Source organism: Carboxydothermus ferrireducens DSM 11255, assembly GCF_000427565.1.
Taxonomy (GTDB): Bacteria; Bacillota; Z-2901; order Carboxydothermales; family Carboxydothermaceae; genus Carboxydothermus; species Carboxydothermus hydrogenoformans.
In genome coordinates this window covers 57672-115342 of record NZ_ATYG01000004.1, presented here as the reverse complement: position 1 = coordinate 115342, position 57671 = coordinate 57672, and the positions used below count along the sequence as shown (strand labels likewise).

Below are 57671 nucleotides of genomic sequence, written 5' to 3'. Positions count from 1 at the left end.
GGCTATGGCTGTCCCAAATACCGCCAGTTGGGGCTGGGACAGTCTGAAAGGGCGGACAACAAGTACCCCAACCTTCTAAACTGATGCAGTTTTGCACAGTTTGGATGACCAGGAGTAATTATTTATTTAGAAGCACTGATTTTAGCGCTTATTCTCGCTTATCTTTTTAAAGGCCGGCTGAAAAACTTAGCCGAATTGGAATTTACGGCGCTTTTTTCTTTTATCTTAGCTTTTTTAATCCAGTTTCTTATTGATTACCAGATGGCCCACCCCTTTATCCGGGCCTACGGCAGGTATCTCCATCTTTTTTCCTACCTCCTGCTTTTTTATGGGATTTATAAAAACATCAAACTTCCGGGAATGGGGTTAATCGGCCTGGGGATTTTTTTGAATTTCTTAGTGATTGCCGCCAATGGCGGTTACATGCCGGCGGATCCGCGGACCATTTCTCCCGAATGGATAGCGATGATGAAGCAGGGGATTTTGGGGACCCATACGTTAATTGATGAACATACCCGACTTGTTTTTTTGGCCGATAATATTTATCTCTGGTTTTATCCCATAACCTTTTCTTACGGGAAGCCCATTATTAGCTTTGGGGATATTTTTATTACCGTCGGAGTTTTTTGGCTGGTGTTTAAAGGGATGCGCTACCAAAAAAATAAAAACTACAAGCTTACCGTATTTCGCTGAAGAAAAGATTTGCGGTAGATAGTTGAAAGTGGTAAAATGAAAAGAAGAGTTATCAGGGAACCGTAACGGTTCCTTTATTTGTGCAAAGAGGTGAAAATATGCTGAAGTTTTTAAAGAATTTACTGGACGACAATGCCCGGGAGATTAAGAGGCTTACGGCCCGGGTGGAAGAGATAAATAGTCTCGAACCCCAAATGCAAAAGCTTTCCGACGAAGAACTGAGGGCTAAAACCGGGGAGTTTAAAGAACGTATAGCCCGCGGTGAAAGTTTGGACGAACTTTTACCGGAAGCTTTTGCGGTGGTCAGGGAAGCTTCCCGCCGGGTTCTGGGGATGCGGCATTTTGATGTGCAATTGATGGGGGGCATTGTACTTCACGAAGGTAAGATTGCCGAGATGAAAACCGGGGAAGGTAAAACTTTAGTCGCTACCCTGCCGGCATATCTCAATGCCCTTACCGGTCGCGGTGTGCATATCGTAACGGTAAACGACTACCTGGCCCGGCGTGATGCGGAATGGATGGGAAAAATTTACAAGTTTCTGGGTCTTTCGGTGGGTCTGGTGGTCCACGGCATGGATTATGCCGAAAAAAAAGCGGCCTATCTGGCGGATATTACTTACGGTACCAACAACGAGTTTGGATTTGATTATCTCAGGGATAACATGGCTATCCATCCGGACCAGGTGGTGCAGCGGGAGCTTTATTATGCTATTATTGACGAAGTGGACAGCATTTTAATCGATGAGGCCAGAACCCCGCTGATTATTTCCGGGGAAGCGGAAAAGTCCACCGACCTCTACTACACCTTTGCCAAAATTGTAAAGCAATTAGTGCCCGGGGAAGATTACACCGTTGACGAGAAAGCGCATGCGGTTATGCCTACCGAAGCGGGGATTCATAAAGTTGAAAAAATGCTTGGTATTCAGAACCTGTATGCTGATGAACACATGGAGTTAACCCACCATTTAAATGCGGCTTTAAAAGCGCAAGCTTTAATGAAGCGGGACCGGGATTATGTAGTCAAAGACGGTCAGGTAATTATCGTGGACGAATTTACCGGACGCCTTATGTTCGGCCGCCGGTATTCCGATGGATTGCACCAGGCTATAGAAGCCAAGGAAGGGGTCAAAATTGAGCAGGAGACCCAGACCCTGGCAACCATTACTTTCCAGAATTATTTCCGGATGTACGAAAAATTAGCCGGGATGACCGGTACGGCGGAAACGGAAGAAAACGAGTTTCGCAAGATTTATAACCTGTCGGTAGTGGTAATTCCAACCCATAAGCCGATGATTCGTAAGGATTTGCCCGATGTAATTTTTAAAACCGAAAAGGCCAAGTTTAAGGCAATTGTGGAGGAAGTGGCGCGGCGGCACCAGACCGGCCAGCCGATCTTGATTGGTACCATTTCCATTGAAAAATCCGAAATGTTAAGCGAAATGCTGAAAAAACGGGGAATTCCCCATCAAGTCTTAAACGCCAAATACCACGAAAAAGAAGCGGAAATTGTAGCCCAGGCGGGAAGGCTTGGGGCCGTGACCATTGCTACCAACATGGCCGGTCGGGGTACCGATATTTTACTGGGAGGTAACCCGGAATTTTTGGCCCTCCAGGAATTGAGAAAAATGGGAAAAACTCCGGAAGATGACCCGGAACTGTACCGGGAACTTTTGGCCAAATACAAAAAAATAACCGATGAAGAGCACAAAAAAGTGGTGGAGTTAGGGGGTCTCCACATCATCGGTACCGAACGGCACGAGTCCCGCCGGATTGATAACCAGCTCCGGGGACGGGCCGGGCGGCAGGGAGACCCGGGTTCGTCGCAATTTTTCATTTCCCTTGAAGATGACCTGATGCGCCTTTTTGGCTCCGATAACATTGCCGGGCTTATGGATCGCCTGGGGTTGGATGAAGATACCCCAATTGAACATCCGCTTATTACCAGGTCCATTGAGACGGCGCAAAAACGGGTTGAAAACCGGAACTTTGAAATTAGAAAACACGTTTTAGAATACGATAACGTTATGAACCAGCAGCGGGAGCTTATTTACAGCCAGCGCCGGCGGGTGCTTTTTGGGGAAGATGTCCTGACCTTTGTCCACCAGATGATAGAAGCGGTGGTGGAGCGGGCAGTCGATACTTACTGCCCCGATGGCGTTCACCCGGAAGAATGGGATTTAAAGGGATTATTGGAGTACGCTCATAATGTCTTTTTGCCCAACCACCAGTTAACTCCCGAAGATTTAGCCGATACCGGCAAGAAAGCTTTGGTGGAGTTTTTGGTGGAAAAAGCCAAAGAATACTACAAAAAGCGGGAAGAAGAGCTTGGCGGTGAGCAGCTCCGGGAGTTAGAACGGTACGTTATCTTGCGGGTAGTGGATGAGAAGTGGATGGACCACCTGGATGCTATGGACCAGCTGCGTGAAGGTATAGGGCTTAGAGCTTACGGGCAAAAAGACCCGCTGGTGGAATACAAAATCGAAAGCGTTGAAATGTTCAACAACATGATTGCTGCCATTCAGGAAGATGTGGTGCGTTATTTAATGCGGCTTTCCGTGGTCCGGCAGCCGGAAACCAGGAGGGTTCGGCGGGTGGTGGAAAACCGTTATCAGGAAGAAGGGCCGAAAAAACCCTACCGCCGGGAGCAAAAAATTGGCCGCAATGATCCCTGTCCCTGCGGTAGCGGTAAGAAATACAAGAAGTGCTGTGGCAGAAACGGGTAAAGGAAGTGGTTAGCTATGTTAATTGAGCTGAAAAGAAGTTTGGCGGAGATTTCCCCCAAGATTGAGGAAATGAGGGTTTCTCTTTGACATTCCCGGAAAAAAGGAACTGGTGGAAAAACTTACGGCCAAAACCTACGAGCCTGACTTCTGGGATAATTACACAGAAGCCCAGAAAACTCTAAAAGAATTAAACCGCCTCAAAGATGACATTGAAAAATATGAAGAACTTTTAAAAGCGCAGGAAGAGCTTACCGTTTTATTGCAACTTTTGGAAGAGGAAGAAAATGAGGAGTTAGCCGTTGAGGCTCAGGACAAAGCCAAAAAATTAATGGAAAAACTCCACCGGATGGAAATCGAGCTTTTGCTATCGGGGCCATATGATAAAAATTCGGCAATAGTTTCCCTCCATGCGGGAGCGGGAGGTACGGAGGCCCAGGACTGGGTGGAAATGCTTTACCGGATGTATACCCGCTGGGCCGAAGATAAAGGGTATAAAGTGGAACTAATCGACCGGCTTTTAGGGGAAGAGGCGGGCTTAAAAAGTGTTACTTTTAGCGTGGAAGGGTTTGGCGCTTACGGTTATTTGAAAGCCGAGCGGGGAGTGCACCGCTTAATTCGGATTTCTCCCTTTGATTTTTCCGGCCGGCGACATACTTCCTTTGCTTCGGTGGATGTCCTGCCGGAGGTAGCGGAAGATATTCCGGAAATTGAATTAAAGGAAGAAGAGTTAAAAATAGAAACATTTCGTTCGGGAGGAGCCGGGGGACAGCATGTCAATAAAACCGAATCGGCGGTGCGGATTACCCACCTGCCTACGGGCATAACGGTGGTTTGCCAGAACGAGCGCTCCCAGTTAATGAACCGGGCGTTAGCGGAAAAACTATTAAAAGCCAAGCTTTTGGATCTGGAAATGAAGAAAAAGGAAGAAGAAATGGCCAAACTCCGGGGGGAGCAAAAGGAAATTGCCTGGGGCAGTCAGATAAGAACTTACGTTTTTCATCCCTATAGCCTGGTTAAAGACCACCGCACCGGCGTTGAAGTAGGGGATGTCCAGGGGGTCATGGATGGCGAAATTGACATTTTTATCGAAGCTTATCTGAAAATGCTGGTAACACAGGGAGGAAACCAATGAAGCTTAGCGACAGAGTGCGAGCGGTAATCGATTATTTCTGGATTTTTGTGGGCTCGGCACTGATTGCTTTAGCCCTGGACTGGTTTTTAATTCCCAATAAAATAGCTGCTGGAGGCGTAAGCGGAATTGCTACCATTATACACTACCTTTTTGGGCTGCCGGTAGGTGCGGTAATGATTGCTTTAAACGTTCCCCTTTTTTTAATGGGTTTTAAAGAGCTGGGGTTAAAATTTGGGGTCCGCTCCCTTTACGGTATGCTGGTGCTGTCCCTGCTGGTGGACTTTTTGGCTCCGTATTTAAAAGCTTTAACCAAAGATCCTTTTTTGGCCTGCCTTTACGGTGGTGTTTTATCGGGAATAGGGCTGGGCATTGTCTTTAAATTTAAAGGAAGTACCGGTGGTACCGATTTAGCGGCGGCGATTTTACGCCGGTTTACCAAAACAAACGTCGGTATGGCCCTGTTGTTTATTGACGGACTGGTGGTTTTTGTCTCCGGGATAGTTTTCAACCCGGAACAGGCTTTATATGCTTTAATTACCATCGTGGTGACGAGCTTGTTAATTGACCTGGTCCAGGAAGGAATGGGCTATGCCCGGGCGTTTTTCATCATTAGCGACAAAAACGATTTAATTTCCGAAAAAATTATTACCGAGCTTGACCGGGGTGGTACCTGCTTAAAAGGCGAAGGAATTTATTCCCGGAAGGAAAAAGATGTGTTGCTGGCAGTGGTTAACCGTTCGGAAGTTTCCCGTTTGAAGGAAATAGTTTACCAGATTGATCCCAAAGCTTTTGTGATAGTCACTAACGTCCATGAGGTTTTGGGGGAAGGCTTTAAACCGATGGTTAAGGAGGGAAATTAGTGCAGGAAGAAATTTTAAATTTAAAGTTAATAGCCAATCAACTTCGCCAGCATGTTGTAAAGATGGTGGGAGAGGCCAATTCGGGCCATCCCGGCGGCTCCCTTTCGGCTGCGGATATTTTAGCGGTGCTGTTTTTTAAGGAGATGCGGATTGATCCGGCCAATCCCAAATGGCAGGACCGGGACCGCTTCGTTTTGAGCAAGGGACATGCTTCCCCGGTTTTATACGCAGCTCTGGCGGAACGGGGTTTTTTTCCAAAAGATTGGCTTTCCCAATTTCGCAAAATTAATTCTCCCCTGCAGGGGCACCCGGATATGAAAAAAGTTCCCGGGGTGGAAATGTCCACCGGTTCCCTGGGCCAGGGGTTTTCCACCGCGGTGGGGATGGCTTTAGGGTTAAAGCTTGACCGCAGCCCGGCCCGGGTTTACGTGCTGCTGGGAGATGGGGAAATTCAGGAAGGGATAGTCTGGGAAGCGGCCATGGCCGCAGCCCATTATAAATTAAATAATCTTACGGCAATTTTGGATTACAACGGTCTGCAGATAGACGGGCCGGTGCAGGAAGTGATGAATCCTGAACCGGTTGCGGATAAATGGCGAAGCTTTGGTTTTAAAGTTATTACCATTGACGGCCATAATATTCCGGAAATAATAAATGCCATCGATGCTGCCCGCCTGCACTTGGAAGGGCCAACCATCATTATCGCCAAGACCGTTAAAGGTAAAGGAGTTTCCTTCATGGAAAACCGGGTCGAGTGGCACGGATCTGCTCCCAAACCGGAGCAGGTAGCAGAGGCTCTTTCTGAACTTCAAGCGGGGAGGGAAAAGCTGTGGGAGGAATAGCCACAAGGGAAGCATACGGAAAGGCCCTGGTTGAATTGGGGCAGGAAAACCCGAAAATCGTTGTTTTAGATGCGGACTTATCCAAGTCCACGAAAACCTCCGATTTTGCCAAAGCTTTTCCCGAGAGATTTTTTAACATGGGCATTGCTGAGCAAAATTTAATGGGGGTTGCTGCCGGTCTTTCTACGGTGGGGAAAATACCCTTTGCCAGTACCTTTGCGGTGTTTGCGGCGGGCAGAGCGTTTGAAATAATTCGAAACAGTATCTGTTACCCGAAGCTCAATGTGAAAATTGCTGCTACCCATGCGGGTTTAACGGTGGGGGAAGACGGAGCTTCCCACCAGGCAATAGAAGATCTGGCTTTGATGCGGGTTTTACCCAATATGCAGGTATTTGTACCCGCCGATGCCGCCCAGACCCGTGCTATTGTAAAAAAAGCAGCGGAAATAGAGGGTCCGGTTTACATCCGTCTTGGCCGTTCCGGGGTGCCGGAGGTGTTTTCGCCAGATATTCGGTTTGAACCGGGGCGGGGTACGGTGCTTAAAGAAGGTAAAGATGTAACTATAGTTGCTCTCGGAATTATGACGGCCAAAGCGTTAGAGGCAGCTAAGATGTTAGAGGCAGAAGGCATCGCGGCAAGGGTTGTGGACATGGCAAGCCTTAAGCCCATAGACCGGGAGCTTTTGGTGGAAAGCGCCCGGTTAACGGGAGCGATGGTAACGGCGGAGGAACATTCGGTTATTGGCGGACTTGGCAGTGCGGTGGCGGAGGTTTTAAGCGAGGAGTATCCGGTACCGGTGGTAAAAGTAGGAGTTAATGATGTGTTTGGGGAGTCGGGAACTCCGCAAGCGCTTTTGGAAAAATACGGCTTAACCGCCGGGGACATTGTAGCGGCGGTGCAAAAAGCGTTAACCTTAAAAAGGTAACTCCGGGGACGGTTCTGAGAACATTCATTTTACGCTCACGAACCGTCCTTTAATTTTTTTGCTTAAAAACAAGGAAAAAGCCATAACTTTGTCGAATAAAAAAAGGATGAAAGCGGGGGATAAGATGCTGCAGCTTTTTAATGTAACAAAAATCTATCCCGGAAGCATTAAAGCGTTAAGCGATGTTAGTTTTAAAGTAAACAAAGGTGAATTTGTTTTTTTAGTGGGAAACAGTGGTGCTGGTAAATCCACCTTGTTAAAACTTATCACCCGGGAAGAGCTTCCGACCCACGGACAAATTTTAGTCAACGGGAAAAACATCGTGCGTTTACGGGGCCGGGAAATACCCTTATACCGGCGGAAGATTGGTATGGTTTTCCAGGACTTTCGCCTTTTACCCAATAAAACTGCTTTTGAAAACGTAGCGTTTGCTTTAGAAATTTGCGGACTTTCGGGAAAGCAAATTAAGGAGCGTTCGCTGTATGCCCTGGAACGGGTGGGGATGGCCAAAAAAGCGGACCGTTTTCCGGCAGAGCTTTCCGGAGGAGAAGCGCAAAGGGTGGCGATTGCCCGGGCCATTGTTAATAACCCCGTCCTGCTTTTAGCCGATGAGCCCACGGGCAATTTGGACCCGGAAAATTCTTTAGCAATTATCAATCTGCTAAAAGAGATAAATTATACGGGAACTACGGTGATTATTGCTACCCATGATGCTTTTATCGTTGATTCGTTAAAGCAACGGGTTATAGCATTAAAGGACGGTAAAATAGTACGGGACGAAGAAAGCGGGGCTTATGCTGGATGAGTTTAAACCTATTGTCGTACTACTTTAAAGAAGCATTTAAATCGATTTTTCGCAACAGTTTTTTAAGCCTTGCTTCGGTGATGGTGGTTTTTATTACCATTTTTATTTTAGGGGTAGCGGTTTTGTTAATCATTAACGCCGGCTATCTGGCCGATACTCTCCAGAATCAGTTAGAAATCTACGCTTATTTAAAAACGGGAGATGTTTCGATAGATACCCGCGCGTTAGAAGATAAGATAAAAGCCATTGAAGGAGTTGCCTCGGTAAAGTTTATTCCCAAAGAAGAGGGACTACGAAAAATAAAAGAAAAATTGGGCGATAGGGCTGATATTTTAGCAGGGATTGAGGAGCGAAATCCCCTGCCGGATGCGTATTTGATTAAAACCAAACGGCCCGAGGATGTGCCGATCGTGGGGAAAAAACTTGCCACCTTTCCGGAGTTTGAGACAGTAAAATACGGCCAGGGGATTGTGGAAAAGCTTTTAAAGGTAACCACGATGTTAAAAATTTTTGGACTGGGAATTATTTCCCTTTTTGGATTCGGGGCAGTATTGTTAATCATGACCACCATTCGCCTGGCTATTTTTTCCCGGCGCAAAGAGATCGAAATTGCCCGTATCCTTGGGGCTACCAACTGGTTTGTGCGGATGCCGTTTATCATTGAAGGTACTTTTTTGGGGCTTACCGGAAGTTTATTTGCTGCAGTTTTGGTGGCTATAGGTTACTACTCATTATTATTAAAGGTAAGTAAAGCATTACCTTTTTTGGTACTGTTTCGGGACCAGCAGTGGTTAACCTTAACCTTTGCAGCTCTTGTGGGAAGTGGTGGCATCCTTGGACTTTTAGGTAGCATTCTTTCCCTCAATAAATACCTCAAATTTTAGGAGGGATAGGGTGAAGAAAAAAATTCTGGCGGTAGTTTTAACCTTTTTACTATTATCTACAACTTCCCTTACTTACGCTGAAAGCTTAACTACCAAGTTAAAAAAGACCCGGCAAAAAATTGCCGTGACAAAAAAGAAAATTGAAGAACGAAAACTTGATATTAAAAATTATGCCGATGAAATTGCACGGTTGGACGCGGAAGTTGAAAAGCACGAACAACAGCTTTTGGCTGTTTCCCGGGATTTGAGTGAAATAAAACGAAAGATTACGGCAACCGAGGAAGAGCTGGCTAAAACCGAAGAATTGTTAAAAACCAATAACGAACTATTTGAAAAAAGGTTAAAAGATTTTTACCAAAACGGAACGGTTACCTACCTGGAAATCCTGTTTCAAGCGGAAAATATTTTTGACTTTTTAAACCGCCTGGAATTTATGAGCCGGATAATTGAGCAGGATATTCAACTTTTAAACGATATTACCAAGCAAAAGAAGCTACTGGAAGAGTTAAGAGATCAGCTTTTACACCAAAAAAATGAGCTTTCCCTCTTAAAACAAAAAGAAGAAGAAGCCCAGAAAAGTTTATTAGCTGCTCAGGAGGAAAAGGTGCAGTTAATCGAGCTTGCTAAAAATGATGTAGCCCGTTACCAGCAGGAAGTGGAAAGGTTGGAAGAGGAAGAACAAAAGTTAATCCAGGAAATCGTCCGGCAGCGGCAGAAGTCCCGGCCTTCCATGGGTAGCGGTATCTTTAAGTGGCCGGTGGATGGGTATTACAATATTTCCTCGGGCTTTGGGATGCGGTTTCATCCCATCTTAAAAGTTAACCGGATGCATCAGGGGATTGACATCCCCGCACCTACGGGTACCGATGTTTTAGCGGCCCAGACGGGGGAAGTGATTTATGCCGGAACCATGAAGGGTTACGGTAAGGTTATAATTGTAGACCATGGTGGCGGTGTTTCCACGTTGTATGCCCATCTTTCCGCTATCAGGGTTTCCGTTGGCCAGCGGGTGGAAAAAGGCGAACATATTGGTGATGTGGGCAGTACCGGTTTATCTTCCGGTCCGCACCTTCACTTCGGAGTTCTTGTAAACGGTGAATATGTAAATCCAATGCAGTACCTGTAAAAGGCACGGATTATCCCGTGTCTTTTCTTTGTATGTAGCATATCTTGGAGAAAAGTGATAGTATAATATTATTAATGCATTTACAAACTAAAGCAGCGGTTGTGAGGTGCATGTAATTGTCCAGGAAAAAAATTATTGCTTTAGTAGTGGTTGTCTTCTTACTCTGGGGGATATTTTCGTTAGCCGGTTTATTCTGGAAAAAGAGCGGGGATAAGATAGAGACTTTACTTACGGTAATTGCTTTAATTAAAAGCCAGTATTATCAGCCGGTTTCTACCGAAAAACTTATAAACGGTGCAATAAAAGGTATGGTCGAAGGCCTGGACGACCCGTATTCGACTTATCTTGATCCCGAACAATTTAAACACTTAAACGAGCAAATTACCGGAACTTTTGGCGGTGTAGGGTTGATTGTGACGATGGAAGAAAATCATATTGTGGTGGTAAAGCCCATTCCCGATACTCCCGCCGCCAAGGCCGGTATCAAGGCGGGGGATATCATTGTAAACATTTCCGGCAGGGATACCAAAGGGATGGACCTGGACACGGCGGTTAGTTTAATGCGAGGTCCGGTGGGAACCCGGGTGGAAGTAGGAATATTGCGACCCGGTGAAAAAGAGACCCGGATGTTTACGTTGGTTCGAGAAAATATTACCATTCCCACCGTGGAAAGCAAAATGTTAGATGACAAGATAGGCTATATTATGTTATCCCAGTTTACCGAAAACTCACCCCAAGCGGTGCGAAAAGCAATCGGAGATTTAAAGAAAAAAGGGATGAAAGGCTTAATTTTTGATTTACGGGACAATCCCGGGGGAGAGCTTAAGGCTGCGGTTGAGATTGCTGATATTTTTGTTCCCCGGGGAAAAACTATTGTGTATGTGGATTACCGGAATCAGCCGGACGAAGAGGAAAAGGCAGAGGAGCCGGAGTTAGGAATTCCGGTGGTGGTTCTTGTAAACGGGGGCAGCGCCAGTGCTTCGGAAATTGTGGCCGGTGCTCTGAAAGATTGGGGGGTAGCGGTTTTGGTTGGGGAAAAAACTTTCGGGAAGGGTGTGGTGCAATCAATCTTCAGGTTACCGGGAAATGCCGGTTTAAAGCTAACCGTAGCCCGTTACTTAACTCCCAAGAAGCATGACATCAACAAAAAAGGCATCATGCCGGATGTAGTAGTAAAACAGCCGGCGGGAAGCAAGGAAGACCGGCAGCTCTTAAAAGCCAAAGAAATATTAGCGGAAAAGATTAAATAAGCGAGGGGCTTTCATGATTTGGGTGAAATTAGCTGGTAATACCCTTTATACCGTGTTTTTAGCTTTAATGGAAAATCCGGTATTCTGGCTGTTAGTTTTAATTATTGCTTTGCAGTATTCCCGCATCTCGGGAAAATTTATCCTGTCAATGGATGTGATTTACGATACTTTAAAAGCTACTGCCCACGGCATAATTGGCGGAATGGCTGGAAGTTTGGTTTTGGTGTTTCTCGGGATTGCTTTAAATGAGGCAGGCCTTAGCTATCTTTGGCCTCTGGCTATTTTGTTTATGCTTATAAATCCCCGCTTTTTGTGTTTTTCCTATGCCGGTGGAGTTGTTTCCTTGGCCTACTTAATTTTTGGCTTTCCCAAAGTAAATGTAGCGCAAATTGCAGCTTTAGTGGGAGTACTGCATTTAGTGGAAAGCGTCTTAATTTTAATAGGAGGGCATTTGGGGGCAAAGCCGGAGTATTTTAAAATAAAAACAGGACAAATTGTCGGGGGCTTTGTTTTGCAGCGGTTTTGGCCAATACCCCTGGCTGCTTTAGTGGTGGTGAACCAAGTCCCGGGGGTGTCCGGCGGAATTCAGATGCCGGACTGGTGGCCGCTTATAAAAAGCAGTGAAGTTGCACCGAATCTTATGTATTCCTTGATTCCCGTGGTGGCGGGATTGGGTTACGGTGATATGGTGCTTACCCGCTACCCCGAGGAAAAAAGTAGATTATCTTCCCTGTATCTTGGGATATATAGTGTAAGTTTAATTATTCTAGCGGTGCTGGCTATGAAACTTAGCTTTTTAACCTGGCTTGCTGCAGTTTTTATGCCTTTAGGGCATGAAGCGGTAATTTACCTGGGAAGAAAACTTGAAGAAGGTAAACCTATTTTTGTAAATCCCGAAAATGGTATCGGGGTAATGGTTTTAGGGGTCAGGGCCGGGTCGATAGCCGATGCAGCGGGACTCAGAACGGGGGATGTGATTTTAACGGTAAATGGAATTTATATTCACTCGCCGGAAGAACTTTTCCGGGAACTTACCTATGCCTACGGAATGGTACCTTTGGAAGTATCCCGCAGGGGCAGCCACCGCATTGAAACCTTATATTTAAAAAAATCTTTTTTCCCGGTGGATGTGGGAATCATGACTGCTCCTTCGCCTTATGATCCTTATATCGATTTAACTCAAAAAAGTACAGGGGTTTTTACTAAAATATGGAACAGATTCAAGGGCAGTTAAAAAGTTATAAATTTTGTAGATAATAACCCTTCTCTTTGATATAATAAGTTTAAACAAAAGTTGGGAGCGTGGGATTTTCATGACGGAATTTAATACCCCCTTAGGTACGGTAATTATTGAAAAACACGAAAAGGGTGATACGTTAGCCAATCTTGACATAGACCCGGGCTTATCCAATTTCCGTCCCTACCGGCGGCAAAAAGAAGCATTAATCGATATTGCCAACCAGCCCCAGGGATGGGTGGTGATTGCCAGGCTTGATAATAAAATTGTCGGATATGTTACCTTTCATCCCCCCGATGAATTTACCCGGTGGGGTAAAGCCCGTCTACCCTTCTTGCTGGAAATGGGAGCCATAGAGATAACACCGGACCTAAGGGGAACGGGACTGGCGCGTAAGCTTTTAACCGAAGCTTTTTCCGATCCGGTTTTGGAAAAATATATCGTGATGTCTACCGAATATTACTGGCACTGGGACTTAAAAAATAAAGGGATGGATATCTGGACGTACCAAAAAATGTTGGAAAACCTGTTTTCCAGTGCCGCAGGGATGGAGAGGGTTTATACCGATGACCCGGAAATTACTTCCCATCCTGCTAATATGTTGATGGTGCGCTTTGGCAAGGAGTTGACTCCGGAGCAAATAGAGCAGTTTGAAATATTAAGGTATGCGGGGAAGAAAATGTTTTAGGGAAAGGGTTTACTTTCCCTAAAAATTTTTAGGAAAAATTTACAGAAAATTTATAACATTAAGAGGTGGCGGGAATGTTAGTTAAAGACATTATGACCCGGGAGCTAATTACAGTTAAAAGTACCGATACCATCCGGGAGGCCATGGCTAAAGGTCATGAAAAACGCATCCGGCACTTGCCGGTGGTAGATGATGGAAAGTTAGTGGGAATAGTTTCGGACCGGGATTTGAGATATGCCTGCCCTTCGCCTTTTACAGGAGAAAAAAATGGGGAATGCTGGCAAATTAAAGTGGGGGATATTATGCAAAAAAGGGTTGTTACTGCTCATCCCCTGGATCCTGTGGAAGAAGCAGCAAAAATGATGCTGGAAAACCGGGTAGGATGTCTTCCGGTACTTTTAGATGATGAGCTGGTAGGAATAATAACCCAGGGCGATATTGTCATGGCTTTTGCCGAGCTAATGGGGGTTTATAAAAGAAGTTCGCGGATTGAAGTCCAGGTTCCGGACCGGCCGGGAATGTTGGCCGAGGTTGCCCAAATTATGAAGGAATTAAATATTAATGTGGTGAGCGTGTTTTTGGCTCCAAAAGCCGAAAATGGTCTTAAAACCCTTGTGATGCGGGTTGAAACGATGAACACCAAACCAATCATTGACCGCATTCGGGCTAAAGGATTTACACTGATCAACCCCTTTGGCGAGGTATAAGTAAATGAGCGGAAAGGCGTATTTAATATACAGCGACGACTATTTAAGTTACCGCTTAGCGGAAGACCACCCCTTGAATCCCCAGCGGTATGCTTTAGCTGTGGAATTGATGAAAATAGCTGAAGTTTTAAAGGAGGAAGAAATAATCCCACCCCGTCCGGCTACGTTAAAAGAACTGTATTTGGTACACGATCCGGCTTATGTGGAAGCGGTAATGAATTTAAGTAAAAATCCGGAAAACGTGAACGGCAGCCGCTTTGGTCTGGGTTCGGAAGACAATCCGGTTTTTTCCGGGATGCACGAAGCAGCGGCGCTGGTGGCTGGGGGTTCAGCCCTGGGTGCGGAACTGATTTATGAAGGAGAAGCGGACCACGTTTTCAATATAGCGGGAGGGCTACACCATGCCCTTCGGGATGCTGCGTCGGGTTTTTGCATTTATAATGACTTAGCGGTAGCCATAGCCAAGTTCAGGGAAAAAGGACTCAAAGTGGCGTACGTAGACCTGGATGCCCACCATGGAGATGGGGTCCAGTGGCTTTTTTATAGTGACCCGGGGGTTTTAACCATATCTATTCATGAAACGGGAAGATATCTCTTCCCCGGTACCGGTTCGATAACCGAGTTAGGGGAAGGAGCGGCTTACGGCACCAAAATTAATATTCCTTTAGAGCCTTATACCGAAGATGATTCGTGGCTATGGGCTTTGGAGGAAATTGTTCCGGAGCTTATCAGGAAGTTTGAACCGGACATCCTGGTTACCCAGCACGGGTGTGATTCCCACCGCTTTGACCCTTTAACCCATTTAGCCAATACTACTTTGGCTTTTCAGGAATCAGCCAAGCTCTTACATGAATTAGCCCATGAAGTCTGCGGGGGACGCTGGCTTGCCGGCGGGGGCGGGGGATACGACTACTGGCGGGTGGTGCCCCGGGCCTGGACAATAGTTTGGGCTGAGATGACCGAGCGCTCTCTACCCTATGATGTTCCCGCCACTTTCTGGCGTAAATATGAGAGTAAAGCCGGGGTGTTTTTACCGAGAACTTTTTTAGATGAAGGAAGTTCCGGGATTCCGTTAGAGCGCCGGCGGGAAATTACTTCAAAAAACCAAAGGACGGTGGAAAGGTTAAAAAACGCTTTAACGCTCTTCTGGAGTTAAAGCATTTTTTTATAAAAAGGAGGTTAGCAACAGTTGGAATTAATATTGCAAAAATAAAATTTAAAAAATATTTTGAAGACCGCCAGGACTTTCGGTAACCGCTTCAATTGGATTTACCCAACTCTTAGAGGTTGGGTTTTTCTTTTGCCTCTGGTACAATTAAAATCTGGAGGTAATTTGTATGTTAAAGAAACTAAATGATTACCTTTATCGGTTACCCAAAACCGGCAAGATGCAGGTGGAAGGATTAATAATTGCCAGCGAAAAGCTTTTACCGGCTTTATACCGGGATGAATCGTTAAAGCAATTGCAAAATGCGGCATCGCTACCGGGGGTTTACCGGGAGGTTTACGGGATGCCGGATTTACATGAGGGTTTTGGTTTGCCTATTGGTGGAGTAATGGCTACGGTCCTGCCCGAGGGCTTAATTTCTGCCGGGGCGGTGGGGATGGATATAAACTGCGGGGTGCGCTTACTGACAACTCCTTTTTTAGCCGAAGAGATTTCCCGGGAAAGACTTGCCGAATTAATAAAAGCCATTGAAAAATACGTGCCGGCAGGAGTGGGCAAAAAAAATTGGGAAAAAGAAGTAAGGAGTCTTTTGCCCAAAGTTTTATTAAAAGGAGCTCGGGCTTTGTTAGAAGAGGGATACGGTTTTGCGGAAGACCTTAATAAAATTGAAGAAGGCGGAGTTTTGGCTGGAGCGGAGATCAAAGCTTTATCCGAGACAGCTTTGTCCAGGGGTGCGGAGGGACTTGGAACTTTAGGTGGAGGAAATCACTTTATTGAGGTGCAGGTAGTGGCGGAAGTAAGGCGGTGGGAGGTTGCCAAAAGTTTTGGGTTATATCCGGGGATGTTATGCTTGATGGTTCACACCGGTAGCCGCGGGCTTGGGCACCAGGTTTGTACCGACTATACCGAAATCTTGTATAAAGCTGGACCGAAATACAATGTCAGTGTACCGGTAAAAGGTTTGGCGGCAGTTCCCTTTTCTTCCCCGGAAGGGCAAAGGTATTATCAGGCGATGTTGGCTTCCGCAAATTTTGCTTATGCCAACCGGCAGCTTATTACCCATTACTTAAGACAGGTGTTTAAGTCATACCTCGGAGACGGAAAGCTTGATTTAGTTTATGATTTAGCCCATAATATTGCTAAAGAGGAGTACCACGATGGGATCAAGGTTTTAGTCCACCGCAAGGGTGCTACCAGAGCCTTACCGGCCGGGCACCGGGAAAACTTACCTCAATTTCGGGAAATAGGTCAGCCGGTATTAATTCCCGGAAGCATGGGTACCAAATCGTACGTCCTGCGGGCCACTTCAAATATTTCTTTAACTTTTAACTCTTTAAACCACGGAGCGGGTCGCAGTATGTCCCGGAAAGCTTCTTTAAAGAACTTGACGGTGAGCGAAGTAAAAAAGGCATTAGGAGATGTTATTTTAAATGAAAAAGTGGAATACGTGCGGGATGAAGCGCCGCAGGCGTACAAGGACATAGATCTGGTAATCGAGGCGGTGGTGGGGGCCGGTTTGGCCGAAGTGGTAGCGGTTTTAAAACCGCTTGCGGTGATTAAAGGTAAGGATTAAAAAAAGGGGGATTTTTATGTGTGAAGCCAGTGCTTTTATCGTAAATGGGGATAAGGAAGAGCTTTTTTTGGAACGGGTGGATAAGCTTATTCCGACAGAAGAGGGACTATTACTGGAAAATATTTTTGGCCAGAGAAAAGTTATTAAAGCAAAAATAAAGCGTTTGGAGCTGGTAGACCATCGTATATTACTGGAGCGGGAGGATTAATGGAGGAACTTAAAGCATTAAAAGAAGAGGCGTTGGCCTGTCAGCGCTGCAATCTTAGAGCCCATGCCCAAAGGGTTGTGTTTGGGGAGGGAAATGAAAAAGCTCTATTAATGTTAGTGGGGGAAGGACCCGGAGCTGAAGAAGACCGGCAAGGCAGACCTTTTGTGGGGGCTGCCGGGGAACTTTTAAATAAAATCTTAGAAGCCGCAGGGATTTCCCGGGAAGAAGTTTACATTGGCAATGTGGTAAAATGTCGTCCCCCCAATAACCGGGTTCCTACCAGAGAAGAAGTGGCTGCTTGCCGAACTTTTTTAGACCGGCAAATTGAGTTAATTAAACCTAAAATTATTGTTTGCCTTGGGGCAACTGCCGCTCAGGCGTTGATTGGGCCGGATGTTAGAATTACCAAAATTCGCGGGCTCTGGCATGAAAAAGGTGAGATAAAGATAATGCCGACGTTTCACCCGGCAGCGCTTTTACGGGATCCGACGAAAAAACGCCCGGCGTGGGAAGATTTTCAAAAAGTCCGGGATTTATACTTTGCTTTGAAAAAAGAGCAGGAAGTGGAGGAGTTTGAACAATTAAAATTGTTTTAAAAAAGTAACATTAAGCCCCTGACCTCGTTTCAGGTAAGGTCAAGGGCTTATTTATTTTATATTAGTTTCCTATAGTTCTTTTAACTTTTTTAGCTCTTCCACAAGCATGTTTAATTCGTCATCGTCTTTGGCGTAATAAAGAGCTCCGGGACCGCAGTGATTGACGCAGGTACCGCAGTTCTGGCATTTCTCCCGATCGTATTTTAACCTTTTTTCGCTGTGGTCAAAGTATAGAGCTCCGTACAAACAGTAAGTAGCGGCGGGACAGTCTTCGTTCTGGTCGCAAAGATCTAAGTCAATGTGAATAGGCATACGGTACACCCCCAAAAAATTCATAAAATTTAAAATTATTAATAAAAGTATAACATATCTAAAGTATAATTGAAAGATGGTTGGGGCAAAATAAAAGCAACCTTAGAGGTTCTAAGGTCGCTCTTTTAATCCCAGTAGCGAAATAAATTTGGAAGCAAAGGTTTCCCGGGCTTTTGTGATTTTTGTTAAAAAGGCGGTTAGTTCATCGGCGGTTTCAAACAACGTGAGGGCGTTATAGGCGCATTTCTGGACGCATTGGCCGCAGCCGTTACAGAGGTCAACATTGAAAAACAACTTATTTTCCCCGCTATCGTAAACAAGGGCTTTGGTGCTGCAGACCTCGGCGGCAGGGCAGCAGGGTTCCCTAAGGCAAACTTCGTGGTCGATGTACAGTGTCACGCGAAGCCCTCCTCAAAGCTATTGATAATGTTATATAACACAATAAAACTAATGTTTTCTATATGATAACAGAAGAATGGAGAGTTGTAAAGGATTTTATGGATAATCCCCCTTGATTTATCTCAAAATAAAAACGAAAAGGGGGTTTTTTGATGAAAAAGCTCTGGATTTTTTGTTTAATCGTTACGTTATTGGTTAACCTGACCGGTTGTCCCGATAAGAAAAGAAGACCGGTCCCACCGAAGGTTTTTTTGGTAGTTGCCAAAACCCAGCAGGAAAGAAAAAACTTCATTCAAACCGCATATAATTTAGCCAGGGAAAAAAAGATTGCTCTTACGGTAAGAGGGTTAAATGACGATGAAAAGCGGGAAGAAAAGGTCTTAAAAAAGATCATTGCCCAAAAGCCTAAAGGGGTGATTTGGGAAACGGCAGGTAGTCCCCGGGCCGGGTATTTAGCGCAAAAAATTTACCCAAATGCAAAATTAATTTTTATAAACGATGTGCCGTACGATGGTCTTGGGGATTGTGCGGTGTTGCCCGATTTCCAAAAAGCTGCGGTGATGGTGGCTCAAAATATTGCTCTTAAAGATAAGACCGGGAAAGTGCTGCTTCTGGGGAGCCACCGGCAAACCCTTTCGGTATTTACCTTGGAGAAGGCTTTAAAAAATGAGTTAAGAACCCTGGGTAAGGAAGTAACCGTCGGTAAACTTCCGGTTGGGGCCGGGGAAAGGGCATTGGACGAAATAAGGAATTTGGCAAGGAGTCAAAGTATTATTGCCCTTGACGGAAAAGTAGGGGAACTTTTAGCGGAGGAGGGAATGAAGGAACAGCAGGGAACGGTTATGGCTTCTATGGTGTTAACCAGGAAGGTTGCAAAGGCCATCAAAGAGGGGAAAATTCTTTCGTCTGTGGACTTCATGCCGGAAATTGTAGCAAATAAAGCCCTGGAAGCAATGGACCGGGTATTGCAAAAACGGGGGATAGATGCGGATAGCAAAATTGCGGTTAAAAATGGCCAAATACCGGTTATTTATACACCCGTGCAGCTCATTACCCGGGAAAATGTTCAACAACTCCAAAAGGTTTACGGAAAATTTACTTCCTCCCCGCCAAAAGAAAAGGAAGAAAGCAAAAGCAAGGAGACTAAAACAACAAAGGTAAAAATAACCACAAATCGGGGTAAAACCGTTGAGCTTACGGTAGAAGGAGAAATAACCAAAATAGAAACAAGCCCTGAAGAGGGAAAAAAAGATGAACAGGCTGGCCAGGAAAAGACCGGAGAAGAAAGCGGTGTTGGTCAAAACCGGTAAATTTATTAAAGAAAAAATTTCTTTTGCTGAAAATATTAGAAAGTTTTGGTATAATTACCTTAGTAAGGTAATAAAAGGGGGAAGGGGCCGTGCGATTGTTTTGGCAAACTTTTTTAGCTTTTATTTTTACCGTTTGCGTGCTGGTGTTACCGGCGATGGATATTGAAACCGCGATAATCAGTCAAAAACCGGAAAGTTCCGCAATCACCGCTTTTAAATCCAGCGGTTCCATCTTTGCCGGGATGGGGGATGTTGGTTTAAAACGGGCCCTGACTTCTGGATACGTTCAGAAAATCGGCCGGGAAGTAGCTATCTTTCCCCATATCTTCGTAGTGGATGAACTTATTGCCGATGCAACGAGGGTAGCGGTAAGCTTTTATTTTTACTCCGAAAAACAGCCGGTAGATAATGAAATGGGGCGTTTGGAGGTGGAGCTTGATTTACCGGGAGCTTTTAAACATTCAACTTTTACCGGTATGCAGGGGGAGAACGGGGGTTTAAACGGTTATGTATTTTCCGAATATACCGGAAACCCCAGGGAAATAGTGGTAAAAGGGAAATACAAGGATTTTTCCGGCAGTGAACAGGAGTTTAACATAAAAATTCCGTTTAAACTAACGGCAACTAACTTTAAGGAAATTGGATTAAATAAGAAGCTTGGGGGAAGCCCGGAAGTAGAACTGAGAAAAATTATCTTGGCCCCGACCCAGTGGGTAGTAGTGGTGAATTTAAGAGGAAGCCGGGAGGAGCTTGAGGCCTTTCGCAATTTAAACTTACCGGTGAAACTTTACAGCGATGGCAATCCCTTAGAATTGTTGGGAGTTGGGTCAAGTTTGGGAGGAATCCCGCCTAAGTTGGATGAATACTTTTACTTCCAGCCGGGGGGTCAGGAGAAAGGAGCTTTGGTGGGAGTTTCCTGGCCCGATGGTAATTACCGTGAAATGTATGTAGATTTTACCGTTAACGCCCGGCAAAAGCCGAAGGTAGAGATTACACCGTTTAACGAGAACATACCAGGGGAAACCTTGCCCAAGACTCCTCCGGAGAGAAAGGAACAGAGCTCGGTACCGGTAAGTAAGCCTCTTACGGGTATCGAATGGGTAAAGGAAAACTGTAGAAAGTTTTTAGCATGGATACCGGAGAAAAACTACGGAAAAATTCGGGAAATTGCCGAGGAACAGGTAGTACTGGCGATAAAGGATGCTTTTTCCAATTTCCAGAACTATAAATTGGAGCTTGTGAATTTTAACTACCAGGAAAACCAAAAGGGCTATATTGTTTCTCTTTATGTTGAAATAAGAAATGCTCAAGATAACAGCTATCTTGGAAGTAGCGAGCTGATGTTACAGTTTACCCGTAAGGGAGAAGGTTATAAGCTTATTAAATTCAGTAAAAATTAATTGACAAATTGATGTTTTTTGGTTATTATAAAAGCGAAGGGAAATATCCCGCTTCCTTTTTCCCCAATAATGTGAAAGTACCAACAAGCACCCCCTCTTTTTGGGTTATTTCACCTTTTAGAAAAACCGCTTTTTAAGCGGTTATTTTTTTTGTATAATTTTAGCGTAGGAGGCGGGAGAATGCGGGATGCCTGGTCATTTTTCAACAAAGTTAAAAACTTTTCCCAGGAAGAGTGGCAAAGGTACCAAAGAGAAGTGCCTTTAAAACTCGAAGAAGCGGCAGTTAAAGTTGAAACTCCGGAACTAAAGTTATTAATTTTGTATTTAAAGTACTTCTGGGAGATGTTTTTTGATGAAAGCTATCGCATCGAAGCCAAAACAAAACTTATCATTTTAGCAGGCATCCTGTATTTTGTCCTTCCGGGAGATATTATAAGTGACTTTTTACCTTTTTTAGGTTTTTTGGATGATGCTTTTGTTTTTCGCCTCATTTGGGAATTTATCGGAGAGGAAGTGCGAAGATACGCAAGTTACAAAGGGTATAAGTTACCGGAGGTCCAATTAGATATTAAAACTTTACTGGAGAAAAAATTTGGAGTAATAAGGGATTTATTTAAAATTTCTCCCTTTTTACTGGCCTTAAAACTCGAAAATAAAGTGGAAGATTTGGAGAATTTGTTTTACATTAGTCGGGAATTTTTTAAGCATAACCGCCTGGCCAATGTCCTTAGAGGGAAATTATATTTTTCCGAAAGTTTTTTAAATGGCGTGATAAAAGAGCTGCCCCGGGACTTGCCGGTGGAAAATTTGCGGGTGGAGGTTCGGGGCGATGAATTATGGTTTATGGGGAAGATTGACCAATATAATTTAGATTTTCGGCAAAAAATAAATATGGTAAATTTAACGGCAGAAAAAGACCGGATTTTAATTGAATTTGACTTAAAAGGAATGCCCCAAATAGAGTTTAAAGGGGCGTGGGGGTTTTTATACCGGTTTTTTGCGCCGGTGGCTGGTTTTTGGGGGATACGTAAGTTTATAAAGCTTAATCAACACCGTTTTCCCGGAATAACTTTAGAAGGCAGTAAGCTTAAAGTTGATTTAAGTTTTTATTTAAAACCGGATAATTTAAAGGTTATGGCGTTACTAAAATTTGCGGAGAAGCTTCCGCCTTTAACCGCCGTACCCCAGAACGGGCTTCTTGTGGTAAAAATAAACGAATAGGAGGCGATATTATGGCTAAAGGACTTAATTATTTAGCAAATTCGGTAGCGTTACTGGGTTACCGGGACCGGGAGCAGGGGAACTTTACTACCGTTGCCTGGATAACCCAGGTATCGGTGAAGCCGCCGATGGTTTTGGTGAATGTTGCTCCGGGAAGATATGCCTACCAAAAAATAAAAGAGTCCGGGGAATTCACCTTAGCAATTTTAAGCGAAGAGCAAAAGGAAATTGCCGATTTTTGCGGGAAAAACTCCGGAGCAAAAGTTGATAAGATCAAAGAGCTAAATCTTCCGGTAGTACCCGGGGAAAAAGTTTCTGCTCCGAAACTTACTACCGCCATTGCTAACCTTGAATGCCGCCTGGTACAGGAAATTCCTGTGGGTGACCACATTGTTTTAGTTGGGGAAGTAGTGGCGGATGATGTTCCCTATCCCGCTAAAAGACCGCTTATTTTTCACCAGTGGAAGTACCTTGACTAATCTTTAGTGATAATTACTCTGCTCCAGAGGGGTACCTGGGGGAATAACTCTTCAATATCTTTGTTTAACATGCGGATGCAACCTCTGGAAACCTCACGACCAATGGAGGCTGGATTATTGGTACCGTGAATTCCGTAATTACCTCCGGGAATAGTTAATCCCATCCAGCGGCTTCCGAGAACTCCGTAAGGACTACCCCCGGGATTGCTGATTTTGTTTTTAATCCGGTAGATGCCGGTAGGGGTGGGGGTGCTGGGGGCTCCTACCGCTACTGGCCAGGATTTAATTTTTTGGTTGTTTTTATAGAGGGTTAGAAGCTTCTTTTTTAGACTGACGGTTAAATGGACTATCATTACTTTCGCCTCCTTTCCGGGGTGATGGGGAGGAAAAAAGTTGTTAATTTTTGCGCCGGCTAAAATAAACCTCACTTTAGATATATTAGGAAAACGTCCCGATGGTTACCACGAACTCTGGTCGGTAATGCAGGCAATTACTCTGGGAGATTTAGTGGAAATTGAACCGGCCGAGGGAATAAACTTAAGGGTTGTAGGGGCAGATTTACCTGTGGATTCTACCAATATTGCGTTTAAAGCTGTTCAGGCTTTAAGGGCCGCCACTGGGAAAGCCATAGGAGCCAGCATTACTATCCGTAAAAAAATTCCCCTGGAAGCGGGACTGGCCGGTGGCTCGGCGGATGGAGCCGCAGTTCTTTATGGTTTAAATAAACTTTATAATTTAAATTTAAGTCAGGAAGAGCTTTTAGAAATTGGGGCAAAAATAAGCGCCGATATTCCCTTTTGCCTTACCGGTGGCACCGCCCTGGTGCAGGGGATAGGGGAAAAAGTAAAAAAACTTCCGCCCTTAAAAAAAGGTTATTTTGTTATCTATAAACCCCCTTTTGGGATCTCGACAAAAGAAGCTTATTTAAGGCTTGCGGGTAAGGATTTAACAAAGGAGCATCCCGACCGCGAAAAAATCCTGAAAGCTTTAGGCAAAGAAAATTTAGAGGATTTGGGAAAGTTTTTAAAGAATCTTTTAGAAATAAGTGCTTTGGAAATAAATCCGGAAATATATAAATATAAAAACGAACTTTTAAATTTAAAACCTTTAGGGGTGCTAATGTCGGGTAGCGGTTCTGCTCTTTTTGCTTTAACGGAAAATTTAAAAAAAGCGAAGGAAATTTATTATCAATTGACATTGCCGGGACAAAAATTTATTGTCCGCCCGTATGCGGCCGGTCCTACTTGCTTAAAGCTTTAACTCCATAGTAAAATATAATAATACAAATTATCGTAGAAATGAGGGGTTAAAATGGGGAGATTAAAACCTATTATCCTTGATAATTACAAGCCTTTAAGGGAGCTGGTTTTTGAGACCTTAAGGGAAGCAATTATCAATGGAGTGTTAAAACCCGGGGAGAGGTTGATGGAAGTTCAGCTGGCGGAAGAGCTGGGCGTAAGCCGGACTCCGGTGCGGGAGGCTATTAGAAAATTAGAGCTGGAAGGTTTTGTGGTGATGATTCCCCGGAAAGGGGCTTATGTGGCGGGGATTTCGTTAAAAGATGTGGCGGATGTTTTTGAAGTACGGGCGGCTCTGGAAAGCCTTGCCGCTGGCCTTGCGGCGGAAAGGATTACCGACGAGGAAATCGAGGAGTTGGAGCGGGTATTGGTGCAGCAACAAAGCCTCGCGGAAAGTGACCGTCTGGAAGATATTATTAGAGCTGACACCGATTTTCACGAGGTGCTTTACAGGGCAAGCCGGAATGAACGGCTCATCCAAATTGTAAGCCATCTTAGGGAGCAAATTCAGAGATTTCGGACTGCTTCCCTTTCCCAGCCGGGACGGCTGCGGTTAGCTTTAGAGGAACATAAAGAGATAGTGGAAGCGATAGCCGAACGGAATGTGGAGAAAGCCCAGGCACTGGCCAGGGAACACATCGAGAATGCCGAGCAGAGCATGATTAACGGGTTAAAAGAAAGAGGCGAATTAATAGGTGATTAATGCGCTGGTATTGGCGGGTAGTCAAAACAACGGAAAACTGGCCCAAATTTGTCCCGAGCCGTATGAAGCTTTAATACCCCTGAAAGGCCGCCCAATGGTGGATTATGTGGTCGATGCGCTGTTAAAAACTTCCAAAGTCAATAAAATAGTTGTAGCGGGGCCTAAAGAGCTTGCCGGAAGGTATCCGGAAGGCAGGGTTCGGGTTGTTAACGGGGGCGGCTCGGTGGTAGAATCGGTCCAGCATGGTTTTGCGGTTTTACCCAAGGACTCAATGACTTTGGTGTCAACCAGTGATATTCCTTTACTAACGCCGGAGGAAATTGAAGATTTTCTTAAGAACTGTCCGGATGGATACGATGTTTACTATCCGGTGGTGTTTAAAGAGGCTATTGAGCAACGGGATAAAACGGTTAAGCGGACTTACGTAACGTTAAAGGAAGGTACGGTTACCGGAGGAAACCTTTTTTTGGTTAATCCGCGGATTGTCGACCAGGCCATAGTAAAGGCTCAGGATTTAATTAAACTTAGAAAAAGTCCTTTTAAACTTAGCCTGCTTTTAGGAATAGGTTTTGTAGTGAAATTTTTAACCAAAAGGCTTTCGGTAAAAGAGTTGGAAGAAAAGGTCGGAGGTTTACTGGGAATCCGGGGCAAAGCGGTATTTTCCAGGAGTTTTGGCATTGGAGTTGATGTAGATAAACCGGAAGATCTGGAGGTAGCCTTAAGACATTTGCCCTAAGGGGGGCTTTTTTTCTTTTTGGAGGAGGGTATTAAGTGGTAGAAATTAAAGATGTCCAGGAAGCAAGGATTAGGCTATTGGGGGTTGCTCACCGCACTTTAACCGCTTATTCGGCAACTTTTAGCCGGCTGGCGGGAGCGGAAGTGTATTTTAAATATGAAAACCTGCAAAAAACCGGTTCCTTTAAGCTGAGGGGAGCTTATAATAAAATTGCCAGTCTGCCCGTAAAGGAGCGGGAACGGGGCGTTGTAGCGGCCTCGGCGGGTAACCATGCCCAGGGGGTAGCTTTTGCTTCGTTTAGTGCCGGAATTCCCGCAACTATCGTGATGCCGGAAGGCGCTCCGCTGGCTAAGATTCAAGCGACCCAGAGCTACGGAGCAAAGGTAATCTTACACGGGGTTAGCTATGATGATGCTTTTTTAAAAGCGAAAGAAATCATGGAAAAGGAAGGAGCAACTTTTGTCCATGCCTTTGACGACCCCAAAGTGATTGCCGGGCAGGGGACCATAGCTTTAGAAATGCTCGAAGATGTTCCCGAACTGGATATGCTGGTGGCTCCGGTTGGTGGTGGCGGACTGATAGCCGGTCTTGCAGTGGCAGCGAAAGCGATAAAACCGCATCTGAAAGTCATAGGGGTTCAGGCCAAGGGGGCACCATCGGCGTATGCCTCTTTAAAAGAACGCAGGAAAGTAACGTTAGCTTCGGTATCGACAATTGCTGACGGAATTGCCGTCAAAACTCCGGGGGAGTTGACCTCGAAAATTATTTTTGATTTGGTAGACGACATTGTCCTGGTGGATGATGAGGAAATTGCCCAGGCAATATTAATGATGTTAGAACGGGGTAAAGTAATGCTCGAAGGAGCAGGAGCGGTGGGGGTGGCGGCGCTTTTAGCCCAGAAAATTCCAGTACGGGGGCATAAAGTCGGCGTTGTTTTATCCGGTGGAAATATCGATGTTCATACCATCTCGATCATAATCGAACGGGGTCTGGTAAAATCCGGTAGATATGTACGGATAAAAACTATTCTGGATGATAAACCGGGAGCCTTACAAAAGCTTTTGGAGTTAATTGCCAGGGAAAAGGCCAATATAATTTTTATCAACCATGACCGTATTGCTCCCCACGTGCCGATAAAGCAGGCGGAGGTTGAGCTGGCTCTGGAAACAAGGGACTTATCTCATATTGAAAAAATTATGGCTGTTTTAAGAGAAGCGGGTTATCAGATTCTACAAAATTAAGGAGGGCTTTTTAGTGGAAGGAATTATCTTAGCGGCCGGTAAAGGCACGCGAATGAAATCGGATTTACCCAAGGTAGTACACGAAGTTGCCGAAAAACCAATGGTATTGAGGGTGTATGAAGCTTTAGTTGGTGCCGGGGTTAAGCGGGTGGTAGCGGTGGTGGGCTACCGCAAAGAAAAGGTGGAGGAAATTCTCGGCGGTCGGGCGGTAATTGCAGTTCAGGAAGAACAGTTAGGAACCGGGCATGCAGCTTTGGTGGCTATGCCTTACGTTGAAGACGAGAATGTTATTATTGTCCCCGGAGATACACCCCTTTTAAAAGCTTCTACCCTTCAAGCTTTAATCAAAAAACATCTTGAGACCGGGGCTTATGCCACGGTATTAACCTGTTTTTTAAGTAATCCCTATGGTTACGGCCGTATTGTCCGGGACGGATACGGGAAAATAATAAAAATAGTCGAGGAAAAGGATGCAACCTTGGAAGAAAAGCAAATAGCGGAGGTTAACACGGGAATTTACTGTTTTAATACAAAAATATTAAAAGAAATCTTACCGTTATTAAAAGCGGAAAATGCCCAAAAGGAGTATTACCTGACCGATGTTATTCCCCTTCTTTTAGAACGGGGTAAGGTAGTTGAAACGATTACCATACAGGACGAAACGGAAGTTTATGGGGTAAATGACCGGGTGCAGCTCGCTCTCTTAACCAAGGAAGTTTACCGGAGAAAAGCCGAGGCGTTAATGCAGGAAGGGGTTACGATAATTGACCCGGAGACCGTGTATATTGGTGAAGAAGTAGTGGTGGGCAGTGATACGGTTATTTATCCCAATACTTACCTTGAAGGGAAAACGATTATTGGGAATGGGTGCCGCCTTGGCCCCAATACCCGCATTACCGATAGCGTGATTGGCAACAATACCGAAATTACTTTTTCCGTAATTATCCAGGCCCGGGTTGGCGATGAGGTGAATGTGGGACCGTTTGCTTATCTTCGACCGGGTACCGAAATTGCTAACGGGGTAAAAATTGGGGATTTTGTGGAAATTAAAAAATCGTTCATTGGCGAAGGCTCCAAGGTTCCCCACCTGTCCTACATTGGGGATGCGGTAGTGGGTAAAGGAGTTAATATTGGGGCCGGAACAATTACATGTAATTACGACGGGAAAAATAAGTGGGAAACGGTAATTGAAGATGGAGCGTTTATCGGAAGCAATACCAATTTGGTGGCACCGATAAAGATTGGGAAAAATGCTGTAGTTGGGGCAGGCTCCACATTAACCGAAGATGTTCCGGAAAAAGCTTTGGCTATAGCCCGTTCCCGCCAGGTGAATAAAGAAGATTATGTTAAATAATATTTATTTTTTCGTTAAAGCGGCAGGAAGTTTTCCTATTGTAGGAGAATAAAAAAACTGTCGAATTTTGCTCGTAACATGGATTAAAGTAAATGGAGGTTTAAAAATGAGCCGCTATGATTTGAAAATTTTTTCCGGCAATGCCAATCCAGATTTAGCTCGGGAAATTGCTTCTTTTTTGGGAGTGGAAGTTGGTGATGCCCGGGTTTCCCGCTTTTCCGATGGGGAAATTCAGGTAAAAATAAATGAAAGCGTCCGGGGGGCGGATGTATTTATAATCCAGCCAACCTGTACACCGGTTAATGAAAATTTAATGGAGCTGTTGATCTTAATAGATGCGATTAGAAGGGCTTCGGCACGCAGGATTACAGCCGTTTTGCCGTATTTTGGTTACGCCCGGCAGGACCGGAAAACGAGAGCCCGGGATCCGATTACGGCAAAATTGGTATCCAATTTAATAACCGTAAGCGGGGCGCGCCGGGTGATTGCCATGGATCTGCATGCCGGACAAATTCAGGGCTTTTTTGATATACCGGTTGATCACCTGGTGGGCGTACCGATTTTAGCCAAGTATTTTAATGAAAAAGGTTTGGAAAATAAGGTGGTGGTTTCTCCCGATTTAGGCGGGGTAACCCGGGCCCGGGATTTGGCCGAGCGGATTGGGGCGCCAATTGCTATTATCGATAAACGCCGCCCGGAACCCAATGTAGCGGAAGTAATGAATATCATTGGAGATATTGAAGGGAAAACGGTGATTATGATCGATGATATTATCGATACCGCCGGTACCATTACCCAGGGAGCTCAGGCTCTTATCGAACGGGGAGCTAAAGAAGTATACGTATGCTGTACCCATCCTATTTTATCCGGTCCGGCGGTGGACCGGCTGGCCAACGCTCCCATTAAGGAAGTAGTTGTAACCAATACAATACCTCTTCCACCAGAAAAGAAACTGCCCAAAATTAAAGTGTTATCGGTAGCACCCCTAATGGGTGAAGCGATCCGGCGAATTCATGAAGATTTATCGGTAAGTGAGCTATTTGTTTAATCGTCCTGCTTTTTGATTATTGCCTTGCCCCACCGGGCAAGGTTTTCTTTTATTTTGGAAAAAGTGTGGCTAATTTTTCCCGGAATGTAGGTAAGGGCTTCTCTTCCTTCCCTCTTGACAACAACGGCATCTTTGCCGATAGTTAATATATAGGAGCTTTCTAAATGGTAACTGCGACCAAGACGCATTAAACCCGGGGCGATGATTATTTCGGTAATATCTCCGGTAGAAAGTTCAAAGGTAAAGTTTACCATTTGGCCCAGGTAACTTCCGTCTTCCGCAATGACTTTTTGGCCAAAGAGCCGGGGACCTTTTTTCCATAGTTCCACAAGCCCGGAAGACTGGTCGGGTTTTTTTAAAGCATCTTTACTTTTAATGAGGACTACCTTTTCACTTAATGCTTTTATTTCGTTAAAAGGCAGGAGTTTTATCCCCGGTAAAAAATTGCGACTGACCACTAATAGACCTGCAACTTTTCGCTCATAAGGCTCCACTAATAGCTCTTTTACTGTTCCGGTGATAATACCGTCGTAGGCGGTAATTACCGGAAGCCCTTGGATAAGCCGTGCATTCCCAAAATACCACCTCCCGGTCCCTCTTTAAGTTACATTTATTCCCAGTTCATGTTTTTTAGAACTAAAATTCGGGAATACTTTGTAAGTAAGGAGGGATGTAAAAGGTGGAAAAAATTACTGCGAGTGTACGGTTGAAGAAAACCCGGGGAGAACGGAACCGGCTTTTAAAAGAAGGCAAAGTGCCCGGAGTAATGTACGGGAAAAACATTGAGCCGGTGGCGGTGGCTGTTAATGCTCGGGAACTTGAGAGTTTGGTAGAGCGGGGCTTAAAATTATTTGAGCTTTCCGTGGAAGGAAAAACCCAGAGGGTACTGGTTAAAGAGCTACAACACCATCCGGTGACCGGGAAGCTAATCCATGTGGATTTTCAGGTGGTAGAAAGCGGCCGGAAGATCCGGCAACTGGTGCCGGTGGAGCTTTATGGGGAACCGGCAGGGGTTAAAGCCGGTGGTATCTTGGAGCATGGTCTTTCGGAAGTTACGGTGGAGTGCCTGCCAGAGGATCTACCGGAGTTTATTGAAGCGGATGTTTCAAAACTTGAGGTTGGCGATTGTCTGAGGGTAAAAGATTTGGAGCTACCTCCGGGTGTACGCGTCATTGAGGACCCGGAAAGCATCATTGCGTTAATATCTGCTCCCAGGGATTATGTTGAAGAGGAAGAGGAAACAACTACCTCCGCCCCGGAAGCTACAGCTTAAAATTTTCGTAGGGAGAGGAAAAATGTTTATCATAGCAGGATTGGGGAACCCCGGACAGGAATATGAAAATACCCGGCATAATGCCGGGTTTATGGTTGTAGATGAGTTAGCTAAAAAACATGGAATATTAATAACCAAAAGAAAATTTAAAAGCCTTGTCGGTGAAGGGGAAATTTTAGGGGTAAAAGTTTTATTGCTTAAACCTCAAACCTATATGAATTTAAGCGGGACAGCAGTCCAGGAGGCGGTTTCTTTTTACAAACTCCCTTTGTCCCGCTTAGTTGTTGTTTATGATGATTTAGACTTGCCTTTAGGGAAAATTCGTCTTCGTTTAAAAGGGAGTGCCGGCGGTCATCGGGGAATGGGGTCTATTATTAGTTGTCTGGGAAGTGAGGAAATACCCCGATTAAAAATTGGGATTGGTCGACCGGCGGTGGGAGATGTTAAGGATTATGTTTTACAGCCCTTTACCGGTGCCGAGAGGGAGATTTTAGAGCCTATCCTTAAACTGGCGGCGGAAGCCATAACCGTAGCTCTAACGGAAGGATTTAATAAAGCAATGACTGACTTTAACCGGGGAGGTTAATAATTTACAAGGTGGCTTCTTTTTTTTATGGTTTTTTGGCAGCGGTGCTGGCTTATGGGGTAAATAAACTTTTAGTGCGCTTGCTAACAAAGGAGAAGGTAGCGTTAGTAGCTCCTTCTATCGAAGAATGTCTAAAAACTTTTTTGGGGCTCCTTGGTCAGGGAAACATCGTTTTTACCCATTTCGCTTTTGGTTTTGCCGAAGGCTTGTACGACTTAATAACCGCCCGCCAGAAGTATCTGGCGTTTTTTCTGAGTATCGTTACCCATACCGTTTTTGGTATTATTACTTTAAGTATAACTGAAAAATTTACCCTTTTTTTAGGTATAAGTACCGCCGCTCTGGGCCATACTTTGTATAACCTGATAGTTTTAAAAATGGCCCGGAGGTAAGCGATGATTATCCATGTTTGTGACTTTTGCCAAAAAACCTACTTCTTCAAAGGAAGTTCCACAAAAATTTCTTACATACGGGGGATCTGTCCCGATTGCCAGGAGGAGCTTTTTTTTGAAGAAAAATCGTATTTTGGCCGACCAGTTATTCATTAAAACGGAGGATGTAGTGTGAGTAAAAATATTTTTTCTTTAATGCAGGAAAATTCAGAATTTAAGCGCCTTTTGGAAGGGATAAATAAAAAACGGATTCAGTTAATTTACGGTTCTTACGGCACTGCCCGGACCTTTTTAATGGCAACTGTTGCCAAAGCCTTAAACCGTCCTCTTTTGGTGATTACCGAGAATGAACAGGTGGCCCGGGAAATTGCCGAAGATTTGGAGTTTTTCCTGGGCGATAAAACTTCCCGCTTTTTTTACCGGGAGGGTTTTTTATTTGACCTGACCGTGCGGGAAGGGGGCGAGTTAAAGGCTTCGAGAATTGAGCTATTAAAAAGGCTGTCCCGGGGAGAAAAGCCGCATACGGTCGTAAACTACGAAGCTTTAACCCGGAAATACCCGCCGTTGCAGAGCTTTGCCCGCTGGAAAAGGGAGCTCAGGGTTGGAGATGTGGTTGAGCTTGAGGAATTGATCCGGTATTTAAGCCAGATCGGTTATGAACGGGTGGACCAGGTAGAAGCGCCGGGACAGTTCAGCCAGCGGGGTGGAATTGTAGATGTTTATGTTCCCGGTGAGGTGCCTTTCAGGGCGGAGTTTTTTGGCGATGAAATTGATTCCCTGCGGGCTTTGGATGTTGAAAGCCAGCGTTCCCAGGCCAATTTAAACGAAGTGGTTATTTATCCTGCCGAGGTAGCTGTTGCCGAAGAAGACCTGCTTTTAGAGGTAAAACAAAAAATTAGTGCAGATATTGAACAACAAGTTAAAAAATTAATTCAGCAAAATAAACGGGAAGCTGCAGGTAGATTAAAAGAAAAAGGAGCCGAGGTTTTAAATATTCTGGGAAAAAGCGAGGTAATTGAAAAGCTATTGCCGTACTTTTGGAGCGGTGTTTCGCTTCTGGATTATTTTGGCGACGAATATCTTGTTTTTTTAGATGAGCCGGGGAGATTTGGCGAGCAAATTAATAGTTTGGAGAAACTGCGCCGGGAAAGTTTTACCGAAGCGCTTAGTGGCGGCTATACTTTACCAAAGCAAGCCGAGGTTTTTTACGAAGAAGAGCAGCTAATGGCTCTTCTACGAGAAAGAATTGCGGTGATAACTTCTCTTTTACCCAAAACTCCGCGTTTTATCGGAGATTACGACCCCCATAATTTTGCGGGAAGAAAGCCACCAAACTATTTAGGAAAGGAAAAGCTATTTTTTGAAGATATAAAAAACTTTCTTGCCAATAATTATCGCATTTTTATCTTAAGAGGACGGGAAGAAGCGGCGGTAGCGTTAAAAAATGAGCTTTTAAAAAGAAATTTTCCGGCAAGCTTCGTTGAAAAATTTGAGGTAGAGATAGCCCCCCGGGAAATAAAAATTGGCCTTGGCGTTCTTAATTCTGGCTTTGAATTTCCCCAGCAAAAGCTTTTGGTTTACACCGATGTAGAACTGGCGGGAAGGGTGGTAAAAGCAAGGGTTACAAAAGCGGTTTTAGGGGAAAGGACTGAGGAGCCGTTTTCCCCAGGTGATTATGTAGTGCATCCGGTCCACGGAATTGGCAGGTACCTGGGGATAAAGCCGGTAGAAGTTGGCGGAAACGTCAAGGACTACCTGGTTATTGCTTACCAGGGGGAAGATAGGCTTTACGTACCTCCGGAACAGGTAGGAAACCTCCAAAAATACGTGGGCGTTGACGGCGAGCCGCCAAAACTTTCCCGCCTTGGTGGCAGCGACTGGCAGAGGGTTAAAAATCGGGTGAAAGCCGCGGTCAGGGAAATGGCCGAAGGTTTGTTGGAGCTTTATGCCAAGAGAATGGCCAAGCCGGGTTTTGCTTTTTCGCCCGATACCGTCTGGCAAAAGGAATTTGAAGAGCGCTTTCCCTATGAAGAAACCCCCGACCAGCTCAAAGCCATTGAAGAGGTAAAAAGAGACATGGAAAAACCGAAGGTGATGGACCGGCTTTTATGCGGTGATGTCGGGTACGGTAAGACCGAAGTAGCTTTAAGGGCAGCTTTTAAGGCCGTAATGGATGGGAAGCAGGTGGCGGTCTTAACTCCTACTACTTTACTGGCGCAGCAGCATTACAATACTTTTAAGGAGCGTTTTTCCGGTTATCCTGTCGAAATTCGCCTTTTAAGCCGTTTTCAGACAGCCCGGGAGCAAAAGGAAATAATTAAAGAACTGAAAAGAGGGAAAGTGGACATTGTTATTGGAACCCACCGCTTGCTCCAGGACGACGTTCAGTTTTACGATTTGGGCCTGATGATTGTGGATGAGGAGCAGCGCTTTGGAGTGGCCCAAAAAGAACGGTTAAAAATTTTAACGGAAACGGTAGATGTTTTAACCCTGACGGCAACTCCGATACCGCGGACGCTCCACATGGCTTTAATGGGCATAAGGGATTTAAGTGTTTTAAATACCCCACCGGAGAACCGTTTTCCGGTGCAAACCTATGTCCTGGAAGAAGACCCTTTTATCATCAGGGATGCCATTCGCCGGGAACTGGGGCGCGGGGGCCAGGTGTTTTTTGTCCATAATCGGGTTTCCGATATTGATGAAGTAGCTGCCTGGGTTCAGTCTTTAGTGCCCGAAGCAAAGGTGGCAGTGGCCCACGGGCAAATGAAAGAAGAACAGTTAGAAAGGGTAATGTTGGAATTTATTTCCGGTAAGTACGATGTCCTGGTTTCCACGACGATAATCGAAACGGGAATTGACCTTCCTAATGTTAATACTTTGATTATTAAAAATGCCGACCGTTTTGGACTAGCCCAGCTTTACCAGCTCCGGGGCCGGGTAGGGCGGAGTAACCGAATTGCTTATGCTTACTTGATGTACGAAAAGGATAAGGTGTTAAGAGAAGCGGCCGAAAAGCGTTTAGCCGCGATTAAAGAGTTTACGGAGTTTGGTTCGGGCTTAAAACTTGCCATGCGGGACCTGGAAATTCGCGGTGCGGGAAACCTGTTAGGGCCGGAGCAGCACGGGCATATTGCGGCGGTAGGCTTTGATATGTATATGAAGCTTTTGCAGGAAACGGTGGCGGAGTTAAAGGGGCAGGTAACTTCCGAGGAAGTGGAGCCGCAGCTCGAATTAAACTTAACTGCCTATATTCCCGAAAGCTATATTCCCGATGAAAAACAAAAAATTGAAATGTACCGCAGACTTTCGCGGACGCGCAACTTAGAGGATTTAGAAGATGTGGTGGATGAATTAATTGACCGTTTTGGCGAAATTCCTCCGGAAGTGGAAAACCTGATTCGGCTAATTAAAATAAAAATTGTGGCTTCTAAACTAAAAGTTAAAGGAATTTTCCAGACCGACGAAGAGCTGAAAATTCAGTTCTTTCCCAATCCCGAAATTACTGCCGAAAAGCTTTCACGAATTTCCGGTCAGTTTAAGGGCAGGGTCATATTTGGTATGAACCCCGATCTGGAAATTCGTGTCCGGACGAAGGGAAAAATGGGCCAAGAAATTTTTTCAATTTTAGAAAGGATATTCGGGCAGTTAAGTTGAATATATAAACGGTAAAATTTTTTACAAATTAGTTATTGTGTAGAGAGGAGAGACAGTAATGAAAAAAATTACAAGAGTTGTTGCCGTACTTTTAACCTTTGTCCTGGCCTTAATCGTTGCGGGTTGTGGGGATTACGTGGCCAAAGTGAATGGAAAAACTATTTCCAAAAAAGATTTCGACCGGCGGTTTGCCCAGGTACAGGCTGACATGAAGCTAAGAGGAGTGGATTTAACCTCCACCGAGGGGCAGAAGATGCTTCAGAGCTTAAAGCAGCAGACTCTGGACCAGATGATCAATGAAATTCTAATTTCCGAGTATGGAAAGGAAAAGAAAATTGAACCGACAAAAGACGAAATTACCAATAAAATTAATGAAATTCGGGCCCAGTTCCCATCACCCCAGGATTTTGAAAAAGCTTTAAAAGACCGGAATATAACCGACAAAGATTTGCAAGAAATGGTTCGGGTGCAACTAATAAATGACAAAATTTACAACGAAGTAACCAAAGGGATTACCGTATCCGAACAGGAAGTTAAGGAGTATTATGAAAAACATAAAAACGAGCCGGATTTTCAATCACCGGAGCAGCGGCAGGTAAGGCATATTTTAATTGCGGTTAACGATGGAAATGCTCAAAACAATCCCCATTTTAACATCAATGTCAAAAGAACCGATGCGGAAGCCAAAAAGCTTGCCGAGGAGTTAATAAAACAAATAAAAGCCGGAAAGGATTTTGCTACCCTGGCTAAAGAAAAATCCGATGATCCTGGAGTAAAAGAAAATGGGGGGCAGTATACCTTCAGCCGGGGGGAGATGGTAAAGGAGTTTGAAGATGCTGCCTTTGCCTTGAAAAAACCCGGTGATATTACCGAAACTCCCGTAAAAACTGCTTTCGGTTATCACATCATTAAACTGGAAAAAATTATCCCGGCAAGACAAAAAATTTACGAAGAGGTTAAAGAACAGCTGAAAAACTACCTTTTAGAGAAAAAGAAACGCGAAGCTTATAATAAATTCCTCGAAGACTTAAAGAAGAAAGCCAAGATTGAAACTAAGCTTTCTTTCAAGTAAAAACTTAACAAAAAAGTATAAACCCCTCCTTAAGGTAAAATACTAACATTACCAAACCACTTAAGGAGGGAATTTTTATGAAAGCAACGGGTATTGTGCGGCGAATTGATGATCTGGGGCGGGTAGTAATTCCCAAGGAGATAAGAAGAACGTTACGGATAAGAGAGGGGGACCCTCTGGAAATTTTTGTTGACCGGGACGGAGAGGTGATTTTAAAAAAATACTCGCCAATTGGTGAGCTGGGGGATTTTGCTAAAGAATACGCCGAATCCCTTCATGAATCTTTAGGTCATATTGCCTTTATTGCCGACCGTGATACGATAATAGCGGTGGCTGGAGCCCCGAAAAAAGAGTTTCTCAATAAGCCCATTGGTCCGGCGGTAGAGCGGGCCATGAATGAAAGAAAAACCGTGGTGATAACCGCCACCGGGGAACACGAGTACTGTAAGGAATGTATTACCGCCGAAGAGGGCAAGTGCCTGTTTACTTCGGAAATTATCGCGCCGATTATTGCTGAAGGAGACCCCATCGGGGCTGTAATCATTGCCAGCCGGGAGCCGGGAGTGAAGTTCGGAACTTTGGAGCAAAAAATGGCGGAAACCGCTGCTCATTTTCTCGCCAAACAAATGGAACAGTAACCTCCAGGGACGGTTCTGACAGCGTACATATTGAACGCCGTTCAGAACCGTTTATTTATTTTTTCCTGTTTTTCCGAATTGTTCGAAGAAAACTATTATAACTTTTACCCAAAAATTCGGCGGTTTGTTTTAGTTCAATGTTATATTGTTCTTTAGCTCGAAGGGCTAATTCAACCTGTGCATTTACTACCGGGCGCTTATATTCATCGGTTAACAATTCGGTATAAGAAAGATTTAACTCACTGCAAATTTTTTTGGCTAAATACTGTAAATGAAAGTACCTTATACTTCCATCCAAATCTTCCGGCCAGAATTCCTCTTTAACTAAACTTTCAACTAAAAAATTGGTAATTGGTTGCAAGTCTTCTAAGCCGTTGGGGCAAATTTGCGTAAAAAGGGAAAAATCCATAAAAGGCAAAGCTTTTTGAGGATTTAAGAAATAATAGAAACTACTCCATGGGTATGAAGATAAACTTAAGACCAGGCCTGCCCGTAAAGGATTTAACAGAACATAACGAAAAGCTTCCCAGAGATAATCATCCGATTCTATCAGATAAGATTTAAACCGATCCTCAAAAACGTGACCGGTTTTTTGGTATTTTCGGTTAAAATAAATGGCGTAGGTGGTAAGGACCGGTTGAAAGTACTTAGATAATGGTTCGTCAGTGGCCTGGGCTAAAATGTGAAAGTGGTTGGACATTAAAGTAAAGGCAAATATTTTAAGCGGCTTTTTTTCCCAGTTTTTTTGCAAAAGAAAAAGAAAGAAGTTGTAGTCTTTTTCTTCCAAGAAAATTTTTTCTTTTTTGTTTCCCCGGGCAATGATATGATAAATACTGCCGGGAAGAAAAAAGCGTTTTTGTCGAGGCATTATTTTCCCCCTCAGAATTGTTTGTCTAAAATATACATAATTTCCACAAATAACGTCAATAGGAAAAGGAAGAGTTGGGGAAGAAAAGCACTTTTTTTGAACCGTTTCTGGAGGAGGTGGTGGGAAAATGGTGGTTGACAGAACCGTCCCTGGAGTGATCTATGTGGTGGGGTTGGGGCCGGGGAGTATGGATTACCTACCCTTGAAGGCGTACCGGCTCTTGAAAGCGGGGATGAAGGTTTTTTTCCGGACGGAAAAAGCAGCACCTCCGGAACTGTTAAGGGAAATCACCTGGCAGAGCTTTGACCATTTATATGAAGAGTTTTCTACCTTTGAGGAAGTTTACCGGGAAATTGTTAAAGTACTTCTTAGAGAAAGGCAAAAGGGCGATCTTGTTTATGCGGTGCCGGGGAACCCGCTGGTGGCGGAAAAAACCGTAGAGCTTTTACTTGAGCAGCACGAGGTACCGGTGGAAGTGGTAACGGCGCCGGGGGCGTTAGAGCTTGCCCTAACTTCCCTGAAAATAGACCCTGCTAAAGACCCTTATAAAGTCCTGGATGCTTTAACCGTAACGGCTTGGGATTTTTCCAAAAGTGCTACTAACATTATTTTTCAGGTGTACGACCGTTTAATTGCCGGAAATCTCAAAATTTTGTTGATGGAGAGGTATCCCGATGATTATCCGGTCCTGGTATTACGAGATCTGGGGCTGCCGGAAGAAAAGGTTGAAAAAGTTCCTTTATTTGAGTTGGACCGCCGGGAGTTTGATCACAAAGTGCTGGTGGTGGTTCCCAAAATGCGGGAGGAAATATTTTCGGTTGAAAAGCTTGGAGAAATCATGGAAGTTTTAAGGGGGGAGCAGGGGTGCCCCTGGGACCGGGAGCAGACGCACCGTTCGCGTTTGCCTTATGTTTTAGAAGAAGCGTATGAAGTGGCCGAAGCAATCGAGGAGGAGGACCCGGAAAAGCTAAAAGAAGAGCTGGGCGATTTACTTTTGCAGGTGGTTTTTCATGCCCAGATTGCCCGGGAAGAAGGGGAGTTTACTTTTAAAGAGGTAGTTGAAGGGATTTGTGAGAAACTTATTCGCCGGCACCCTCACGTTTTTGCCTCGGTGGAAGTTGATGATAGCGAGGAAGTAAAAATTAACTGGGAAATGATTAAACAGCAGGAAAAAGGGAAAAAATCGGTAATAGAGGGAGTGGCCAAAACTCTTCCGGCCCTAAAAAAAGCGCAAAAAGTAGGAGAAAAGGCGGCCAAGGTTGGTTTTGACTGGGAAAAGGCGGAGGAGGTTTTTGCCAAGATTGAAGAAGAGTTAGAGGAACTAAGAGCAAGTTTAAAGGAGGGGACCAGCCGGCAGGAAGAGGAACTGGGAGATTTGTTATTTTCGGTGGTAAATCTTGCCCGAAAATTGGGGTTGGAGGCAGAAGAGGCGCTAAATAAAACCACTTCTAAATTCGTAAAAAGATTTATGAAAATGGAAGAAATGGTTAAAGAAAGGGGCCAAAACCTCCAGGATTTAACTCTAAGTGAGTTGGATGAGCTATGGAATAAAGCAAAAAATCATTAAAAAAATAAGATTTTTTTTGATAGTTTGCAGGAAAATGAAGGATTGTAGCGAATTAAGTAAAACGATAATTTAAGTACATAAAAAATTTTTTCAAGGAGGGAATATAAGTGAACAAAGCTGAATTAGTAAGTGTAATTGCTGAGAAGGCCGAAATGACTAAAAAGGATGCGGAAAAAGCCTTAAATGCGGTTTTAGCAGCAATTGAAGAAGCTTTGAAAAAAGGTGAAAAAGTACAGTTGGTCGGTTTTGGTACTTTTGAAGTAAGAGAAAGAGCCGCACGGAAGGGTAGAAACCCGCAAACCGGTCAGGAAATCGAAATTCCCGCTTCCAAAGTTCCGGTATTTAAGCCCGGCAAGCTTTTAAAAGAAAAAATTTAATAAAAAAGCCAGGTGCCTAAAGCATCTGGCTTTTTTCTGTGTTTGCATAACCCTTCCTCTTTTTGGGCAAAATAACCAAAAATTGAGGAGGGGTTTTATGCGCCTTGGGAAAAGTCTTTTAGCCTTGATGGTAATGTTTGTTCTCATAATTTACGGTTGCACTCCCGCAAGAAAGCCTTTAGCCCTCAAAAAATATAGAACCGAACCCACCGTTACAGTTTACTTCAATGAGACCGGGGAAAAAAAGAAGATGAGATTGGAAGAATACGTCCTGGGAGTTGTAGCGGCGGAAATGGAACCGGATTGGCCGGTTAATGCTTTAGCGGCGCAGGCAATTTTAGCTCGAACTTTTGCCCTGGAGAATATTGAAAGTGGAAAGGTGAGAAAGCTTCACGGTACCGATGTTTCCACCGATATCGAAGAGAGCCAGGCGTATGACCCGAAAAAAATTACGGAAAATGTAAAGAAAGCGGTGCAAATGACCCGGGGTCAAGTGGTACTTTACAAGGGGCATTTTATCAAAGCCTGGTTTAATGCCTGCGACGGTGGGATTTCGGCTTCGGCCAGGGAAGGATTAAGTTATACCAAAACTCCTACTCCCTACGTCAAAGAGTTAGTGAAAGATGGCTGTCTTAAAGTTACCATTCCGGAAAACCGCCACTGGCGGGTAGAGATACCTTGGGAGGAGATTCGAAAGGTGTTAAAAACAAATTATAAAACCGATCCAGGCCCTAACCCTGCGGTAAAGGTATTAGCCCGGGGTAAAAGCGGGCGAGTGTTAACCCTGCGGGTTGGAACGGCCACCGTTGGAGCGCCGGCTTTGAGATTAGCCCTTGGACCGGAAAAAATGCGTTCCACATTGTTAACGAAAATTTTTGTGGAAAACGGTAAGCTAATCATGGAGGGAAAAGGCTTTGGCCATGGTGTCGGCCTTTGCCAGTGGGGGGCCAATAAAATGGCCCGGGAAGGTAAGTCACCGGAAGAAATCATCAGGTTTTATTTTAAAGATATTGAAATTAAAAAACTCTGGCGGTAGGAAGTTATGCGGGCATAATTCCCTTTATGCCCGCATAATTATTTTGTAAGGTCGAAAGGGGGGGAAGTATGGACGAGGCTACTTTGCATAAAGTAGAAATTTATGACCGCAAAACCGTTAAGCTTTCAGGAATAAAGCAGGTTTTAAGCTTTAATGACCAGGAGATCCTGGTTGAAAGTGTCCAGGGATTTGTGGTTCTTAAGGGAGAAAGCCTTTTTATTACCGGACTGAATCTGGAGGCAGGAACTTTGATAGTTGAAGGGTTTTTAAAGGAATTTACCTATCCGGAAGAGGGTGTAAAGGCTAAAGAAAGGGGTAAGAAGGTTTGGGAGCGCCTATTTCGGTAGCAGGACAAATTAGAGAAGTTATTTTGTTTTTGGTGGCCGTGGCCTTGGGTTTGACATTTTGCGGCCTTTATTTTTTGGAAAACCTTATTTTAAAGCGAAAGTTTAGACGCAGGAAGAAATTTTTTCCCTATTTTGTAGCGGATATTCTTTATTTTACCGCAGTAGGAGGCTTAATTTTGGGGTATTTTCTCTTTTTCAGTCAGGGAGAGGTGAGGAGTTACGGCTTTTTGGGAATAATTACCGGAATAGTTTTATATTATTTTATTTTAAATAAAAACACCAGTTCGAAAGGAAAAACGTAAATTAGCACGAATAAATTTAGTAAGATTTTGTCCACATTTTGTCCATAACTTGTCCAAAGTTTGTCCACAATTGTTAATAAACTGTGGATAAGTTGTAAATAAGGTGAAGATAAATGCAGATTGAAATTCGAGGGGCAGAAAAATTAAGCTTTCGCGAACGGCAAGTGGTAGTGCTAAAAGAAATGGGTTACACCAACGAACAGGTTGCCAAAAAATTAAAAATTAATGTGAGTTCCGTTGCCACCCTTTATAATCGTGCCAAAAGCAAAGGCTACCAGGTAGTGATAGTAATTCCAGGGGATCATCTGAGACTTTTTGATCCCGGGGATGAAGGGGAGGAAGAATAATGCCGCGGTATTATGCCGGTTACAATAAAAGAAATAAGAAAAAAAACTTTTGGTCGGCGGTATTTTTGGCGTTTCTTTTATACATAATGGTGAGCTTTGGTTTTGAGGTTTACAAACTTTACATTATGCACCGGGAAGTTAAAGCTCTATCGGCAGAGGTTTATGAGCTAAAAGCGGATAATGAGAAGCTGTTAGAAGATATTAAGAGGCTAAAAAATAACTCGTACTTTGAAACTCGCGCCAGGGAGATGGGGTTTGTAAAACCTGGAGAAAAAGTAATTGTAATTGAAAAGAAGGGAAATAAAGATGCCAGCAGTGATTGATATCGGAACAAATTCGGTACGGGTTTTAGTTGGTTCTTTTAACAATGGTAAATTTTACGAAGAGTACCGGGACTTGAGGACCACCCGTATTGGCCAAGGGATAAACTCGGGGTATTTAAAAGAAGAGGCGATGGAGCGAACCTTGAGGGTGGTTGTAGAATTTGTTGAAAAAGCCCGGGAATTTACTGATGAGATAGTGATTTTTGCCACCAGTGCGGTGCGCGATGCTAAAAATCAAAGGGAGTTTGTGGATAAAATAAAAAGCGCAACCGGTATAACCCTTGAGGTTTTAACGGGCGAGGAGGAAGCTTATTATTCTTATCAGGGAGTAAAGCTATCATTACCTTATTTAAACGAACCTGCGGTTATCGATTTGGGCGGCGGGAGTATTGAGTTTATTTGGCAGGAACGGGGGAAAACCTTATTTCAAAGTGTCCCAGTTGGGGCAGTAAGATTAATGGAGGCTGTAGACAAGGAGGGTTTGCTGAAACTTTTACGGGATTTTGTCGGGAAAATAACTCCCTATTTTCATGAACCGGTGGTGGCGGTTGGTGGTACCGCTACAACTTTAGCAGCAATTGACCTGAAGTTAGAAAAATACGATCCCCGCAAAGTGGAGGGGCATACTATTGAATTACCGCGGCTTAGAGAAATCCATAATTATTTAGAAAGTTTACCCTTACCCGAACGCCAAAAGGTACCGGGACTTTTACCCGAGCGAGCAGATATTATCGTTTATGGCTGTAAAATATTAATTGAAGTTCTAACCACCGCCCGGCTTTCCGGGCTAATTGTGGGCGAAGGGGACCTGCTATTAGGAAAACTTAAAGAAATGACGGTGTCGAAAGAAAATAAAGGGCCAAAACTTTAAAATGACAAAAATTTCCTCCTTGCAAGGCTATAATAACCATTAGAAGCCTTGAAAAAGGAGGATTTTTTTTGGAAACCAAGATCTATCCCTTTGCCCGTAGAAAGAGTAATGTAAAAGCCCCGGAGGTTAAAAGGCCGCTTAAAAAATTGAAACTTGGTGACATAATTTTTCCGGTTTTAGCCTTTTCTTTGGGAAGAGCTTCGCTGGCGGGAGACCTTTATCCCTTTGGGCCGGCATTTTTAGGAGCGGCGGTCGCTTATCTGGGACTGGGGGAAGCTTTTTTTCTATTTGTTTTCCTTTTATTAGGACAAATCTTTATTATACCCGAGCGTTATATAATTTATAAGTTTTCGCAGCTTTTGGTACTGTTTATTTTAGCGGGAATACTTCTTAAAAACTTAAATTTCAAGAAAAAGACCGTTGTTTTACCGCTGGTGGTTTTTTGCGTTGTTGCTTTTTTTGGCGTATATTTTGATAAAGCCTTTTCCGGCACCCCTTTGGATTTTATCAAAATTGGCCTTGATGCTTCTTTTTCAGCAATTTTAAGTGTGGTATTTTTCCTGGCTTTTCCGGCTTTAAAAGGCGGCCCGGGTAAAATTGTAACCGGCGAAGAACTGTTGCCTTTAATGTTTGTAATTGGCTCGGCTTTGATAGGCTTTCCCGGGTTTTTCCTTGGTCCCTTAGAAGTTAAACAAACCATTATTCATCTTACAGTGCTTCTTACCGCCTTTTCCGGTGGCCCGGGCCTTGGAGCGGCCGGTGGGGCGGTTTTAGGGGTAATATTATGTTTTGGTAACGGCCTTCCTTTAGAAAATATAGGAATCTACACCTTTGCCGGTTTACTTTCCGGCATCTTTCGCCAGTTCGGTAAAATTGGTGCTTTAATTGGTTTTTTGTTAGCAGATGTGGTGTTGGCTTTTTACTTGCAAAGCCTTTCAGCGGCCAAAGGGCTTGCCTACCAAATGCTGGCTGCTTCCGGAATATTTTTACTCATACCTAACCGGTACCTTGACGGATTAAAGGAAATGCTGGACAGCGTTACCAGGAAATTTCAGTTGTTTATGAACCAGCCCCGGGAAATTGCCCGGGAAAGGATGAATGAATGCCGGGAACTGTTTTTGGACCTGGGAAATTCTTTTTTAGAACTGTCAGCAACGTTAGGGCCGGAAGTAATTCCGGAGTTTCGGATAGAAGAGGTAGTGGAGCGCTTTCCCAAGGATACCTGCCAGAATTGCACTTTTACCCGGCTTTGCTGGGAGCGAGAGTTTTTTGGAACTTACCATGCGCTACTGGAAATGCTAACAATCCTGGAAAATAAGGGGCAATTATTTAAATCGGATGTTCCGGGGTTTTTTTACAAGCGCTGTCTTAGAATCCAGGAATTTTTAAACGAGCTTCTTTTTACCTTCATCATGGAAAAAGAAAAAAGTCGCTGGCAGAAAAAACTTTATGAAGAAGAGCAGCTGACCAAAAGCCAGCTCAAGGGTGTGGGAGAAATCTTTTTGGAATTAAATAAGGCTTTGGATCTGGATTTTGTTTATGATCAAAAAAATACGGTAAAAATTTTTAAAAGACTTTGGGAAGAAAACCTACCGGTGGAAACGGTTCTGGCCAAACCCACCGGTGGAAGGGGGATGGTCGTAGAAGTTAAATCTGTCAGGTGTTCCGGAACCAAGCCTTGCCTGAACAAAATTCCGGTAATCTTACGGGAAGAAACCGGAGGAGAGTTTGTTCTTCAACAAAAACGGTGTGGTCAGACCGATGGAGGAGAATGTCATTTAAATTACTTGCCTATGGAAGATTTAGAGGGTAGAATTGGTATAGGAATGGCGGGAAAAACCGGAGAAAAGGTGTCGGGCGATAGTTACCGGGTGGTGCGATACTCCCCGGGAAAACTGGCGGTAATGCTGTCCGATGGCATGGGCAGCGGGGAGCTGGCCCGCAGGGAGAGCAGTGCCTGCCTGTTAATGGTCGAAAGACTTTTATCCTTTGGTTTAAGTCCGCCGAAAGCGCTAGAAGCGGTAGATGCCCTGATCCGTTTAAAAAACCGGCAGGAACGGTACTTAACTTTAGATCTTGCTTTGATTGATTTAATAAGTCGTCAGGTAACTTTTTATAAACGGGGAGCGGTTACCTCCTTTTTAAAAAGAGGGGCGGCAGTTGAAAAAATTACCGGGGAAAATTTACCCCTGGGGAGTGGAATTGAGCTTAAGCACAGGGAAAAACGGCAAATATTATTTCCCGGAGATGTTTTAGTGCTGATGAGCGATGGGCTTTTAGAAGCTTTAGGGGGAGAAGAGCGGGTGGTAAAAATTCTTTTGGAAGACAATGATTTATCCCCCGAGATTTTAGCCGAATATTTCCTTGCCCATGCCAAATTACGCCACCAGAATGTCATTACCGATGACCAGACAGTAATTGTGGTTCGTTTCTTTGAAAAGACAAGGAGTGAACGGGTTGTACGCTAAGTTTGTTAAAACCGTACAAAAATATCAGATGATTAATCCCGGAGAGAAAGTAGTGGTAGGGGTATCGGGTGGCCCCGACTCCATGGCTCTCCTTTTTTGTTTGCTCAAATACCGGGAAGAAGTGGATTTTTCCCTTGAGGTTGTTCATGTAAATCACGGTTTAAGGGGAAGGGAAAGCGATTTAGATGAGGAGTTGGTCCTGGATTTTACCCGAAAATACGGCATAAATTTTCATGTAAAAAAGCTTGATGATTTAAAAGATTTGCGGGAAAATTTACAGGCGGTAGCCCGGCAAAAACGGTATGAATTTTTTTATGAAGTTTTGGAAAAAACAGGAGCGGATAAAATAGCGTTAGCTCATACCGCTTCGGATGTAGCAGAGACGGTGATGATGAATATTTTGCGGGGAGCGGGAACGGAGGGGCTCTGTGGAATTTGGCCGGTGCGGGATAGGATTATTAGACCATTATATACGGTTTTTCGCCGGGAAGTGATGAGTTTTGTTGAACGGAAGAATATACCCTACCGGGTTGATTCTTCCAACCTTGTGCCCAAGTATTTGCGTAATAAAGTACGTTTAAAGCTTTTTCCGTTTATAAATGAAGAGTTTGCAACCGATATCGAAGAGCGGCTTTTTAATCTTGCCCTGATTAAACAGGAAGAAAACCAGGTGCTTGATAATTACTTAAATAAACTGTGGCAAGAAGCTTTTGTTAAAGAAGGCCAGTACTTAAAGGTACCGGTGCTGCAAAACCTTTCCAGGGCGGAAGCTGGACTTTTGTTGCGCAAGTTTTGGGAACAGGCAACAGGCAGTAAAAGGGATTTATACCAGGAGCACATTGAAAATTTACTGGCCTTTTGTAACGATATAAAAGGGACCCGCTATTTCCTCTTGCCCCGGGGGATGCGGGCCAAGCTATCCTACGGAAAACTTTTTCTTGAAAAAAATCTTTGGCAACCAAAGGTTAGCTTTGGATATGAATTGATTCCTCCGGGAAGTTTAGAAATTCCCGAAGCGGGGAAAAAGATTACCTTAACTCCGGCTTTTAATGGTAAATTTGATTTATTTCTTGCCAAAAGTAGCGGTGTAATCGTCAGAAATCGCCGTCCTGGCGATCGATTTACCTTCAGGGGGCACACCAAAAAATTAAAAGAATGGTTGATAGAACAAAAAATACCCAGGGATATAAGGGATCGTTTACTAATTATTGAAGTAAACGGTCAAATTGCCTGGGTAGAAGGATTGGGGACCGGGGATTTATTTAAAAACAGTGAGGATTCTGACCTTATTCCCTTTGCGGTAAACCTTGAATTATTGAAAAGTTGTTGAAATTATGATAAAATTTTGTAGCATAATGATGGAAAGCTGTGAGAGGAGTGCTCAACTTTGAATAAAGTATTAAAAAATTTAGCAATTTATTTGTTGATTGTTTTGGTTGCAGTAATGCTCATAAACTATTCCCGGCCGTCGGCAACTTCTATTCGCGATTTGAAATATGATGAGTTTTATAGCCTTTTGGAAAAAGGGCAGGTAGCGTCGGTAGCGATTCAGACGGACCGGACAATTAATGAAATTTCAGGGGTTTTAAGGGATGGAACCAGGTTTAAAACCCGGGGGCCCCTGGAAGATGCTGAACTTTATAAAGATCTAAAAAAGATGAATGTTACGGTAGAAATTATGCCGCCGAAAGAACCGGCCTTTTGGGCCAACCTTTTAAGTTCCCTGTTACCGGTCCTTTTAATGGTGGGTTTGTTCTTTTTCTTTATGCAACAGGCCCAGGGCGGGGGTAACCGGGTGATGTCCTTCGGCAAAAGCCGGGCCAAGCTGCATACCGATGAGAAAAAACGGGTTACCTTTGCCGATGTGGCTGGGATTGATGAAGTAAAGGAAGAATTGGCGGAAATCGTCGAGTTTTTGAAAAACCCCCGGAAGTATAACGAATTAGGAGCCAGAATTCCCAAGGGCGTTCTCCTTTTTGGCCAACCGGGTACCGGGAAAACTTTGCTGGCCCGGGCAATAGCCGGTGAAGCGGGGGTGCCGTTTTTTAGCATTAGCGGCTCCGATTTTGTGGAGATGTTTGTAGGGGTTGGTGCTTCCCGGGTCAGGGATCTTTTTGAGCAGGCCAAGAAAAATGCTCCCTGCATTGTTTTTATTGATGAGATTGATGCTGTTGGTCGGCAGCGGGGAGCGGGGTTAGGTGGCGGTCACGACGAACGGGAGCAAACCTTAAACCAGCTGTTGGTGGAAATGGACGGCTTTAATTCCAACGAAGGAATTATCATTATTGCCGCTACCAACCGACCGGACATTTTAGATCCAGCCCTTTTGCGGCCGGGACGTTTCGACCGACACATAGTGGTGGATACTCCGGATATTAACGGTCGCAAGGAAATCTTAAAAGTTCACGTTAAAGGGAAACCGCTGGGAGATGATGTGGATTTGGATGTTCTGGCCCGGCGTACCCCAGGTTTTACCGGTGCTGATTTAGCAAATATGGTAAACGAAGCGGCTCTGCTTGCTGCTCGCCGCAATAAGAAAGTTATTAACATGGAAGAGATGGAAGAAGCAATTGAAAGGGTTATTGCCGGTCCGGAAAAGAAAAGCAAGGTCATTTCCGAACGGGAGAAGCGGCTTGTAGCTTACCATGAGGCGGGCCATGCCATGGTCGGTTACCTCCTTCCCCATACCGACCCGGTCCACAAGATTTCCATTATTCCCCGGGGACGGGCCGGGGGCTATACTTTACTGTTACCCGAAGAAGACCGCTCATATATGACTAAATCACAGCTTCTCGATGAAATTACCATGCTTTTGGGAGGTCGGGTAGCGGAGGCGCTGGTTTTGGAAGATATCAGTACCGGAGCCAGAAACGACTTAGAGCGGGCTACCGAAACTGCCCGGCGCATGGTTATGGAATACGGAATGAGCGAAGAATTGGGCCCTCTGACCTTTGGTAAAGGTACCGAAGCGGTGTTTTTAGGCCGGGATTTGGCCCGGGATAGAAATTATTCCGAAGAAATAGCCTATACCATTGATAAAGAAGTAAGAAAAATTATTGATAGCTGTTATAGCCGGGCGGAGGAGATTTTAAAGAAAAATATTAATGTGCTTCACCTTGTAGCGACAAAACTAATGGAAGTGGAAACGATGGAAGGGGAAGAGTTTGAAAAGTTAATGAAAGAAAATGGCTTAATCAAGCCCAGGGTAAATGGAAATAACGATTCACCTGGAGATGCTCTCCAGTAAGTAAGAAGCCTCCCGTTTTCCGGGAGGCTTTTCCAAATACAGAAAAAGGGGGAGAATATTTTCTTATGGAACGAACCTTTATCATGGTAAAACCCGATGGAGTGCAAAGGGGATTGGTCGGGGAAATTATTAGCCGTTTTGAAAAACGCGGGTTTAAATTAGTGGGATTAAAACTTATGCAAATCAGCCGGGAGCTGGCGGAAACCCACTACGGCGAACATAAGGGTAAGCCGTTTTTTGAGGGACTGGTGAACTTTATTACCTCGGGACCGGTGGTGGCCATGGTTTGGGAAGGAAAAGAGGTAATAGCCACTGCCCGGGAAATGATGGGGGCTACCAATCCCCTAAAAGCCCTGCCGGGGACTATCAGGGGTACCTACGGTATCGATGTGGGGAGAAATGTAATTCACGGCTCCGATTCACCGGAGTCGGCTGCCCGGGAAATTGCCCTTTTTTTCAAGGAAGAAGAACTTCTTAGTTACGAAAAAACTCTCGATACCTGGATTTACGAATAATACCAAAAACCCCGTCAAAATTCGGCGGGGTTTTTTCATGCTTAAAACCTTGTAAAAAGCTTTTTCTAATTTACAGTAATTTTCGAAAATAATAAAATAAAAGTTAAGCGGAAAAATATATTATCATTGGGGTGAAAAAATGAACTACAACAACTGGTTTTACTGGTTAAATCTTGTCTTAGGCGGAATAAGTGGGATAGTTTTCGGAATAATTTATAGCAATTTTCTTTTTCTTTTAATTGGCGGTATTTTGGTCATTACCAACCTTTGGGGCTATTACTTTATTTACCTTAAAGAAAAAAAAGAGTTTGCCAAAATATTAGAATTTGGTGTAGCGGCTAAAAATAAAAACTTAAGAGAATTATTAAACTATCAACCGCCGCAAAAGGGCATTCTTAATGAATTAGGAGAAACCTTTAAGTTCCTGGGGGAGCAGATCTATAATTCGGTAAAATATGCCGGAGAGGATGCCCAGACGCAGTCGGAGATTATTGAGAGTTTAACTTCGGCCTTTGAACAGGTGGCAACCGGTACTCAGCACCAGGTAGGGCAAATTCAAAACTTAACGCTATCTTTAGAAAAACTAGCGAAGGAGATTAATGAGGTGGCTAAGTTAGCCGCTAATACCGAACAGCTTGCCCAAAGAGCCCGCGAGCTTACCCAAAAAGGAGTCAAACAAAGCGAAGTAGCTGGGCAGGAAATGGAGAGCATAAGTCAAAGTATTAATGATTTAGAAAAAAATTCTGCTAACATAGCTGCTATCTTAGAAGTGATCAATGAAATTGCCGATCAAACATCGCTTTTGGCTTTAAATGCAGCAATTGAAGCGGCTCGAGCTGGAGAGGCAGGAAGAGGTTTTGCGGTCGTTGCTGATGAGGTAAGAAAACTTGCCGATAAATCCAGGGAATCGGTTATGAAGATTGAGGAAATTATTAAAGATGTACAGGGCAAGACTAAAGTGGCAGTAAACAATACTAAAAACGGTGTTGCTGCTATTACCAGTTTAAGCCAGGCGTTTAATGAAATAAATACTCATGTCCAAGAAATGACTGAATATATGGCTCAAGTTTCCGAAAAAACCGAAATCCAAGCTGCTGCTAGCGAGGAAGTATCGGGGGCAGCCCAGACCATAGCTGCGGTCATTGAAGAAATTTCCGCCAGCACCCAGGAAATAGCTGCAACTTCTAAAAAACTTACCGAGATTAATGCGGCTTTAAAGGAACATGTGGCCAGCCATATTTTATAAAGGTTAAAACCCAGCACCTTTAGGGATGGTATCCAAACCCTAAAGGTGTTTTTTTAATCTACAATTTACAACGATTAAGAAGAGTTGGTAAAATAAAAGAAACAAAAATGAGGTGGAAAGATGAAGATGAAAATATATAACTGGTACCAGTGGTTAAACGTACTTTTAGGTCTTACCGGGATTGGGGCGGGAGTTATTACCGAAAATATTTTGGCACTGGTCCTCGGCATCGGGTTAGGCCTAACTACCATAGCTAATTATTTCATATATTTAAAGGAAAATGAGGAAAGGAAAAGGCTTTTACGATTGGGAGAAGCGGTAAAAAACCGGAACCTTAAAGAACTTGTGGAGTATACACCGCCGCCAAAAGGCAGCTTTAAAGAACTGGGAGAAACCTTTAAGTTTCTCGGAAAGGTGGTTTATAACTCCATAAAATTTGCGGGAAAAGATGCCAAAACTCAAGGGGAAATCATTGAAAGCCTGACCGCTGCTCTGGAACAGGTAGCCACAGGAACCCAGCATCAGGTAGGGCAAATTCAAAATTTAACCCTTTCTTTAGAAAAGCTCGCCCAGGAAATTAACGAAGTAGCCAGGTTTGCTCTTGCGACGGAAAACCTGGCGCGAAAAACGCGCGAGCTTACCCAAAATGGAGTAGTACAAAGTGAAACTGCCCAACGGGAAATGGAGAGCATCAAGCAGAGCATTAACGAGTTAGAGAAAAATTCAGCCAGCATTGCCGCAATCTTAGAGGTGATAAACGAAATAGCCGACCAAACTTCACTTTTGGCGTTAAATGCGGCGATTGAAGCTGCCCTGGCCGGGGAAGCCGGGCGCGGTTTTGCGGTAGTTGCCGAGGAGGTGCGCAAACTTGCCGATAAATCCCGGGAGTCTGTGAAAAAAATTGAGGAAATTGTGAAAGATGTCCAGTTCAAAACCAGTACTGCGGTTACCATGACGCAAAACGGAGTAATGGCCCTTGCAAGACTGAGTCAAGCCTTTAGTGAGATTAACGCTAATGTTGAAGAGGTAGTGAGCCATATGGCAACGGTTTCCGAGAAAACCGGGATTCAAGCTGCGGCCAGCGAGGAAGTGTCAGGGGCGGCTCAAGCTATTGCTGCAGTTATTGAAGAGATTTCCGCAAGTACTCAGGAACTAGCGGCTACCTCGCAAAAACTTAAGGAAATAACCGACGGTTTAAAGAAACGGGTTGCCAGTTACCAGCTTTAAAAAGCCATGGCCTAAGGCCATGGCTTTTAAGGTTGATATCCCCCAAAGGTGTGGGAGCTTAGATAGATACTATCAATAAGTGATGCGGTTTTGGGCATATCCACCGCTGGCATTCGGGTTCCATCGTGGCAGGAGAAGCAAAGCTGCCCCTGGGTAGTTTTAAGAGATTCCCCCAGTAAATTGGTGCCGTGACTGTTGTGGCAGTCGTTGCAGGCTAAACTGCCGGTTTTATAATGGAGGCTTTGCCTGTAAGCCGGATACTCGTTTTGAGCCCGGGCATCCCGGTAAATACCATCTACGGCAGGATAGAATAAATTCTGAAGTGACAATATTGGTGTTGGCATTGAACTTTCTACCAGATACGGTCCTAAATTATCTGCACCGTAAATTGGGTCATTTAACCCCGGGATAATCCCGTAGGTATACCACTCTTCACTCCAGGGATAAACTCTTTGTCCTACCGGTGGTAGGAAGTCTTCCCGGTAAGTTAGTCCCATTACTGTTTGCTGCCGGTATAAAAGGCTTATGCCTTTACTATGGCACTGGCCGCATAAACTGGTTCTAAGCGCTGGCGTCTGGTATTTGGGATTATAAATATTGTAGTGATTGGGGTTTTCAGTGTGGTTTTTACCGGGACCGTGACAGGCTTCACAGCCAACACCCATTTCGACCAGTTCGTAACCGGTGACTTCAGAGGTTTCGCTATTTACGGTAGTAACTTTAAAACCGGTGCCATGGCAGCCCAAACAGGAGTTTAAGTCATAAACTCCGGAAAATACGGTGAACTTCTTTGCGGGAACATTAAAGCTTCCCGAAAGAAGATTATAAGTTGTGTCATAAACCGCATAGCTCTGCAGCCACTTAAAACCAACGCTTAAGGTGACCTGCTCGGGATAAACATCCGCCCGGGTTGAATCAATCAGCCGGTACAGAAGGTTGCCTGGACTGGCGATAAAATCATTTAGTCCGCTGTAGGTAAAGCGGTAGCTAAAACCGTTAACCGACGGTTCCAAAGGATAAACCGCATCAGCTACTATGCTATTAAAACCAAAACCAATGGTCCTCGCATGGGCTGTCTTTTGCCATCCCCTATAATAATTCTGGTGACAGCTCTTGCAGGCTAAACTTCCCACGTACTGACTGCTGCCCTGATAGTAGTTGGTTGGAGTAGGAGATTCCATAAAATAGCCGGTTTTATCCGGATGGCACAGTACGCAACTTTTCATATTGGGAAGCCGTTTTAAAGCCGAGGACCCGGTATTTTCATAGGCTTCCTCCGGTACTGTACCGGTTTTCAGCCAGTAATCCTGATCAACTCCGTGAGCCGTATGGCAGGTAAGACAGTTTATTTTGGAAAAAGTTCCGGTAACCGGGTCGTATTCAAACTTGATGTTATAAACCGCGCTTAAAGTTGAAGCCAGCTCCGGATAAACGGTGATATCTACCGGGTGGCGGTAATTTTCCGTAAAACTGTAAGTATTGCCTACCACCGTGGTATAGTACGAAGGGTGACAGGAGGCGCAAAATTCCGAGATACCGCTTATATACGTTACTTTTTCCGGTTTGTCTGAAGCAATTGAAAGGTAATTTTCAATACCCATTACTACCCTGATAGCCGGTACAAAATAAGCATAAAGCGGTACCGTTGGTGCATAAGTGAATTTAATCACTGTATAACCCCGGGAGTTATCAATGGTATAGTAAGAGGGGTCAATATATCCTTCGTTGGAGCTAATTTTGGTAAGACGTTCGTATTCATAACCGGTAAGCCAGCGGTAAGGAGTATACGTCACCTCGCCTACCGAGTTAGCGGTAGCTCCGGGATACACCGTATACTCGGTACTGGAAATCTTCGCCATTAAAACCCCTTCTTTTTTATTTAAATAAGCCTGTCCGTTGGGGTTAGGGGATAAAAGCCGGGCATTTCCTCCGGCACCGTGGGGGTCATGACAGCTGGTACAGGTAAAAGGAATACTCCAGCGGTCGTTTATGCCATCGCCATTTAAATCGGCTTGGGCAGTGCTGATATAGACTTCCCCTGGCACCGAAGAAACTTCGATAATACCCGAAGCATTATGAGCCGATAAAAATTCTTCTTTGCCACGGCCGAAAACCCCGCTATTGGTTAAAACATTACTGTTTTGGATTTTGCCGTCTAACACGTTGTAGGTAGTGGTAACGGTACCATCGTGGCAGGCCATACAGGTAGCGTAATCGGAATACCACTGCAAGAGGCCCGGACCTACTGATGTATGAGTAGAGTGGCAGGAGGCGCAGCTATCGGTATTTTTGGTAAAATTGCTGTGGACCCTGTACAAGGCAGGGTTATTTTCATTGGGCAGATAGACTTCATAAGGGAAATTTGTAAGATCGTCCGGGTTAAAGGCAGAGACCATTCCATAGACATTGTTATAAACTTTTGTTTGAACTGGAAGGTAACTACCTTTTTGTCCGTTATTGCCATAAACTGGCAATAAGTTGGCTTGTACGTTATTTGGTATTAAAATTATTGATATGAAAATTAATGATAAAATGTATAAAAAAGCTTTTTTCATGGGTGCCACCTATAAGTAAAATTGTTAATTTCTTAATAATTTCGCTAAAAAGATACAAAAATCCTTCTAATTTAAAAGTATTATTTTTTAAAGGTGCTATCTTTTGGCAGCAGGATTTTTCCTATGTTAAACGAATAGAAAATAAGGGAGGTAATGGCTGTGGACGGTGAGAGAACATTTAAATTTAAAATTCCTTATCTAGATGAAGCAAAGCCTTATAAAACAATGTGGTTTATCTTACTTTTAGGATTCAGCCTTTTATTTTTATTACCGCCTTTTTACCGGGGCCTATTTTTTGAATATGAGCAGGAAGTAGCAACTCTCTGGGCGATTATTTTAGTTTGGCTAGTTTATACTTTAGAGCTTGGGGAGAAAAAGCCAAAGTTTTTACAATTAACTTTAGATTATGCCGTGTTGGCACTACCAATAATTTATTTAATTTCAATAATTAATGCAGCCAATATAGGCTTTGCTGTCGATGAATTTGTCCAAAACGTTTTATACTTTTTGGTATTCTGGCTGGCTACCCGCTTCGGGGCTAACCAGAATGCGCGAAGGGTTTTACTTCATGCGGTTTATCTGGCAGCAATTGGTGTATCCCTTGCAGGCCTTATGACGGCAACGGGAGTAATTAATATTCGGGATGGGTATTTAAGTGGTCGAATTTACTCTTCTTTTCAATATCCCAATGCTTTGGCAAGTTATTTAGCAGCGGCTTTTTTAATTGGTATTTACCTGTGGGTAAGTTCCAATAAAGCTTTACGTTATTTTTACGGGATTGGAAACTATATTATTTTAACGGTACTTCTTGGGACCAAATCCAACGGTGGCTTAATGGTATTTTTAGCCGTAATGGTTTTATACTTTATTTTTCAGCCGCCCGGGAAAAGATTTGCCATTTTCTTTCATTTATTTTTAAATTTAGCATTAGCTTTTGTGGTGATAAAAAGCTTTATATATCACGTGGATGTTACGGGTCAGACCGGGAACTCGTGGCTCTGGTTTTTAGTTGGCTTAATTATAGCAATAATGATCGAGGTTATTATCCAGTTCATAGTTTTAAATAAAGCAGTTATTACAACCTTTACAAAATACAAGAAACCATTAATTTATATGTTTCTTGGATTTATGGTGGTGGCTTTAATAGGCGGTTTGATTTTGGTTTTATCTAATGAAGTATTAAGGGAGAAAATTTACGAATTGCTGCGAATTCGTAACGCTAGCGAACGGGGTTATTTTTACCGGGATGCCCTGAAAATGTTTTTGAAAAGTCCTCTTATTGGCTGGGGGGGTGGAGGCTGGGGGGAAGCTTACCGGGCATTTCAAAGTTATTTTTATATTTCCACCCAGGTGCACAGTTACTACCTGCAGCTCTTTGTTGAAACGGGAGTGTTAGGGGTAGCAACTATTGTTACCATAATCGGAAGTTTTTTCAAATACTTTATTAATCTTTGGAGAAAAACCAGCGATTACTGGCTTTCCTTTGAGGTCGTTACCCTGGGAGCGGTAATTATAAATATTGCTGGTCATGCGGCGATTGACTTTGATTTGTCGTTAGCCGCCCTTTCCTTGGTTTTGTTTTTAGCCCTTGGCTTTATAAGAACTTTGTACTTTACAGCTATTTCTAAACCACTACCGGAGAAAAACAAAAGGAAAGTACAGTTTAACAGCATCCACTATTTTACCTTAATCTCAGTTATTGCGATTGGGCTTTTAATTTTTGTGGGAATGCTTGCTACTGCAAGTCATTATGAATATTCTGCATACAGCTACTATCAAGCTCAAGATTTACAAGGTCTAAAAAATGTAATGGAAAATGCTGCTCGCTATAATCCCTTTAATGCTTCTTATAACGAAAAATTAAGGGATATTTACAAGTCTTTTGGTGATTTAAATAATGCGCTCCTCCAGGCGGAAAAAGCGGTGGCAAAAAGCAAATATGATCCCTACAAAAAAATTGAACTTTCTTACCTCTATTACCAGACCGGGCAGATAGATAAAGCGGCGAATTTAACCGATAAATTTATAAGCGATGCGCCGTTCATGGCGGTAGTTTATGATGCTGCAGCGCGGGTAAACATGATGTGCGGTTTAGCAGCGGTGAGAAATGGTGACCTAACAAAGGCGCGGGAGTATTTTAATAAAGTAGTTAAAGTGCGGGATTTGGAAGAAAAACAAATTACCAAATACACTCCCGAAACCCGAAAACTTCAGGTGGTAGCTCCGGTACTTTCAGTTACGCCGGAAGTAAAGTTAAATGTGGGGATTGCTTATTATTTCTTAAAAGATTTTGCTAAGGCCCGGGAAAATCTTTTGGTTTCTAAAGAGAAAACCGATTTAGCGGCGGAAAGTCTTCTCTGGTTGACGGTTTTGGAAAGCAAAGCGGGTAATACCGAACTTGCGGGCAAATACAAAAAAGAATTAGAGAAAGCTCCGGGAGGGAGTCAACTTGTAAATAAAATTGGTGAGTTTTTGAGCTTGCCACTGCTATAGGTTAAGCTGCGAAGGGAAAACAAAAGAAGAATATAGTTTTTATCATAGAAATTAACGGCTCGGTGGAGCCGTTTTTTTTTTATGGCAGTGGTATAAATTTTTTCCATCACAAAATGAAGTGCTATTATTACAATTTATTTGAATTTTCAAGTCGCACATTTGGTTAATATAAAATGATATAAAATGCTCGTATTTTGTTGAAAGGGGAATATTTCTTAGATAGCTTCGATTATTTTGAAAAAGAGATTATATAAGCAAAACTCTATTTAATACAATAAATGTCATAATTTATATAATATCGTCGATTAAAAAATATGTAACTATGGGAGGAAAAATATTACAGATATCGAATAGCTTTTTATAGGAGGCAAAGAAATGAACGTAAGGGGACCAACAAATGGAGAAAGAGTGATAAAAATTATTTTAATTGTCAGCGGAATATTCTTAACTATATTAATAATTGCTATAAGTTTAATTGAAGTTACCTCGCTTTCGATTACCTGTCAGGGTTGTCATGAAATGCGCCCGGAGTATTACACCTGGAAAGCTTCAACCCATAGCCAGGTTAACTGCTTAAAATGCCATGTGGAGCCGGGGATTGGGAATTTATTTAGATTTAAGGGAAAAATGTTCAACTTTGCCTACCTCCATTTTACCAAAAAATATCTACTGCCAATAAGCCTCAAAAAAGACCTTCCTCAACGCAACTGCACTCGCTGTCACGGCTCAAAAAGAGCTATTACCCCGGCAGGTGACTTAATAGTTCCCCACGATAAACACAAGTCGGCCGGAGTTCAGTGTCTGGAATGTCATAAAGGAATTGCCCACGGAAACATACTGGACCGCCAGGAAACAATTGACGGAGATTTCAGCCGCTGGAATTTAACTTACGCCAGGTCCCAGATGATACCGGAAAATGTAAAGACCAAAATGAGTTTGTGCATGAGCTGTCATGAACAAAGAAACGTGACCAGAAAGTGCGAAGCGTGTCACCGGCAAATACGGCCTCCCAAGGACCACCGGGCGTCGGACTGGCTCACCACCCACGGAAAACTTGCTCGCAAAAATTTAAAATATTGTGATTTGTGCCACTCTTATTCTAATGTTGGAATTGAATATAATGAAAAAGATCCGGTGCGGGCTTACATTAAAGGAAACAGTTTTTGCTATGGCTGTCATTCCAAAAGGCCGGTAACCCATACGGTTGACTGGATATCCTCTCATGGCCTCTTAAGGACCAAAAACGATATTTCGGGATGCCTTACCTGTCACGACTGGGGCCAGCGTTCACCGATTCAAACCGCGGGACAGAGCATTATTGCCGGAGAGAGGCAAACGCTGCAGGTAC

55 protein-coding genes (1 of these 55 only partly in view) are annotated in these 57671 nt (G+C 43.9%); 49 read left to right on the top strand and 6 right to left on the bottom strand.

The annotated features are described in order from the left end of the window. The first annotated feature begins 195 nt into the window (after positions 1 to 195). The 17 genes from CARFE_RS0103520 to CARFE_RS0103440 all read left to right on the top strand — a co-directional run bounded on the left by CARFE_RS0103520 (position 196) and on the right by CARFE_RS0103440 (position 17418). Positions 196 to 693 carry a DUF5317 domain-containing protein gene (locus tag CARFE_RS0103520; RefSeq protein WP_028051758.1) on the top strand — a complete coding sequence of 166 codons (498 nt, stop codon included), beginning with the start codon at positions 196 to 198 and terminating at the stop codon, positions 691 to 693. 98 nt (positions 694 to 791) lie between these two features. After that, entirely contained in the window at positions 792 to 3416 is a 2625-nt protein-coding gene (secA, locus tag CARFE_RS0103515; protein WP_011343110.1) for a preprotein translocase subunit SecA, read from the top strand. Positions 3417 to 3431: 15 nt separating this feature from the next. Further along, positions 3432 to 4548, top strand: a protein-coding gene (gene prfB, locus CARFE_RS14140) for a peptide chain release factor 2 (RefSeq protein ID WP_011343111.1) whose coding sequence is annotated in 2 segments (ribosomal slippage) — positions 3432 to 3500 and positions 3502 to 4548 — 1116 coding nt in all. Because the reading frame shifts where the segments join, the coding sequence is not laid out codon by codon here. Then, positions 4545 to 5408 carry a YitT family protein gene (locus CARFE_RS0103505; protein ID WP_011343112.1) on the top strand — a complete coding sequence of 288 codons (864 nt, stop codon included), beginning with the start codon at positions 4545 to 4547 and terminating at the stop codon, positions 5406 to 5408. The genes prfB and CARFE_RS0103505 overlap by 4 nt, the downstream gene beginning before the upstream one ends. Further along, on the top strand, positions 5408 to 6250 hold the full coding sequence (locus tag CARFE_RS0103500; protein ID WP_028051757.1) for a transketolase: 843 nt from the start codon (positions 5408 to 5410) through the stop codon (positions 6248 to 6250). The genes CARFE_RS0103505 and CARFE_RS0103500 overlap by 1 nt, the downstream gene beginning before the upstream one ends. Beyond that, positions 6238 to 7176: a transketolase family protein gene (locus CARFE_RS0103495; protein ID WP_034541535.1), complete on the top strand. Its 939-nt coding sequence runs from the start codon at positions 6238 to 6240 to the stop codon at positions 7174 to 7176. The genes CARFE_RS0103500 and CARFE_RS0103495 overlap by 13 nt, the downstream gene beginning before the upstream one ends. Before the next feature lie 124 nt (positions 7177 to 7300). Next, entirely contained in the window at positions 7301 to 7981 is a 681-nt protein-coding gene (gene ftsE, locus CARFE_RS0103490; protein ID WP_011343115.1) for a cell division ATP-binding protein FtsE, read from the top strand. Beyond that, positions 7978 to 8865, top strand: a complete 888-nt coding sequence (gene ftsX / locus CARFE_RS0103485; RefSeq protein WP_011343116.1) for a permease-like cell division protein FtsX — start codon at positions 7978 to 7980, stop codon at positions 8863 to 8865. Before ftsE ends, ftsX begins: the two co-directional genes overlap by 4 nt. 10 nt (positions 8866 to 8875) lie before the next feature. Further along, positions 8876 to 9991, top strand: a complete 1116-nt coding sequence (locus tag CARFE_RS0103480; RefSeq protein ID WP_028051755.1) for a murein hydrolase activator EnvC family protein — start codon at positions 8876 to 8878, stop codon at positions 9989 to 9991. A 116-nt stretch (positions 9992 to 10107) separates the two neighbouring features. After that, positions 10108 to 11241, top strand: coding sequence for a S41 family peptidase (locus CARFE_RS0103475; protein WP_028051754.1), 1134 nt, complete (start codon positions 10108 to 10110; stop codon positions 11239 to 11241). A gap of 13 nt (positions 11242 to 11254) precedes the next feature. After that, on the top strand, positions 11255 to 12475 hold the full coding sequence (locus tag CARFE_RS14135) for a PDZ domain-containing protein (RefSeq protein WP_011343119.1): 1221 nt from the start codon (positions 11255 to 11257) through the stop codon (positions 12473 to 12475). Positions 12476 to 12554: 79 nt separating this feature from the next. Beyond that, positions 12555 to 13166 (top strand): GNAT family N-acetyltransferase, encoded by a 612-nt coding sequence (locus CARFE_RS0103465; RefSeq protein WP_011343120.1) that lies wholly within the window; start codon positions 12555 to 12557, stop codon positions 13164 to 13166. A gap of 74 nt (positions 13167 to 13240) precedes the next feature. Then, positions 13241 to 13873 (top strand): acetoin utilization AcuB family protein, encoded by a 633-nt coding sequence (locus tag CARFE_RS0103460; RefSeq protein WP_028051753.1) that lies wholly within the window; start codon positions 13241 to 13243, stop codon positions 13871 to 13873. Between the two features lie 4 nt (positions 13874 to 13877). Next, positions 13878 to 15029, top strand: coding sequence for an acetoin utilization protein AcuC (locus tag CARFE_RS0103455; RefSeq protein ID WP_028051752.1), 1152 nt, complete (start codon positions 13878 to 13880; stop codon positions 15027 to 15029). Positions 15030 to 15210: 181 nt separating this feature from the next. Then, a complete protein-coding gene (locus CARFE_RS0103450) occupies positions 15211 to 16614 on the top strand; it encodes an RtcB family protein (protein ID WP_028051751.1) in 1404 nt (467 codons plus the stop codon). Positions 16615 to 16630: 16 nt separating this feature from the next. Further along, on the top strand, positions 16631 to 16822 hold the full coding sequence (locus tag CARFE_RS0103445; protein WP_011343126.1) for a CooT family nickel-binding protein: 192 nt from the start codon (positions 16631 to 16633) through the stop codon (positions 16820 to 16822). Further along, entirely contained in the window at positions 16822 to 17418 is a 597-nt protein-coding gene (locus tag CARFE_RS0103440) for a uracil-DNA glycosylase (RefSeq protein WP_028051750.1), read from the top strand. The genes CARFE_RS0103445 and CARFE_RS0103440 overlap by 1 nt, the downstream gene beginning before the upstream one ends. A 69-nt stretch (positions 17419 to 17487) precedes the next feature. On the opposite strand, the gene CARFE_RS14130 is transcribed toward CARFE_RS0103440, so the two are convergent. Together CARFE_RS14130 and CARFE_RS0103430 are read right to left on the bottom strand one after the other, a co-directional pair. Then, on the bottom strand, positions 17488 to 17730 hold the full coding sequence (locus tag CARFE_RS14130) for a 4Fe-4S dicluster domain-containing protein (RefSeq protein ID WP_034541533.1): 243 nt from the start codon (positions 17728 to 17730) through the stop codon (positions 17488 to 17490). Positions 17731 to 17841: 111 nt separating this feature from the next. Next, on the bottom strand, positions 17842 to 18129 hold the full coding sequence (locus CARFE_RS0103430; RefSeq protein ID WP_028051749.1) for a 4Fe-4S binding protein: 288 nt from the start codon (positions 18127 to 18129) through the stop codon (positions 17842 to 17844). 152 nt (positions 18130 to 18281) lie between these two features. Between CARFE_RS0103430 and CARFE_RS0103425 the strand changes: the two genes are divergently transcribed. From CARFE_RS0103425 to CARFE_RS0103405, 4 genes are all read left to right on the top strand, one after another. Then, the gene (locus CARFE_RS0103425; protein WP_028051748.1) at positions 18282 to 19439 is read left to right on the top strand and encodes a substrate-binding domain-containing protein; all 1158 of its coding nucleotides are present in this window, start codon (positions 18282 to 18284) and stop codon (positions 19437 to 19439) included. An 89-nt stretch (positions 19440 to 19528) separates the two neighbouring features. Beyond that, on the top strand, positions 19529 to 20839 hold the full coding sequence (locus tag CARFE_RS0103415) for a hypothetical protein (RefSeq protein WP_154652711.1): 1311 nt from the start codon (positions 19529 to 19531) through the stop codon (positions 20837 to 20839). Between the two features lie 180 nt (positions 20840 to 21019). Then, entirely contained in the window at positions 21020 to 22060 is a 1041-nt protein-coding gene (locus CARFE_RS14125; protein ID WP_034541532.1) for a YkvA family protein, read from the top strand. 11 nt (positions 22061 to 22071) lie between these two features. Beyond that, positions 22072 to 22539, top strand: coding sequence for a flavin reductase family protein (locus CARFE_RS0103405; RefSeq protein WP_028051745.1), 468 nt, complete (start codon positions 22072 to 22074; stop codon positions 22537 to 22539). Here the strand turns inward: CARFE_RS0103405 and CARFE_RS14120 are convergent. Continuing rightward, positions 22536 to 22892 carry a L,D-transpeptidase gene (locus tag CARFE_RS14120; protein WP_034541530.1) on the bottom strand — a complete coding sequence of 119 codons (357 nt, stop codon included), beginning with the start codon at positions 22890 to 22892 and terminating at the stop codon, positions 22536 to 22538. The two genes, CARFE_RS0103405 and CARFE_RS14120, sit on opposite strands and share 4 nt — an antisense overlap. Before the next feature lie 40 nt (positions 22893 to 22932). On the opposite strand from CARFE_RS14120, the gene ispE reads away from it, so the two are divergent. From ispE to CARFE_RS0103370, 6 genes are all read left to right on the top strand, one after another. Next, a complete protein-coding gene (ispE, locus tag CARFE_RS14115) occupies positions 22933 to 23799 on the top strand; it encodes a 4-(cytidine 5'-diphospho)-2-C-methyl-D-erythritol kinase (protein ID WP_011343136.1) in 867 nt (288 codons plus the stop codon). Between the two features lie 51 nt (positions 23800 to 23850). Continuing rightward, on the top strand, positions 23851 to 24540 hold the full coding sequence (locus tag CARFE_RS0103390) for a GntR family transcriptional regulator (protein ID WP_011343137.1): 690 nt from the start codon (positions 23851 to 23853) through the stop codon (positions 24538 to 24540). Then, positions 24533 to 25276 (top strand): nucleotidyltransferase family protein, encoded by a 744-nt coding sequence (locus CARFE_RS0103385; RefSeq protein ID WP_011343138.1) that lies wholly within the window; start codon positions 24533 to 24535, stop codon positions 25274 to 25276. The genes CARFE_RS0103390 and CARFE_RS0103385 overlap by 8 nt, the downstream gene beginning before the upstream one ends. Positions 25277 to 25311: 35 nt before the next feature. After that, positions 25312 to 26517, top strand: coding sequence for a threonine ammonia-lyase (gene ilvA, locus CARFE_RS0103380; RefSeq protein WP_028051744.1), 1206 nt, complete (start codon positions 25312 to 25314; stop codon positions 26515 to 26517). Positions 26518 to 26530: 13 nt separating this feature from the next. Next, positions 26531 to 27871, top strand: a complete 1341-nt coding sequence (gene glmU / locus CARFE_RS0103375) for a bifunctional UDP-N-acetylglucosamine diphosphorylase/glucosamine-1-phosphate N-acetyltransferase GlmU (RefSeq protein WP_028051743.1) — start codon at positions 26531 to 26533, stop codon at positions 27869 to 27871. Between the two features lie 106 nt (positions 27872 to 27977). After that, positions 27978 to 28919, top strand: a complete 942-nt coding sequence (locus CARFE_RS0103370) for a ribose-phosphate diphosphokinase (protein ID WP_028051742.1) — start codon at positions 27978 to 27980, stop codon at positions 28917 to 28919. Here CARFE_RS0103370 and CARFE_RS0103365 read toward each other — a convergent pair. Beyond that, on the bottom strand, positions 28916 to 29479 hold the full coding sequence (locus tag CARFE_RS0103365; RefSeq protein WP_084138742.1) for a PRC-barrel domain-containing protein: 564 nt from the start codon (positions 29477 to 29479) through the stop codon (positions 28916 to 28918). The genes CARFE_RS0103370 and CARFE_RS0103365 overlap by 4 nt on opposite strands. A 119-nt stretch (positions 29480 to 29598) precedes the next feature. Between CARFE_RS0103365 and CARFE_RS0103360 the strand changes: the two genes are divergently transcribed. The 6 genes from CARFE_RS0103360 (at position 29599) to spoVT (ending at position 36534) form a co-directional block, all read left to right on the top strand. Further along, on the top strand, positions 29599 to 30192 hold the full coding sequence (locus tag CARFE_RS0103360; RefSeq protein WP_011343143.1) for a 50S ribosomal protein L25: 594 nt from the start codon (positions 29599 to 29601) through the stop codon (positions 30190 to 30192). A gap of 22 nt (positions 30193 to 30214) precedes the next feature. Then, positions 30215 to 30778, top strand: a complete 564-nt coding sequence (gene pth / locus CARFE_RS0103355; protein WP_028051740.1) for an aminoacyl-tRNA hydrolase — start codon at positions 30215 to 30217, stop codon at positions 30776 to 30778. A gap of 11 nt (positions 30779 to 30789) precedes the next feature. Beyond that, on the top strand, positions 30790 to 31170 hold the full coding sequence (locus CARFE_RS0103350; protein WP_028051739.1) for a hypothetical protein: 381 nt from the start codon (positions 30790 to 30792) through the stop codon (positions 31168 to 31170). Between the two features lie 171 nt (positions 31171 to 31341). Continuing rightward, positions 31342 to 34824: a transcription-repair coupling factor gene (gene mfd, locus CARFE_RS0103340; RefSeq protein ID WP_051250135.1), complete on the top strand. Its 3483-nt coding sequence runs from the start codon at positions 31342 to 31344 to the stop codon at positions 34822 to 34824. A 58-nt stretch (positions 34825 to 34882) separates the two neighbouring features. Further along, positions 34883 to 35896 carry a peptidylprolyl isomerase gene (locus tag CARFE_RS0103335; protein WP_028051737.1) on the top strand — a complete coding sequence of 338 codons (1014 nt, stop codon included), beginning with the start codon at positions 34883 to 34885 and terminating at the stop codon, positions 35894 to 35896. A gap of 77 nt (positions 35897 to 35973) precedes the next feature. Then, positions 35974 to 36534, top strand: a complete 561-nt coding sequence (spoVT, locus tag CARFE_RS0103330; protein WP_028051736.1) for a stage V sporulation protein T — start codon at positions 35974 to 35976, stop codon at positions 36532 to 36534. 55 nt (positions 36535 to 36589) lie between these two features. Here the strand turns inward: spoVT and CARFE_RS15480 are convergent, their stop codons facing one another. Further along, positions 36590 to 37402, bottom strand: coding sequence for a transposase (locus CARFE_RS15480; RefSeq protein WP_011343151.1), 813 nt, complete (start codon positions 37400 to 37402; stop codon positions 36590 to 36592). Between the two features lie 127 nt (positions 37403 to 37529). On the opposite strand from CARFE_RS15480, the gene yabN reads away from it, so the two are divergent. The 14 genes from yabN to CARFE_RS0103255 all read left to right on the top strand — a co-directional run bounded on the left by yabN (position 37530) and on the right by CARFE_RS0103255 (position 51275). Continuing rightward, the gene (gene yabN / locus CARFE_RS0103320; protein WP_084138740.1) at positions 37530 to 38969 is read left to right on the top strand and encodes a bifunctional methyltransferase/pyrophosphohydrolase YabN; all 1440 of its coding nucleotides are present in this window, start codon (positions 37530 to 37532) and stop codon (positions 38967 to 38969) included. A 107-nt stretch (positions 38970 to 39076) separates the two neighbouring features. Then, complete coding sequence (locus CARFE_RS0103315; protein ID WP_011343153.1) at positions 39077 to 39346, top strand: HU family DNA-binding protein; 270 nt, start codon at positions 39077 to 39079, stop codon at positions 39344 to 39346. Positions 39347 to 39443: 97 nt separating this feature from the next. Beyond that, positions 39444 to 40382 carry a SpoIID/LytB domain-containing protein gene (locus CARFE_RS0103310; protein WP_028051734.1) on the top strand — a complete coding sequence of 313 codons (939 nt, stop codon included), beginning with the start codon at positions 39444 to 39446 and terminating at the stop codon, positions 40380 to 40382. Between the two features lie 68 nt (positions 40383 to 40450). Further along, complete coding sequence (gene yabP / locus CARFE_RS0103305; RefSeq protein WP_011343155.1) at positions 40451 to 40729, top strand: sporulation protein YabP; 279 nt, start codon at positions 40451 to 40453, stop codon at positions 40727 to 40729. Continuing rightward, the gene (gene yabQ, locus CARFE_RS0103300; RefSeq protein ID WP_011343156.1) at positions 40708 to 41031 is read left to right on the top strand and encodes a spore cortex biosynthesis protein YabQ; all 324 of its coding nucleotides are present in this window, start codon (positions 40708 to 40710) and stop codon (positions 41029 to 41031) included. The genes yabP and yabQ overlap by 22 nt, the downstream gene beginning before the upstream one ends. A 113-nt stretch (positions 41032 to 41144) precedes the next feature. Beyond that, positions 41145 to 41378 (top strand): RNA polymerase sigma factor, encoded by a 234-nt coding sequence (locus CARFE_RS0103295; RefSeq protein ID WP_028051733.1) that lies wholly within the window; start codon positions 41145 to 41147, stop codon positions 41376 to 41378. Further along, a complete protein-coding gene (locus CARFE_RS0103290; protein WP_028051732.1) occupies positions 41378 to 41701 on the top strand; it encodes an FtsB family cell division protein in 324 nt (107 codons plus the stop codon). Before CARFE_RS0103295 ends, CARFE_RS0103290 begins: the two co-directional genes overlap by 1 nt. Further along, positions 41685 to 42572: a Ppx/GppA phosphatase family protein gene (locus CARFE_RS0103285; RefSeq protein ID WP_034541528.1), complete on the top strand. Its 888-nt coding sequence runs from the start codon at positions 41685 to 41687 to the stop codon at positions 42570 to 42572. Before CARFE_RS0103290 ends, CARFE_RS0103285 begins: the two co-directional genes overlap by 17 nt. Positions 42573 to 42640: 68 nt before the next feature. After that, on the top strand, positions 42641 to 45040 hold the full coding sequence (gene spoIIE, locus CARFE_RS0103280; RefSeq protein ID WP_028051730.1) for a stage II sporulation protein E: 2400 nt from the start codon (positions 42641 to 42643) through the stop codon (positions 45038 to 45040). Continuing rightward, entirely contained in the window at positions 45030 to 46370 is a 1341-nt protein-coding gene (gene tilS / locus CARFE_RS0103275; protein ID WP_028051729.1) for a tRNA lysidine(34) synthetase TilS, read from the top strand. Before spoIIE ends, tilS begins: the two co-directional genes overlap by 11 nt. 57 nt (positions 46371 to 46427) lie before the next feature. After that, a complete protein-coding gene (ftsH, locus tag CARFE_RS0103270) occupies positions 46428 to 48287 on the top strand; it encodes an ATP-dependent zinc metalloprotease FtsH (protein WP_028051728.1) in 1860 nt (619 codons plus the stop codon). 65 nt (positions 48288 to 48352) lie between these two features. Beyond that, positions 48353 to 48802 carry a nucleoside-diphosphate kinase gene (ndk, locus tag CARFE_RS0103265; protein WP_028051727.1) on the top strand — a complete coding sequence of 150 codons (450 nt, stop codon included), beginning with the start codon at positions 48353 to 48355 and terminating at the stop codon, positions 48800 to 48802. Positions 48803 to 48941: 139 nt separating this feature from the next. Continuing rightward, on the top strand, positions 48942 to 50048 hold the full coding sequence (locus CARFE_RS14105) for a methyl-accepting chemotaxis protein (protein WP_034541526.1): 1107 nt from the start codon (positions 48942 to 48944) through the stop codon (positions 50046 to 50048). A gap of 120 nt (positions 50049 to 50168) precedes the next feature. Next, positions 50169 to 51275: a methyl-accepting chemotaxis protein gene (locus tag CARFE_RS0103255; protein WP_084138736.1), complete on the top strand. Its 1107-nt coding sequence runs from the start codon at positions 50169 to 50171 to the stop codon at positions 51273 to 51275. Between the two features lie 26 nt (positions 51276 to 51301). Here the strand turns inward: CARFE_RS0103255 and CARFE_RS0103250 are convergent, their stop codons facing one another. Further along, entirely contained in the window at positions 51302 to 53830 is a 2529-nt protein-coding gene (locus CARFE_RS0103250; protein WP_028051725.1) for a cytochrome c3 family protein, read from the bottom strand. A gap of 159 nt (positions 53831 to 53989) precedes the next feature. Here CARFE_RS0103250 and CARFE_RS0103245 point away from each other — a divergent pair, with 159 nt between their 5' ends. Together CARFE_RS0103245 and CARFE_RS0103240 are read left to right on the top strand one after the other, a co-directional pair. Further along, on the top strand, positions 53990 to 56323 hold the full coding sequence (locus CARFE_RS0103245) for an O-antigen ligase family protein (protein WP_028051724.1): 2334 nt from the start codon (positions 53990 to 53992) through the stop codon (positions 56321 to 56323). 375 nt (positions 56324 to 56698) lie between these two features. Next, positions 56699 to 57671 carry the 5' portion of a cytochrome c3 family protein gene (locus CARFE_RS0103240; protein ID WP_028051723.1) on the top strand. It continues 380 nt past the right edge of the window, so 973 of the gene's 1353 nt are visible here — the first part of the coding sequence; it begins with the start codon at positions 56699 to 56701; its stop codon lies off the right edge, out of view.

Excerpts from the sequence above, each read along its gene's own strand:
- CARFE_RS0103450 (WP_028051751.1), top strand. The coding sequence starts at position 15,211 with ATGTTAAAGAAACTAAATGATTACCTTTATCGGTTACCCAAAACCGGC.
- CARFE_RS0103295 (WP_028051733.1), top strand. The coding sequence starts at position 41,145 with ATGCAGATTGAAATTCGAGGGGCAGAAAAATTAAGCTTTCGCGAACGG.
- CARFE_RS0103390 (WP_011343137.1), top strand. The coding sequence starts at position 23,851 with ATGGGGAGATTAAAACCTATTATCCTTGATAATTACAAGCCTTTAAGG.
- CARFE_RS0103370 (WP_028051742.1), top strand. The coding sequence starts at position 27,978 with ATGAGCCGCTATGATTTGAAAATTTTTTCCGGCAATGCCAATCCAGAT.
- CARFE_RS0103310 (WP_028051734.1), top strand. The coding sequence starts at position 39,444 with ATGCGCCTTGGGAAAAGTCTTTTAGCCTTGATGGTAATGTTTGTTCTC.
- secA (WP_011343110.1), top strand. The coding sequence starts at position 792 with ATGCTGAAGTTTTTAAAGAATTTACTGGACGACAATGCCCGGGAGATT.
- CARFE_RS0103505 (WP_011343112.1), top strand. The coding sequence starts at position 4,545 with ATGAAGCTTAGCGACAGAGTGCGAGCGGTAATCGATTATTTCTGGATT.
- CARFE_RS15480 (WP_011343151.1), bottom strand. The coding sequence starts at position 37,402 with ATGCCTCGACAAAAACGCTTTTTTCTTCCCGGCAGTATTTATCATATC.
- CARFE_RS0103440 (WP_028051750.1), top strand. The coding sequence starts at position 16,822 with ATGGAGGAACTTAAAGCATTAAAAGAAGAGGCGTTGGCCTGTCAGCGC.
- spoVT (WP_028051736.1), top strand. The coding sequence starts at position 35,974 with ATGAAAGCAACGGGTATTGTGCGGCGAATTGATGATCTGGGGCGGGTA.
- CARFE_RS0103425 (WP_028051748.1), top strand. The coding sequence starts at position 18,282 with ATGAAAAAGCTCTGGATTTTTTGTTTAATCGTTACGTTATTGGTTAAC.
- CARFE_RS14120 (WP_034541530.1), bottom strand. The coding sequence starts at position 22,892 with ATGATAGTCCATTTAACCGTCAGTCTAAAAAAGAAGCTTCTAACCCTC.
- CARFE_RS14125 (WP_034541532.1), top strand. The coding sequence starts at position 21,020 with ATGCGGGATGCCTGGTCATTTTTCAACAAAGTTAAAAACTTTTCCCAG.
- CARFE_RS0103445 (WP_011343126.1), top strand. The coding sequence starts at position 16,631 with ATGTGTGAAGCCAGTGCTTTTATCGTAAATGGGGATAAGGAAGAGCTT.
- yabP (WP_011343155.1), top strand. The coding sequence starts at position 40,451 with ATGGACGAGGCTACTTTGCATAAAGTAGAAATTTATGACCGCAAAACC.
- pth (WP_028051740.1), top strand. The coding sequence starts at position 30,215 with ATGTTTATCATAGCAGGATTGGGGAACCCCGGACAGGAATATGAAAAT.
- yabN (WP_084138740.1), top strand. The coding sequence starts at position 37,530 with ATGGTGGTTGACAGAACCGTCCCTGGAGTGATCTATGTGGTGGGGTTG.
- CARFE_RS0103255 (WP_084138736.1), top strand. The coding sequence starts at position 50,169 with ATGAAGATGAAAATATATAACTGGTACCAGTGGTTAAACGTACTTTTA.
- CARFE_RS0103405 (WP_028051745.1), top strand. The coding sequence starts at position 22,072 with ATGGCTAAAGGACTTAATTATTTAGCAAATTCGGTAGCGTTACTGGGT.
- CARFE_RS0103285 (WP_034541528.1), top strand. The coding sequence starts at position 41,685 with ATGCCAGCAGTGATTGATATCGGAACAAATTCGGTACGGGTTTTAGTT.
- CARFE_RS0103460 (WP_028051753.1), top strand. The coding sequence starts at position 13,241 with ATGTTAGTTAAAGACATTATGACCCGGGAGCTAATTACAGTTAAAAGT.
- ftsX (WP_011343116.1), top strand. The coding sequence starts at position 7,978 with ATGAGTTTAAACCTATTGTCGTACTACTTTAAAGAAGCATTTAAATCG.
- CARFE_RS14105 (WP_034541526.1), top strand. The coding sequence starts at position 48,942 with ATGAACTACAACAACTGGTTTTACTGGTTAAATCTTGTCTTAGGCGGA.
- CARFE_RS0103335 (WP_028051737.1), top strand. The coding sequence starts at position 34,883 with ATGAAAAAAATTACAAGAGTTGTTGCCGTACTTTTAACCTTTGTCCTG.
- ndk (WP_028051727.1), top strand. The coding sequence starts at position 48,353 with ATGGAACGAACCTTTATCATGGTAAAACCCGATGGAGTGCAAAGGGGA.
- CARFE_RS0103250 (WP_028051725.1), bottom strand. The coding sequence starts at position 53,830 with ATGAAAAAAGCTTTTTTATACATTTTATCATTAATTTTCATATCAATA.
- CARFE_RS0103455 (WP_028051752.1), top strand. The coding sequence starts at position 13,878 with ATGAGCGGAAAGGCGTATTTAATATACAGCGACGACTATTTAAGTTAC.
- CARFE_RS14135 (WP_011343119.1), top strand. The coding sequence starts at position 11,255 with ATGATTTGGGTGAAATTAGCTGGTAATACCCTTTATACCGTGTTTTTA.
- CARFE_RS14130 (WP_034541533.1), bottom strand. The coding sequence starts at position 17,730 with ATGCCTATTCACATTGACTTAGATCTTTGCGACCAGAACGAAGACTGT.
- CARFE_RS0103465 (WP_011343120.1), top strand. The coding sequence starts at position 12,555 with ATGACGGAATTTAATACCCCCTTAGGTACGGTAATTATTGAAAAACAC.
- ftsE (WP_011343115.1), top strand. The coding sequence starts at position 7,301 with ATGCTGCAGCTTTTTAATGTAACAAAAATCTATCCCGGAAGCATTAAA.
- CARFE_RS0103290 (WP_028051732.1), top strand. The coding sequence starts at position 41,378 with ATGCCGCGGTATTATGCCGGTTACAATAAAAGAAATAAGAAAAAAAAC.